This is a genomic window from Streptomyces lushanensis (assembly GCF_001700515.1).
In the GTDB taxonomy this organism is placed as follows: domain Bacteria; phylum Actinomycetota; class Actinomycetes; order Streptomycetales; family Streptomycetaceae; genus Streptomyces; species Streptomyces lushanensis.
The window spans coordinates 1-57,435 of the sequence record NZ_MAUD01000124.1 but is presented as its reverse complement, the minus strand read 5'-3'; the positions used below and the strand labels follow the sequence as shown (position 1 = coordinate 57,435).

The following is a 57,435-nucleotide window of genomic DNA, read 5'->3' as shown; positions in this document are numbered from 1 at the left end:
CTGCCGGTGCTCGGCTCCAAGGAGCTGGTGGCCTGGCTGCCCACACAGCTCGGCCTCGGCGCGGGCGACCGGGTCGCCCATCCGCGGCTCGCGTACCCGACGTACGAGGTCGGGGCGCGGCTCGCCCGCACCGAGCCCGTGCCGTACGACGTGGAGGCCCTCGCGGCCGATCCCGCGGGCGCGGGACTGGAGGACGTGAAGCTCCTCTGGCTGAACTCGCCGTCGAATCCGACCGGAGCGGTGCTGGCGAAGGACGCGCTGGCCCGGATCGTGGCCTGGGCGCGGGAGCACGGAGTGCTCGTCGTGGGCGACGAGTGCTATCTGGAGCTGGGCTGGGAGACCGAGCCCGTGTCCCTGCTGCACCCGGACGTCTGCGGCGGTACGTACGAGGGGATCGTCGCCGTCCACTCGCTCTCCAAGCGCTCCAACCTCGCCGGGTACCGCGCGGCGTTCGTGGTGGGTGACGCGGCCGTCCTCGGCGAGCTGCTCCAGATCCGCAGGCACGGCGGGATGATGACCCCGGCGCCGGTGCAGGCGGCGACGGTGGCGGCGCTCCGTGACGACACGCACGTACGGGAACAGCGTGAGCGGTACGGGGCCCGTCGCACCGCGCTGCGCGGCGCGCTGGAGGCGCACGGCTTCCGGATCGACCACAGCGAGGCGGGCCTGTATCTGTGGTCGACGCGCGACGAGCCGTGCTGGGACACCGTGGCGCACCTCGCGGAGCTGGGCATCCTGGTCGCGCCCGGTGACTTCTACGGCCCGGGGGGCGAGCGCCATGTGCGGGTGGCGCTGACGGCCACGGACGAGCGTATCGAGGCGGCGGTCAAGCGGCTGGTCTGAGAGACGGCCGCGGCCGGACAGGTGTACGGGCGGGCGCCTCGCGTGTCAGCCGCCGATCGGCAGACCCTGGATCGGCAGGCCGCCCATGAGGGCGCCGGTCGGCGCGGAGCCGGCGCCCTTCGCGGCGGTCGAGGTGGTGGTGCCCACCAGCTCACCGGCGTTCCCCGCGGTGTCGCCGGCCACCTTCTGGACGGCGGGCGTCGCCGTCTTGCCGACCGAGCCGACGGTCTTGCCTGCGGCGGGTACGCCCTTCTTGACGGCCTTGCCGCCGAGGTCGCCCGCCACCTCGGTGGCCTGCCGCGCGCCGCTGTCCACGGTGCTGCCCATGGCGGCGCCGTCGAGGGCGCTCACCGCGCCCAGGTCCGGAGCCTGCGGCAGTGCCGCCGCGCTCGCGGAGCCGGCCGCGCCGATCACGGGGGCCGCGCCGGCGGCGACGAGCAGCGCGGCACGGGCGATCCGACGGGTCACGGGGAGGGACATGATGCTCCTTTGGCGGGAGGGAAACAGTGCTTGTCCGTCGATCGGACGGCCTGACAACCCCTCGAAGGGCGGCGGAGGTTGCGGTGCGCCGAGGTAACGAATCGATAACGTGACGCGCGATCGGCGGTGGAGGAAATCGGGCAAATATGGGTGTCCTGTGCGGCCCGATGAATCGTCACTTCCCTTGGCGCGCAAGGGGAGCGACCGCTGGGGCGGGCGTTGCCGGATCATCGGAAGAAATGCGGTCGGAAGAGTAGAGGACTCGCCCGTCCGAGGGAGTGGTCGTACGGCTGAGCGGTGCGCGATATCGCCCGGTATGCGGGTGCGCCGATGTGCCCGTGCGCGGGTACGGGATGCCGCTGTACTGGTACGGGTACTCGTACGGGGACGCCGGGGCCGGGACGCGTCGCTACGTGCGCTGTGAAACGGTCCGCCAGGTCCTGTCCGGGCGACAGGACCTAGCGCGCGATGCGCATACGGACCTCGGCGGCGGTCCCGCCGGACGTCCCGGCCTCCGCGGCGTCGTCGGACGAAGCCGCCCGCCGCCAGCCCTGGTCCGCTTCCTTCGCGCTCCACACCCGGCCCGCGTAGCTGACCTCGTCGATCCGCAGGACGGAGGCCTGCGCCACCGCCCAGTGCGCCAGCTCCCAGCCGCGCCGGGACGAGGAGCCGTCGCCCGCGGGACCGCCGCTCGGGTCCGTGTCCGCGACGGTGTCCACGGCCGTGTCCGGGCCCGCTCCCGTCGTGGCGGACACCCGTACGGACACGCCGCTGTCCGAGCCGGCGGGCCGTACCCCGGAACCGAAGGAGCGCACCAGCGCGGCCCGTACCTTCGCCGCGTCGCCGGCCACGGCGCTGTCCGGCGCCGAACAGGTCAGCGAGGCCGCGGACCGGCCGGTGAGCGCCGCGGCCAGCAGCGCGGCGTCCGGCTCGTGCTTCGCGTACGCCTGCGGGAAGCCGCTGCGCTGCACGCGCTGGGCCGCCTCGGTGAGCGGCAGCCGCGAGTAGCCGGGGACCTTGGCGAGATGGTCGTAGAACTGTCCCGCCGAGTAGACCGGATCGAGGATCTGCTTCGCCGTGCCCCATCCCTTCGAGGGGCGCTGCTGGAAGAGACCGAGCGAATCCCGGTCGCCGTGGTTCAGATTGCGCAGCGCGGACTCCTGGAGGGCCGTCGCCAGCGCGATCGTGACCGCGCGTTCGGGCAGCCCACGGGTGGTGCCGACCGCCGAGATGGTGGCCGCGTTCGCGGCCTGCTCCGGGCTCATCTCATAGGTGGGGGTGTCGCCCGTACCGTTCTCGCCCGCAGGGTCCGTGGCCCGGACCACACACCTGGGCGCGCCTCCGCCTCCGGACAGGTATTGCACCGCCATATATCCGGCCAGGGCCAGCAGTACGGCGAGAGCGGCGGCGATCCGCAGGAAACGGCCGCGACGGGAGGGGGGAGCGGTCTCGGACACGGGCCCACCGTACTGGAGTCGGATCACCCGTACGGGAGCCGGATCCGGGGGCGGCGGCGGTGACGGGCCCGGCACGCGCGGGCCGCGTGCGGGGCATGCCGGGCGTATTAGGGTCACAGCATGTCTGAGAATGTGCTCGACCTCACTCTGGACGGCCCGGCGCTCACCGCGTGGCTGGTCGACTTCCCGTCGGTCAGCGGCGAGGAGAAGCCGCTCGCGGACGCGATCGAGCAGGCGCTGCGTGCCCTGCCCCACCTCACCGTCGACCGGCACGGCAACAATGTCGTGGCCAGGACACGGCTCGGGCGGGACGAGCGGATCATCCTGGCCGGTCATATCGACACCGTCCCGATCGCCGGCAACGTGCCCTCGCGACTGGACGGGAACGGGGTGCTGTGGGGCTGCGGCACCAGCGACATGAAGTCGGGGGTCGCCGTCCAGCTGCGTATCGCGGCGACGGTCCCCGCGCCCAACCGCGATCTCACCTTTGTCTTCTACGACAACGAAGAGGTCGCCGCGGATCTCAACGGGCTCGGACATGTGGCGGACGCACACCCGGACTGGCTGGAGGGCGATTTCGCCGTGCTGCTGGAGCCGTCCGACGGTGAGGTGGAAGGCGGCTGCCAGGGCACGCTCCGGGTCCTTCTCCACACCACTGGTGAGCGCGCACACTCGGCGCGGAGCTGGATGGGCTCCAACGCCATTCACACCGCGGCGCCCATCCTGAACCGTCTCGCGGCGTATGAACCGCGCCGGCCCGTGATCGACGGCCTGGAGTACCGGGAGGGCCTCAACGCCGTACGGATCGAGGCGGGCGTCGCCAGCAATGTCATCCCCGACGCCTGCACGGTCACCGTCAACTACCGCTATGCGCCGGACCGCAGCGAGGAGGAGGCCGTCGCCCATGTCCATGAGGTCTTCGCGGACTGCGGGGTCGCGGAGTTCGTGGTGGACGACCACTCGGGAGCGGCGCTGCCCGGTCTCTCGCATCCCGCCGCCGCCGCTTTCATGACCGCCGTGGGCGGCAGGGCACGGCCCAAGTTCGGCTGGACGGATGTCTCGCGGTTCGGCGGACTCGGTGTGCCCGCGGTCAACTACGGCCCGGGTGACCCGCTGGTCGCCCACAAGCGCGACGAGCGTGTGGCCGTCGAGCGGATCACTCACTGTGAGGAACGTCTGCGCGACTGGCTCACCAAGTGACGGTCTGATCGTCCGCCGGAATTTCGCCGTTTGTCACGCCCAGGGACCTACCCTTGCCCAGAACAACGCACAGCAGCGGAGGGAGCGGGTCATGGGCATGCCTGACGGAGCGCGGAAGCCTGAGGAACAGCGGCTCGGACCGGTGATCCGCCGACGGGAGCAGGTGCAGCCCGGTACGACCGATCAGCGGCTGCTGGACACCGAGGGCGACTCGGAGTGGGTGCACACCGACCCCTGGCGAGTGATGCGTATCCAGTCGGAGTTCGTGGAGGGCTTCGGCGCGCTCGCCGAACTGCCCAGCGCCATCAGCGTCTTCGGCTCCGCGCGCACTCCGGTCGGCTCTCCCGAGTACGAGGCGGGGATCCGCATCGGCGCGGCGCTGGTCGACGCCGGATTCGCGGTGATCACGGGCGGCGGTCCCGGCGCGATGGAGGCGGCGAACAAGGGGGCCCGGGAGGCGTCGGGAATCTCCGTGGGGCTCGGGATCGAGCTGCCCTTCGAACAGGGGCTCAATCCGCATGTCGACATCGGTGTGAACTTCCGCTACTTCTTCGTCCGCAAGACCATGTTCGTGAAGTACGCGCAGGGCTTCGTGGTGCTGCCGGGCGGCCTCGGCACCCTGGACGAGCTGTTCGAGGCGCTCACCCTGGTCCAGACCCGCAAGGTGACCCGCTTCCCGATCGTGCTGTTCGGCACGGCGTACTGGGGCGGGCTGGTCGAATGGCTGCGCGGCACCGTGGTCGCGCAGGGCAAGGCGTCCGAGAAGGACCTGATGCTGTTCCATGTCACGGACGATGTGGACGAAGCGGTCGCGCTGGTGACCAAGGAAACAGGCAAGTAGGAGAAAACGGACGCCGGGTGGGGCGGTCCGCGCACCCGCCGGGACGGTCCACGGGAACGCCGGGGCGGCCCGCCGGGGAGGCGGACCGCCCCGGCGGTCCCCGGCGGTCCCCGGCGGTCCCCGGCGGTCCCCGGCGGTCCGCCGGGGACCGGTCAGGCCAGGCCGCGCCGGGCCACCTTCGGCGGGCGGTGACCCGCGACGGCCGCCACCATCTCCACCACCTGCCGGGTCTCCGCGACCTCGTGGACGCGGTAGATCCGGGCCCCGAGCCACGCGGACACCGCCGTCGTCGCCAGCGTCCCGATCAGCCGTTCCTTGACCGGTTTGTCGAGCGTCTCGCCCACGAAGTCCTTGTTGGACAGCGAGACCAGCACCGGCCAGCCGGTCTCCGTCATCTCGCCCAGCCTGCGCGTCGCCTCCAGCGAGTGCCGGGTGTTCTTGCCGAAGTCGTGCCCGGGATCGATGACGATCCCGTCCCGGCGCACCCCCAGCGCCAGGGCGCGCTCGGCCAGGCCCAGCGTCACCCGCAGGATGTCCGCCATCACGTCGTCGTAGCCGACCCGGTGCGGCCGGGTCCTGGGCTCGGCCCCGCCGGCATGGGTGCAGACCAGCCCCGCGCCGTACCGCGCGGCGACCTCCGCGAGCCGGGGATCCACGCCGCCCCACGCGTCGTTCAGCAGATCGGCGCCCGCCTCGCAGACCGCCTCGCCCACCTCGTGCCGCCAGGTGTCGACGCTGATCACCACGTCCGGATGGCGGCGGCGCACCTCGGCGACGAAGCCGACCGTACGGCGTGCCTCCTCCGCGGCCGTGACCTCGTCCCCGGGCCCGGCCTTCACCCCGCCGATGTCGATGATCGCGGCGCCCTCGGCCACCGCGCGCTCGACATGCGCGAGGGCGGGCTCGTCGTGGAAGGACGCGCCCTGGTCGTAGAAGGAGTCCGGTGTCCGGTTGACGATCGCCATGATCACCGGCTCGTACGCGTCGAATTCCCGACGCCCCAGCCGCAGAGTCCCGCCGCGCATCTGCGCTCCCTCCTCGCGTCCGCCCGTTCTGCCGGCCGCTCGTCCGCGACCTCAGGCCCTGTCCGGCCGGTCTCCTCGCGGGCCCCGGACGCCGCGGCCCGGTCCGCGAAGAGCGACCGGACAGACCCTAACCGCCTTCCCGTGGCACCATCGGCACCGGACGTTTTCCTGCCAGGGGAGAAGCTCGTGTTCTTGTTCTTGCTCATCGCGATGGTCGTGGTCGTCGCCGCGGTCACGCTCGCGGTCATCGGCGGCGGAGATCAGCCGGTCCTGCCGGAGGCCGCGCCGGACCGGCTGGTGGACCCCCTGCCCCTGACCCGTCCCGTCGGCCGCGCCGATGTGGAGACGCTCCGGCTGCCGCTCGGCCTGCGCGGCTACCGGATGGCGGAGGTGGACGACGTGCTCGGCCGGCTCGGCGCGGAGCTCGCCGAGCGGGACGCGCGGATCGCGGAGCTGGAGGCGGCGCTGGCCGGTGCCCAGGCCACGGCGGTCTCCTCACCCGATCTCTTCGAGAAACCGGGAGAGGAGAGCGGCCGATGACCGCCGACGGCGGTGTCGTCGCGGGCCCCGACGGGCGCCCGCGCTGCCCCTGGGGGCTGTCGACGGAGGACTATGTCGCCTACCACGACTCCGAGTGGGGCCGGCCGGTCCGCGGCGACGACGCGCTCTTCGAGCGGCTGTCCCTGGAGGCGTTCCAGTCCGGCCTCTCCTGGATCACGATCCTGCGCCGGCGCGAGGGCTTCCGTGAGGCGTTCGCCTCGTTCAAGATCGCGTCCGTGGCGGAGTTCACCGACGCGGACCGTGACCGGCTGCTCGCCGATCCGGGAATCATCCGCAACCGCGCCAAGGTCGACGCGACGATCGCCAACGCGCGCGCACTGGCGGAGTGGTCCGCGGGCGAGCTGACCGCACTGATCTGGTCCCACGCTCCCGGTCCGGGTCGGCGGGCACCCAGGACGACGGCCGACATCCCGGCGGTCACGGACGAGTCCACGGCGCTGGCGAAGGATCTGAAGAAGCGCGGTATCCGCTTCGTCGGCCCGACCACGGCCTACGCGCTGATGCAGGCCTGCGGTCTGGTCAACGACCATCTGGCCGCCTGCGCCTTCCGTGAGTCCGTGACCGGCGACGCGTCCCTGACCGGCGCTCCCTGACGGATCCCGGCGCGGGCCCCGGGCCCCGCGCCGGCTCCGGCGTCCCGCCGCCGTCAGCGGCCCGTGTACCTCGGCTTCTCCTTCGCCAGGAACGCCCGCAGCGCGATCGCGTGGTCCTCGGAGGCGCCCGCCCTCGACTGGAGCTCGTTCTCCTTCTCCAGCGTCGGCGCCAGCGGGTGTGCCGCGCCGTAGGCCAGCGACTCCTTCAGCGCCGCGTACGCGAGCGTCGGACCCGAGGCGAGCGCGCGGGCCGTCGCGGCGACCTCGGCCGGGAGATCGGCCGCGGGTACGAGCCTGTCGACCATGCCCAGCCCGTACGCCTCCGGCGCCTTGACCGAGCGCGGGAACAGCAGCAGATCCGTGGCCCTGCCGAGGCCGATCAGCCGGGGCAGGGTCCAGGAGACACCGGAGTCCGCGGTCAGCGCGACGCCCGCGAACGCCGTGTTGAACGTGGCCGTGTCCGCCGCGAGCCGGTGGTCCGCCGCCAGCGCGAAGCCGAGGCCCGCGCCCGCCGCGACCCCGTTGATGCCCGCCACCACCGGCTTGGGCATCCCGGTGATCGCCCGCAGGATCGGGTTGTAGTGCTCCCGTACGGTGCGCATGGTGTCCCCGGAGCCGCTCTCGCGGTCCGCTTCGAGCAGCGCCGTGTGCTCCTTGAGGTCCTGCCCCACCGAGAACGCGCGGTCGCCCGAGGCGGTCAGCAGCACGGCCCGTACACCGCTGTCGTCGGCGGCGGCCCGCAGCACGTCCCGCAGGGCGACCTTGGCCTCGACGTTCAACGCGTTCATGGCCTCGGGCCGGTTGATCGTGATCGTTGCGAGTCCGTCAGTCACGTCGTAGAGCACGGTGTCGGCCATGATCGGGTCCCTTCGCGGCTCGGGCAGTACTGTCCGGCCCCAGCATGGCGGAGATCATCGGTGACGGCATGTGACCTGCGTCCAGGAATGCCGGGCCGCCGGGGCGGGCGCGGCGGCGAAGTATCGCAGGCGGATCGCCGAATTGAGTGGTTTTGCGGGAGCGCGTTGCACAAGCGATGCCGCCCGATGTTGGTCATCGGGTCCCGCCATGCGGGATAATGGGCTGGAAGCAATGTGTTCGATGCCGGTGACACAGCGCCTGTGATGGGGCCGCCGGCTGCGATGAGCTGGTTTCAGGAAGGGGAACGAGCATGGCGGCCATGAAGCCGCGAACGGGCGACGGCCCGCTCGAGGTGACCAAGGAGGGGCGGGGCATCGTCATGCGCGTTCCGCTCGAAGGCGGCGGTCGGCTTGTCGTCGAGCTGACTCCGGACGAGGCGGATGCGCTGGGCGACGCGCTGAAGAAGGTCGTCGGCTAGGGCCTCTCGTTTGGATCTTGCTGGGCTCGCGAGCCCGGCTCCCGGATCCAGCCTGATCCAAACGAAAGACCCCAGGTCCTGTCCGGCCGATCCCCGTGGATCAGGCCGGGGCGTCCGGTGGTGGGGGACGGCGGAGGACCGGTCTCGTACGGGACGTGCTCGGCCGGCCCCGGCACCATGGCGAGGAGCCGTGCCGGGTGTTCCGGGCCCAGGGGGTCCGACCGGAAGGGCCCGAGCGGAAAGGCTCACAGTCTTCGGGGTGCGCGGTCGCCCGAGTGGACCCGCACCGACACCGCCCCGGCACGGACGAGACTCCGTACCGGGGCGGTGTGCTGTTCCGCGGTGGTACGGCCCCGCGCCGCGTACGGCCCCCGCGCCCCGCGTACGATCCCGTCCCGCGTGGTCCGGACCCTCGGCCTCAGCCGCGCCGCACCGCGCACAGCAGCCCGTCGCCCACCGGCAGCAGCGTGGGCAGCAGCTCCGGGCTCTCCCGTACGGTCCGCAGCAGCTCCCGCAGCCGCAGCACCTCCGCGGGCTGGGCCGCCGAGTCGACCGTCCTGCCGTCCGCGAAGACCCCCTCGAAACAGACGAGTCCGCCGGGCCGCAGCAGCCGCAACGATTCAGCGAGATAGTCCATGCACTCCAGGCGGTCCCCGTCGCAGAACACCAGGTCGTATCCGCCGTCGGCGAGCCTGGGCAGGACGTCCAGGGCCCGGCCGGGGATGAACCGCGCGCGGTTGCCCGCGAATCCCGCCGCCCGGAAGGTCTGCCGCGCGAACTGCTGGCGCTCGGGCTCCGTGTCGACCGTGGTCAGGACGCCGTCCGGCCGCATGCCCAGGAGCAGATACGTCCCGGAGACACCGGTGCCGGTGCCGATCTCGGCCACCGCCTTCGCGTCCAGCGTGGCGGCGAGCAGACGCAGCGCGGCTCCGGTGCCTGGTGACACCGAGCGAAGCCCTGTCTCACGGGCCCGGTCCCGGGCCCAGCGCAGTGCTTCGTCCTCGGCGACAAAGGCGTCGGCGAACGCCCAGCTCGTCTGCCGGTTGGCGGTAATGACCCTCTCCTTGTCCCCGTTGGCGGCGCAACGGTGACTGTATCCGCTGCGCCTGGGAACCCGCAGATGGGACCGGGCGTTATGCAGGGGTGTGGCTCCCTCGTGATGCAGCTCGGTCGGCACGGGGGCCGGTCGGAAATTCGCGTAAAGATTCTTATCCGGAGCTAACGGGCGGAGTGGCTATGGTAGGGGCTCCACTGGACACCACCAGAGCCGACAGGGGAGGTGCGGCTGCGCCTGTGGATCGGGGAGGAGCGCTGACGCGCTATCTCAGGTCGGCCGGCAAGCCGAGATCCGTGACCAACTTCGCTGACCGTTCCCGCTCCACCGACTCCGCGGTTACCGCGACCTTCGCACCGGATGCGGAATCGCAGGCGTGGACGCCTCCCAGCTGGGAGGAGATCGTCAGCACGCACAGCGGACGTGTCTACCGCCTCGCCTACCGCCTCACGGGCAATCAGCACGATGCCGAGGACCTGACCCAGGAGGTCTTCGTCCGGGTCTTCCGCTCGCTGTCGACGTACACCCCCGGCACCTTCGAGGGCTGGCTGCACCGGATCACCACCAATCTCTTCCTGGACATGGTCCGCCGCAAGCAGCGGATCCGGTTCGACGCGCTCGGTGACGACGCCGCGGAGCGGCTGCCCAGCCGTGAGCCCTCGCCCCAGCAGGCCTTCCACGACACCCACTTCGACGCGGACGTCCAGCAGGCGCTGGACACCCTCGCGCCCGAGTTCCGCGCCGCCGTGGTGCTCTGTGACATCGAGGGGCTGTCGTACGAGGAGATCGCGGCCACGCTCGGTGTGAAGCTCGGCACCGTCCGGAGCCGGATCCATCGCGGGCGCTCCCATCTGCGCAAGGCCCTTCAGCACCGTTCGCCCGAGGCCCGAGCCGAGCAGCGCGCCTTCGTGAGCGTGGCCGGGGAGGGCGGAGCGGCGTGAGTGGCACAAGCCCGACCCCCGCCGAGCAGCATCTGGGCGACCGGCTCGCCGCCCTGGTGGACGGAGAGCTGGACCATGACGCGCGTGAGCGTGTGCTGGCCCATCTCGCGACGTGCGCCAAGTGCAAGGCGGAGGCCGACGCCCAGCGGCGGCTCAAGAGCGTCTTCGCCGAGACGGCCCCGCCGGCGCCCTCCGCGGGGCTGCTCGCACGGCTCCAGGGACTGCCCGGCGGATCTCCGGGAGATGACGACAACACAAAGGGGCTGTTCGACGGGGGGCGCTTTGGTGAGGGCGTCTTCGGTGTGCGCACGGACGGCTTCGGTGTGCGCTCGGACGGCATCGCCGACGGGTTCGGCTATGTTCCGGCCGGTGCGCACGCGCGCGGGCTGTCCGGTGCCCACGCGGGCGGGCTGCCCAGCGGCTCCGGCTTCCGTATCCACGAGGTCGCCCGCCAGGAGGCCGAGCGTTCGCCGTGGCGCGGACGGCGCTTCGCCTTCGCCGCCGCCAGCGCGGTGTCGTTCGCCGCGATGGCCCTCGGTGGCACGATGCCGCTCGGCACGGCCGCCGACGCCCTGCCCAGGGGCTCGGGCAACAATGTGACGCCGATGCGGGCCCCCGGCACGATCACCCCGGTGGGCGGTGAGTCCGGCCGGCGCCAGGGCGGAGGCGGTGGACTGCTGCCGCACTCCGTGGACCGTACGGCCGCCGACGCGCCGCTCGGCGTGTTCCAGACCCAGACGCTCTCCGAGCACCCGTTCGCACCGGGCATTCTGATGGGCGCCGTGCAGTCTCCGTTGATACGGCCCGCGGACCCGGCCGTCCAGATCGACGCGGTCTCCGGGGCCGGTTACACCGCCACACCCAGCCCCACCCAGCTCGCGGCCCCGACGCTGCCCGGCACCACGTTCTCGGCCCGGCGCTGAGCGGGCCCTGCGCGGACGTGCGTAAACCTGGTTGAATCCTTGCAGGGGTGCCTCTGTCGGGGCGCGGAGCGGCAGTTGCGGGGAGAGCATGGACGACGGGAATCCCACCGGACCCAAGGCGACGTGGTGGAGCCGTCCCCCAGCGGGACGTGCGGTACCGCCGGAGCCGGAGGTGCCGCCGGCGCACAGCGGGGAGGTGACGGCGCAGTTGCCTCCCCTCGCCGACGAGGTGCCGGGGTCCGGCGAGCACGTTCCCGGAGCCCCGCCCGCGCCGCCCGCCGGTCAGGCTTCCGTGCGGCAGGAGCGACCGCAGCCGCTGCACGAGCCCGACGAGTACAGCACACCGCCCTACGGCGGACCGGGGCCCTGGGCGCCCGCGCCGCCCGTACAGCTCCCGACGCCGGCGCACGGCACGCCGCTGCCGCCGCCGTACGCGGGTCAACAGGGTGCTCAGCAGGGCCCGCAGAGCTACCCGCCGCCGCAGCCGCATCCGACGCAGCGGCATCAGCAGCCGCCGCAATGGGTCCAGTACGACCCGTGGAACACCGCCGCGCCCCCGCCCGGACAGCAGCCCCTGACCCACCACGGCGAGCCCCGGCGCACCACCCGGCGCCGGGCCGGAGTCGCGGGCGCGGTCCTGCTCGCCTTCGCCGGCTGTGTGCTGGGCGGCGCCGTCGGCGCGTACATCGAGCGCAACGGCGGCTTCACCAGCGTCGAACTCCCGCAGGCGGAACGGGAGTCCGGCGGCCGGGCGCCCGACAGCGTCGCGGGCATCGCCGCCAGCGCCCTGCCCAGCGTGGTCACCCTCCATGTCAGTGGCAGCGACGAACAGGGCACCGGCACGGGCTTCGTCCTCGACCGGCAGGGCCACATCCTGACGAACAACCATGTCGTCCAGCCCGCGGGATCCTCCGGCGAGATATCCGTCACGTTCAGCGGCGGCCAGACCGCCAGGGCCGAACTGGTCGGCAAGGACAGCGGTTACGACCTCGCCGTCGTCAAGGTCACCGGGGTCTCCGGGCTCAAGCCGCTGCCGCTGGGCAACTCCGACAATGTCCGGGTCGGCGATCCGGTCGTGGCCATCGGCGCCCCCTTCGACCTGTCCAACACCGTGACCTCGGGGATCATCAGCGCCAAGGAGCGCCCGATCACCGCGGGCGGCGAGAGCGGCGACGGCAGCGATGTGAGCTATGTCGACGCCCTCCAGACCGACGCCCCCATCAACCCCGGCAACTCCGGCGGTCCCCTGGTGGACACCCGGGCCCGGGTCATCGGCATCAACAGCGCCATCCGCGCCGCGGACAGCGGCGCCGGCCCCGACGGCGGCCAGTCGGGATCCATCGGTCTGGGCTTCGCGATACCCATCAACCAGGGCAAGCGCGTCGCCGAGGAACTGATCAACACCGGCAAGGCCACCCATCCCGTGATCGGTGTCAGCCTCGATCTGGAGTACACCGGCGATGGCGCCCGGGTCGGCACGAAGGCCGCCGACGGCGGTCCCGCGGTCACCCCCGGCGGCCCCGGGGCCAAGGCCGGGATCGAGGCGGGAGACGTCATCACCGAGGTGGACGGCCAGCGTGTGCACAGCGGCGAGGAGCTGATCGTCAAGATCCGCGCCCACCGTCCGGGCGACCGGCTGGAACTGACACTGCTCCGCGGGGGCAGGGAAAGGACCCTGACCGTGGCCCTGGGCTCCGCGGACGGCACCTGACGGCCACCCGAAGGTACCGCCCGGACAGGTGCGCCAGGTACCGTGGAGCGGCCCGGACCTCGACCACTTCAGGCCAGGACGGCTCTGACCTCCGTCCACGTACATGGAGAACACAAGGAGCAGCAAGGTGTTCAATGACATCGGCGCACTTGAGCTGGTCACGATCGTGGTCCTCGCGGTGCTCGTGTTCGGCCCGGAGAAGCTGCCCAAGGTCATCCAGGACGCCTCGCGGTTCATCCGCAAGGTCCGCGAGTTCTCCGAGAGCGCCAAGGAGGACATCCGCTCCGAGCTGGGCCCGGAGTTCAAGGACTTCGACTTCGAGGACCTCAACCCCAAGACGTTCGTCCGCAAGCAGCTCATGGACAACGACGATCTGGGCCTGAAGGAGATCCGCAGCAGCTTCGACCTCCGCAAGGAGATGGCCGATGTGGCCGACGCGGTGAACGGCCATGAGAGTGGCTCCGCGGCGGACGCCCCGGTGGCTCCGATCGCGGCGGCGAATGGTTCCTCCGGCGCTCCCGACCTGCTCAAGAAGCGCGAGAAGCCCGCTCGGGACGACCGCCCGCCCTTCGACGCAGACGCCACCTGAGCCCCATCAATCCCGGCGAGCCGGGACCGGGTGGCTATCCTCCATCTGTCCGGCAGTGAGGCGCCCGTCGGGGGCGGGCCGCTGCGGACGCGAGAGATCGAGGAGGCGCCGGCCAGATGGAGACGACGAGCCGGACAGAGGCGCGGAGTGCCAGTTCACCCACCGCCGGGGGAGCGCCGGTGCTCGCGCGCCGTACGGTCGCGGAGTATCTGCGCGCCCCGTTCCCGTGGTACGGACTGGACGACGCGTTCACCGGGCCGCGCTGGCTGATGCAGGTCGGAGCCACGGCCGACGGCACCGTACGGCACGGCTCGACCGGCCACGGTGAGGAGCCGTCGATAAGGCCGGATCCCGCCTCCGTGGACCAGGAGCGCTTCGCCGTGGTGATCACGGTGGCCATCAGCCCCGAGCGGCGCAGCGGTGACGGCAGCGGCCATCTCGACGCGACCACGGCCTCCTCGGCCGCCTGGCTGGCCGGCTCGGGCCTGCTCTCCGCGACCTGGCCGCCGCAGCTCGACCACGCGCTGCGCGACGACTGGCTGAACCAGCAGACGGAAGCGGCCTTCGAGCTGGCGGACGATCTGGAAGGGCCCGCCTGGTCGGTGCTCTCACTGCCGGTCGACGGCGTGCCGACGCCCTTCCACTACCGCGAGTCCGAGTTCGGCTGGGTACTGGCCGGGACGACGAGCGGCGATGTGCACCTCGGGGCCTACGGCCGCGGGATGAGCGCGTACGGCCTCGGCTTCTCGGTGATCGAGGACATCCGCTCGTACGACTCGTAGGGCCCCGCACGGCCCGTGGGGAGCCGCCTCGGGGCAGAGTGCGTAAGGGGCGACCGCAATGGCGGTCGCCCCTTACGCATCCCCGCACAGGCACACGCCCGTGCGGGGGGTGCACGCGCGCGTACGGGCGGCCCGTACGGGCCTCAGAACTTGTTGCGCGGGGTGATGCCCAGCGACATGCCCGCCAGACCGCGCTGCCTGCCGCCCAGCTTGCCCGCGATCTCGCGCAGGGCCGTCGCCGCCGGGGAGTCGGGATCGGACAGGACGATCGGCTTGCCCTCGTCGCCGCCCTCCCGCAGCCGTACGTCGATGGGGATCGCGCCCAGCACCGGCACCGTCGCGCCCGTGGTCCTCGTCAGCCCCTCGGCGACCATCCTGCCGCCGCCCGTGCCGAAGACGTCGATCATCTCGTCGCAGTGCGGACAGGGCAGGCCCGACATGTTCTCGACCACGCCGACGATCTTCTGATGGGTCTGCACGGCGATGGAGCCGGCCCGCTCCGCGACCTCCGCCGCGGCCTGCTGCGGGGTCGTGACCACGAGGATCTCCGCGTTCGGCACCAACTGCGCCACCGAGATCGCGATGTCGCCGGTGCCCGGCGGCAGGTCGAGCAGCAGCACATCCAGATCGCCCCAGTACACATCCGCGAGGAACTGCTGGAGCGCGCGGTGCAGCATCGGTCCGCGCCACACCACGGGCGAGTTGCCAGGGGTGAACATACCGATGGAGATCACCTTCACACCGTTCGCCGACGGCGGCATGATCATGTTCTCGACCTGGGTGGGCCGGCCCTCGGTGCCCAGCATCCGCGGCACGCTGTGGCCGTAGATGTCCGCGTCGACCACTCCGACCTTCAGTCCGTCGGCCGCCATCGCCGCGGCCAGATTGACCGTCACCGAGGACTTGCCGACGCCGCCCTTGCCCGATGCCACCGCGTACACCCTGGTCAGCGAGCCGGGCTTGGCGAACGGCACCTCACGCTCCGCGGTGCCGCCGCGCAGCGACGCCGCCAGCTCACGCCGCTGCCCGTCGCTCATCACATCGAGCGTGACCGCGACCCGGGTGACGCCCTCGACCCGCGCGACCGCCTCCGTGACGCTCCGGGTGATCGTGTCGCGCATCGGGCAGCCGGACACCGTGAGATACACCGTGACAGCCACCACGCCGTCCGCGCCGATCTCCACGGATTTGACCATCCCCAGATCGGTGATGGGCCGGTGGATCTCGGGGTCGTTCACCGTCGCCAGCGCGGCGCGCACCGCGTCCTCCGCGGGGACGGCGGTTCCGTACGTGTCGGTAGCCATACCCAGATGGTACGGCGCCCGGCGCCGCCCCGGGAAAGGCTGTCGGCCGTCCGGCGGCGTCCGGCGGTGTCCACGGATGTCCGCCGGCGTACGGAGGCCCCCGGAAGGGTCCGGCGGCGTCCGGGGCGGTGCCCGTCTGTGTCTGTCCGTCTGCGGGTCTGTGGGCCTGTGGGCCTGTCTGTGGGGCTGTCAGTGGTCGGAGTCCTCGCGGCCGTGGACGGTCTCGGCAGGGAACACCACCCGGTGTTCCACCATGTCCCGCACCAGGTCCTGGAGTTCGGACCGGATCCAGTCGCGTGTGGCGACCTCGCCGAGGCCTATCCGCAGCGCCGCGATCTCACGGGTCAGATACTCCGTGTCGGCGATGGAGCGCTCGTTCTGCTTGCGTTCCTGCTCATGGGTGACCCGGTCGCGGTCGTCCTGGCGGTTCTGCGCCAGCAGGATCAGCGGCGCGGCGTACGAGGCCTGGAGGGAGAGCATCAGCGTCAGGAAGATGAAGGGATACGGGTCCCAGCGCAGCCAGACCGGGGCGGTGATGTTCCAGACGAGCCACAGGACGATGATCAGCGTCATCCACACGATGAAGCGGCCCGTGCCCAGGAAGCGGGCGATCCGCTCCGAGAGCACGCCGAACGCCTCGGGATCGTAGTCGGGCAGCAGCTTGCGGCGCGGTGGCAGCGGCTGGTCGAGACGGTTCCGGCTGCCGCGGGTCAGCGCCGTCGACCCCATGCCGGGCACGGCCCTCGCCCGCTCCCGGCCGCCGTCCCTGTCCGTACGATGGTCACTCACCACGGCCCACCGCCTCCTCCTCCAGGCCGTGGTAGTCCGTCTCGCGCCAGTCGTCCGGCAGCATGTGGTCGAGCACGTCGTCGACGGTCACCGCGCCGAGCAGTGAGCCGCTGTCGTCCACCACCGGCGCCGAGACCATGTTGTACGCGGCGAGGAAGCTGGTGATCGAGGAGAGCGGCGTCTGCGGGTGCAGCGGCGGCAGATCGTTGTCCACGATCGAGCTGACCAGGGTGTACGGCGGCTCCCGCAGCAGCCGCTGGAAGTGGACCGTGCCCAGATATCTGCCCGTCGGCGTCTCGTCGGGCGGCCGGCACACATAGACCTGTGCGGCGAGCGAGGGGGAGAGGTCCTGCTGCCGTACCCGGGCCAGCGCGTCGGCGACCGTCGCGTCCGGCCGCAGCACGATCGGGTCGGTCGTCATCAGACCGCCCGCGGTCCGCTCCTCGTACGACATCAGACGCCGGACGTCCGCCGCGTCGTCCGGCCGCATCAGTGTCAGCAGCCGCTCCTTGTCCACGTCGGGCAGCTCGGAGAGCAGATCGGCCGCGTCGTCCGGGTCCATCGCCTCCAGCACATCGGCCGCGCGCTCCTCCTCCAGCTTGCCGAGGATCTCCACCTGGTCGTCCTCGGGAAGCTCCTCCATCACATCCGCGAGACGGTCGTCGTCCAGCGCCGCGGCCACCTCGGCCCGCCGCTTCGGTGTGAGGTGGTGCAGCGCGTTGGCGAGATCGGCCGGGCGCAGCCGCTCGAAGGTGGCGACGAGATTCTCCGCGCCCTGCCCCTCCTCCTCCAGCGAGAAACCGGTGACCGCCGACCACTCGACGGTCAGCGCCTCACCGCGCCGCCGCAGCGCGCCGCCCTTCCTGCCGCGCCGTACATAGACCTTGTCGATCTCCCAGTCGCGGCGGGCCGGGAGCTGGCGGATCGCCACATCGAGGACGGTCACCTCCTCGCCGCTCTCCACCAGCCGCACCCGGCGGTCCAGCAGCTCGCCGAGCACCAGCCGCTCCGTCGGGCGCTGCTCGAAGCGCCGTACGTTCAGCACACCGGTGGTGATCACCTGGCCCGACTCGATACCGGTGACGCGGGTCATGGGCAGAAAGATCCGGCGCCGGGTGAGCGCCTCGACGACCAGACCGAGCAGCCGTGGCGGCCGGCGGCCGACCCGCAGCACGGCGACCAGATCGCGGACCCGGCCCACCTGGTCGCCGCTGGGATCGAAGACCGGCGCACCGGCCAGATGCGAGACGAAGATCCGAGGAGCGCCAGCGGCCATCGCGCGCCTCCCTGTCCCTGAGCGCCTGTCCCTGAATGTCCTTCTATCCAGCGTGATAACGGGTTCAGGCTAGCCCGTACCGGTGCGGTACGCCCTGGTGGAACGGTCCGTACGGCGTGCGTACGGCGGCGGCCCGGCTCTCTGTCGAGCCGTGCGGACAGCCCGGGTACGCTGCGGTCTGCCAGCCGCCACCGCGTATGAGAGGCAGTGTGTCTGTGTCCCTTCTCCTGTCGTCCGGCCGTGTCCGCCGGGCCGCACTCCCCGTCGCGCTCTGCGTGGGGCTGGCCGCCGCAGTGACGGCGTGCGGTGAGGATCCGGACAAGGGAACGAACGGTGTCGGGAAGCTCACCGCCACCGAGATCGAGAGAAAGGCACAGTCGGCGGCGGACGGCGCGAGCGCGGTCCGGCTCTCCGGCTCGCTGGTGAGCAACGGGGAGACCTACAAGCTCAACATGCAGCTCAAGGCGGACGGCGGTATCGGTTCGGTCATCTCCAAGGACAGCACCTTCCAGCTCCTGCGGATCGAGGACGAGCTGTATCTGAAGGCCGACGCCGGATTCTGGAGCCATGCGGACGAGGACGGCGACAGCGGCGCGAGCGCGGAGCCCAGCGAGGCGGACTCCGCGGTCGCGGACAAGCTGCGGGACAAGTATGTGAAGGTCCCGGAGGACGATCCGTCGTACAAGCAGCTCAGCGGCTTCACGGACAAGAATGTGCTGCTCGACGGGATACTGACGCTGCACGGCAAGCTGACCAAGGGCGACCGCGACCGGATCGGCGGCCTGCGGACCATCAAGGTCAACGGCGGTGAGGGCGACGGCGGGACGCTGGACGTCTCGCTGGAGGGCGTGCCGTATCCGCTGCAACTGGTGCGCGCGGGCGGCGCCGGGACGGTCACGCTCTCCGACTGGGGCAAGGACTTCGTGCTGGAGGCGCCGACGAAGGGTGAGACCGTCGACTACGGCAGCCGCCTGCCGGAGGCCGAGGACCAGTGACGGCCGGGACGGGACAGCGCGGGGCCGCCCGCCGCGGCCGTCCGGCCGCTCCCCGTCCTCGGCCGCCCCGTTCCGAGTCGCCCCGGCCTCGGTCGTCTCGTCCTCAGCCGTCGGACGGGCGGTTCTTCCTCAGGAGCAGCCGCCCGAGTGAGGTCCGTACGGGCTGACGAGTTGTCGCCACCGTGGGCAGCGGCGCGGCGGCCTGTGAGTCCGAGGACAGATCGGTGGTCATGTCCTGCGGTGTCAGCCGCAGCACCCGGCACTCACGCGCCCAGCGCTCCGGCATCTCCTCCGCGTCCGGCGCGTTGAGCCGCTTGCCCTTGAGCTCGGCGACGGCCGTCTCCCAGTCCGCCGAGCGCGGGGGCAGCTCGGTGACGGCCGCGGTCCAGACGACCAGCCGGCCGCCCTTGTCCTTGCTGCGCACGGTCACCTCGGCGGTGGAGCCGTCGGAGAGCCCCGGCAGCGGCTGCTCGCCGGGGCCGTCCCCGACCAGATAGGTGGCGCCTTCATGCCAGATGTGCCACAGCGCGCGAGCGGGACCCGGGCCCCGTACCCAGACGAGGGCGGACTTCTTGGTGGCCTCCTCGACAAGCGCCTGGCCGAGCTGCGGATCCGTCATGCCCCGCAGCTTAACGGCCGCCGCGGACACCCGGCCGTACACCGCCGGACAGGGCCCCGGGACGCGGCCGTGACGGTGGAAACGGCACCCTAGAGCCAGCCGTTGCGCTTGAGCGTGCGGTGGATCGTCACACAGACGACCGCGATCGCGCCGAGCACCATCGGATAGCCGAACTTCCAGTGCAGCTCCGGCATGTGATCGAAGTTCATGCCGTAGATCCCGCAGATGGCCGTCGGCACGGCGATGATGGCCGCCCATGAGGTGATCTTGCGCATGTCCTCGTTCTGCGCGACGGTCGCCTGCGCCAGATTCGCCTGGAGGATCGAGTTCAGCAGTTCGTCGAAGCCGATGACCTGCTCGTGCACCTGCGCGAGATGGTCGGCGACATCCCGGAAGTACTTCTGGATGTCCGGGTCCACCAGCCGCATCGGCCGCTCGCTCAGAAGCTGCATCGGCCGCAGCAGCGGCGAGGCGGCCCGCTTGAACTCCAGTACCTCGCGCTTGAGCTGATAGATCCGCCCGGCGTCGGAGCCGCGCGGACTGCCCTTCGCGGGCGCGGAGAAGACATCGATCTCGACCTCGTCGATGTCGTCCTGCACGGCCGCCGCCACCGCGATGTATCCGTCGACCACATGGTCGGCGATGGAGTGCAGCACGGCCGAGGGCCCTTTGGCCAGCAACTCCTCGTCCTCCTCAAGACGGTGGCGCAGGGCACGCAGGGAGCCCTTGCCGCCGTGCCGGACGGTGATGACGAAGTCCCGTCCGGTGAAGCACATGACCTCACCGGTCTCCACGACCTCGCTGGTCGCGGTCAGTTCGGTGTGCTCGACGTAGTGGATCGTCTTGAAGACCGTGAACAGGGTGTCGTCGTACCGCTCCAGCTTGGGCCGCTGATGCGCGTGCACCGCGTCCTCGACCGCCAGCGGATGGAGCCCGAACTCGGCCGCGATACCGGCGAATTCCTCCTCGGTCGGCTCATGGAGGCCGATCCAGGCGAAGCCGCCGCCGTCCCGTACCCGCAGCATCGCCTCGTGAGGCGTGACACACGGGTCCTCCATCACCCGCCGGCCCTTGCGGTAGACCGCGCAGTCGACCACCGCGCTCGACTCGGACGGGTCACGGGTGGCGTCGTACGAGTCGTACTTGCCGTAGGCGGCGGTGCTCTTGCGCAGGGCCGGGCGGACCGCTGCGCGCAGGTCTCGGATCATCGACATGGCGGGCTCCTTCACGGAGAGGCCGTCGGGCGAGGTGGCACAGCCCGGAATGGGGACGTGGTGCGTACGTCCGCAAAGCGGGCGGCACCGCGGGGTCGCGGTGACGGCGTTCGCTACAGACAGGCGGAAAACACAGAGAAGAAAGACGTGCTCTTCCGTCGTGCGAAGTGCCGTGCCCTGAAGGGCTGAGGCCTCAGATCCCCGGGACCCGGGTCACCGGGGCAGGAGCGGGGCGGAAGAGCGGCTGGTACTGGCCGGGTGACTTCGATCCACCGCAGCCCCACCTCCTCCGGCCGGTCCCCCGTGGGGGATGACGTGATGTCGGGACTGGAGAGCGACGCTTCTGCGCACTGTCCCGACCGGCGGCCAAGACTATCAGCAGACAGACGTCAATCCCTTCCACTGCCCGATTCCCACGGGATCTATGCTCGCCGGATGGGAGAAATTCTTGCTCTGGTGGAGGCCCGGTTGCGCATGGCGCTGGGCGAACCGGACGCGCGGGCCTCGGTGACCTTCCTGGGGACGGACCGTATCGAGGTGCTGCGGTTCCAGGACTCCCGGAGCGTTTCCCCGGACGGCGGTCCCGGCTGGGGCGGCGGCTCCGCGGGCGGCCCGGACGCGGTGGTGAGGTATGTCACCCTCGGGATGTCGGCGCACCCGATGGCGGACCCGTCGGCGCTGCTCGCCGATCCGGTGCGGGGGCCCCGGGCGGAGCTGATCCTCACCGTACGGGCGGGGCTCGCCGAGACCGACCAGGTGCTGCGTCCGCTGGCCACACTCGCCGCGTCTCCGCAGGTCGAGGGCGTGATCGTGGCCTCGGGCGGCTCGCTGGACCTCGGTGCGCCGCTCTGGCCGGGCGCGCCGTTCCACTCGGTACTGGTCGGGGAGTCCGGCGGACTGGTGGCGGACCTGGAACTGGACGCTCCGCTGGAGCCGGTGCGTTTTCTGCCGCTGCTGCCGATGACACCGAACGAGGCGGCGTGGAAACGGGTCAGGGGCGCGCAGGACCTCCAGGAACGCTGGCTGGCCAACGGCACGGATCTGCGCGATCCCCTGCGACGCTCGGTGGCCCTGGACTGACCGTCGGTGTCCGACTCGGCATCGCCGGTATCGGGCCGGCCTGATCCCGGCGGACCGGTCCCTCGCGGAACACGCTTGTTCAGTTCTGCTCAGTTCCCGGGCGACTCCCGCCGGAAGGGTGATCGTCCTTGACGCGGCGTCGGCCGGGGAGGACCGTGGGGCGCTATGAGGGGCGAACCCAGTTGCCCGAAGTGCGGTGGCCGGGTCAGGGCGCCCGGTCTTTTCGCCGACTCCTGGCAGTGTGATGTGCACGGCACCGTGCATCCGCTCCAGCCCGTGATACCGCCCAGCGTCGAGGCCCTCGGTGTCGTGGTGCACCGCGCCCGGGTCCCGGTCTGGATGCCCTGGCCGCTGCCCGTCGGCTGGCTGTACACCGGAGTGGCGTACGCGGGCGACGACCGCAGCGGAGGCCGTGCCACCGCCGTCGCCTGCTCGGGGCCGGGTCCGCTCGGCGGCACGGGCGAGCTGCTGCTGATCGCGGAGGAGCTGGGGGTCGGGCTGGGAGCCCGTTACGCGGGGATCGACGGCCCCGATCCCGGGCCGCACATCGGGGTCGACAAACCTCCGCAGGCCAAGCTGCTCGCCGCGGGCCGGCCCACCCCGCTCTGGCATGTCGCCCAGGCTCCGGACGACCGGGCGGTCTTCGCGGGCGAGGCGCTCGGACTGTGGCTGTGGGCGATCGTCTGGCCGGAGCAGTCGGGACTGCTGCTCTACGACGAACTGGTGCTGACCGATCTGCGGGACGCGGGCGCCGAGGTGGACCTGCTGCCCTGCGGCGCGCTGTCGCCGCGACTGCTGTCCTGACGGCGTCCGGGCCGTTCGGATCTCCCGTTATCCTTGAACGTCCCCGTCCGCGAACGCTTTTGTCCGCCCCGAGCTCCCGGAGCACGCGTCGTGCGCATCGATCTGCACACCCACTCCACCGCCTCGGACGGTACGGACACCCCCGCCGAGCTGGTCCGCAACGCGGCCGCCGCCGGGCTCGACGTCGTCGCCCTGACCGACCACGACTCCACGCGCGGCCACGCCGAGGCGATCGCCGCGCTCGCGGATCTCGACCGTGACCTGACGCTGGTGACCGGCGCGGAGCTGTCCTGCCGGCTCGACGGGATCAGCCTGCACATGCTCGCCTATCTCTTCGACCCGAACGAGCCCGAGCTGCTGCGCGAGCGCGAGCTCGTACGGGACGACCGGGTGCCCCGGGCGCGGACGATGGTCGGCAAGCTCCAGGAGCTGGGCGTTCCGATCACCTGGGAGCGGGTGGCCAGGATCGCGGGCGACGCCTCCCTCGGACGTCCGCACATCGCCACGGCCCTCGTCGAACTCGGTGTCGTCGAGACGGTGTCCGACGCCTTCACACCCGAGTGGCTGGCCAACGGCGGACGTGCCTACGCCGAGAAGCACGAACTCGATCCGTTCGAGGCGATCCGCCTGGTCAAGGCCGCGGGCGGAGTCACCGTGTTCGCCCATCCGCAGGCCGTCAAGCGCGGCGCGGTCGTGCCCGACTCGGCGGTCGCGCGGTTCGCCGCCGCCGGTCTCGACGGTATCGAGGTCGACCACGCCGACCACGACGCACCGACGCGGGCCCGGCTGCGCGGCCGGGCCGCCGGACTCGGGCTGCTGGTCACCGGCTCCAGCGACTACCACGGCAGCCGGAAGTCCGTGGCCCTCGGCGCGTGCACGACCGATCCGGAGATCTACGAAGAGATCGTCCGGCGCGCCTCGGGCGCGTTTCCGGTGCCGGACAGGGCTTGGACCACACAGGCAGCGCCCCCGTACGAGTGATCCGTACAGGGGCGCTTCGTCTGCGATGTGGTGAGGTGAGCGGTTATGAGGCCGTGTCTTCGGCCGGACGGATATAGATCCGCTGGCCCATCGCGGCGGCTTGCTGCACGATGCGGTTGACGGAGGCGGCGTCCACGACGGTGCTGTCCACGGCGGTGCCGTCGACGTCGTCGAGTCGCATGATTTCGAAGCGCACAGGCTTCTCCCTTCGTCTGATCCTCCTGCTGGAGAACTGTGGGTGACGGGACGTCCGTCGGTCGTTACGTGATCGGTGTTACGTGTAGCTTCAACGGGTTGCCCTCTGCAAATATTCCCTAGGCTAAGGAAATTCTCTGGGACGCTGACTACTGGCGGGTACGGTGTCGTCCACAGAGAATGAAACGCGTATGAACGAGGCAGAGATCAACCCACAGACCAGCGAGACCAGCGAGATCACCGAGGTCGCCGCCCGCCTGGAGCGGACCAACGAGCTGCTCCAGCGCATGCTCGCCGAGGTCGCCAAGACCCCGTCCACGCATGCCATCTTCGTGGACGCCGGTTACGTCTATGCTGCGGCCGGGTTGCTTGTGGCGGGTACCGAGGACCGGCGTGCCTTCGATCTCGACGCCGAGGGTCTGATCGAGGCCTTCATCGACAAGGCCCGGATCATCTTCGCCGACAGCAGACTGCTCCGTGTCTACTGGTACGACGGCGCCAGGCGGCGGATCCACACGCCCGAGCAGCAGTCCATCGCGGAGCTGCCCGACGTCAAGGTCAGACTCGGCAATCTCAACGCCAACAACCAGCAGAAGGGCGTCGACTCCCTGATCCGTACGGATCTGGAATCGCTCGCCCGGCACCGCGCGATCAGCGACGCGGCCCTGGTGGGCGGTGACGAGGACCTGGTGTCCGCGGTCGAGGCGGCGCAGGGCTACGGCGCCCGGGTCCATCTCTGGGGCATGGAGGCCGGCGAGGGGCGCAACCAGGCCGAGCCGCTGCTGTGGGAGGTCGACAGCCAGCGCACCTTCGACCTGGAGTTCTGCAAGCCGTATGTCACCCGGCGCCCGGTCACGACGTACGAGCACGAGGGCGAGCCGCCGCCCTCCCGGGACCAGGTGCGCTTCATCGGCGCGCAGATCGCCGCGACCTGGCTGGCGGAGCGCGGCCGGGAGGCGATGGGCGAGCTGCTGCCGGGCCATCCGTATCTGCCGGGCCCGGTGGACCAGGATCTGCTGATCGAGGCGGAGAGGCTGCTCCAGCGGTCGCTGCGGGGCCACGCGATGCTGCGGCGGTCGCTGCGGGACGGCTTCTGGCAGCACCTCCAGTCGCAGTACTGACCCAGTCGCAGTACTGACCCGAGCGGTCACGGCCCGAGCCGTACGGCCCGAGCCGTACGGCCCGAGCTTGTACCGCCGAGCCGTATCGCCCGGTGCACGGGCCGGCCCGAGCGGCGGCGCTCGGGTCATGGCCGTCCGGCCGTCCGTCTCCGTCCCTCAGTAGTGGCCGTCCCAGAAGTCCGTCAGCGCGGCGGCGGTCTCCAGCGGGCGGTCGGTGTTGGGCGAGTGCTGCGCGCCCGCGATCACGGTCCTGCGCGCCTTGAGCCGCTCCGCCATCGCGTCGAGCAGCGGCAGCGGCCAGGTGTCGTCGCGCTCGCCGGACACCACGTGCTTGGGCAGCCGCTGTACGGCGGCCAGCTCGTCCACCCGGTCGGGCTCCACGGAGAGCTGCCGCCCGGTGGCGATGAGCTGCGCCGGACTGGTCCGCAGCCAGCGCCTGCGCAGATCCTCGCCGTCGACCGGTGTCACGTCGTCGTCGACGGGTGCGTCCATCATGCGCATGGCCTCCCAGACCTGGGCCATGGTCATGGTCGCGAGCGCGTCGCCGAGCATCTTCACCCGCTCCTGCTGGGCCGGGGCGACCTGCGCGGGCCCCGAGGACATCAGGGTCAGCGAGAGGAAGGGGCTCCGGTCGAGCAGCACGGCGGCGCGGGCGATCTGCCCGCCGAGCGAGTGTCCGAGCAGATGGACGGGGGTGCCGATCGCCTCCGCCTGCGCCAGCACGTCGGCGGCCAGCTCGCCCTGCGCGTAGGCCTCCGGGGTGTCCGGTCCCTCGGTCTCGTACTGCCCGCGGCCGTCCACGGCGAGGGCGCGATAGCCCGCCTCGGCGAACGGTTCGAGCAGGGAGACGAAGTCCTCCTTGCTGCCGGTGTACCCGGGCAGCAGAAGCACGGTTGCCTGTGGCTCACCCGTGGGCCTGCTGTCGAGCACGGCGAACCGGCCGCGACGGGTCGACAGACTGCGGGCACGGGCGCAGGAGGGCGGGGTGAAACTGGACGGCCGACTCATGCGACGAAGATTAGTGCCCCTCCCGGCAACCGTTCCCCCCGTCTCGGCGCCGGCAAGCGCGCCCGTCGCGCCGGCCAAAAGCCCAGGCAGTCCCGCCGCAGGGGCATCCGGCCGCCTCGCGGTCACACGCGCGGGACGCCGTTCCTCGGCGGGCGGAGGACGCCGGTCCCGGAGCCGCGCACCGGGATACGCCGATGGCCCGGCACCCTGGGGCGTCGGGCCATCGGCGAAGTCCGTGGGTCAGCTCTCGGTCGTGGCCACGGTCGGAGCGGTCGTGCCGGTCGTCGTACGGGTACGGCGGCGGCGCGGCTTGGGCACCGCGTCCCCCTCCGATGCCTCGGCGCTCTCCGCCGCCGGGTCCGCCGCCTCGGCGACGGGCTTGGCGACGCGAGTGCGCCGACGGGGCTTGGGCTCCGCCACGGAGACCTCGGCCGGGTCGGCCACCGCCACCGTCTCCGCCGTGACGGCGGCCTCGGCGGCGGGCTTGGCGACCCGGGTCCGTCTGCGCGGCTTGGTCTCGGCGACAGCCACGGCGGTGTCGGCGGTGTCGACGGCCACCGCCACGGCGGCCTCGACCGTCTCGACCGCTATGGCCGCTTCCGCGGCGGGCTTGGCGGCCCGGGTACGGCGGCGGCGCGGCTTGGAAGCCGCCTCGGCCTCGGCCTCCGGCTGCTCGGGTGCCACCACCGGCTCCACGGCCATCGGTGTCTCCACCGTCTCCAGGACCGGGGCCTCGGCCCCGGACGCCACGGCACCGGCGCGGGTACGACGGCGACGGCGCGGCGTGCGCGGCTCGGCCGCCGGCTGCTCCGTGGTCCCGCTCCCGCTCTCCGGCACGTCGACCGGAACGGCCGTCTGGAACTGCGGCTCGGCCGCCGTCCCGTCCAGCACGGTCCCGCCACGGGTGCGGCGCCGCTGGCGCGGGGTGCGCGTACGGGCCGGGCGCTCTTCCCGTACCGCCGTCGTGGCCGCCGACTTGCGGCCACGGCCGCCCGTCTCGCCCAGGTCCTCGACCTGCTCGGCCGACAGACCCGCGCGGGTGCGCTCCGCCCTCGGCAGCACGCCCTTGGTCCCCGCCGGGATGTTCAGCTCCTCGAACAGGTGCGGTGACGTGGAGTAGGTCTCCGGCGGGTCCGGGAAGCCCAGGTCGAGCGCCTTGTTGATGAGCTGCCAGCGCGGGATGTCGTCCCAGTCGACCAGCGTGACGGCCGTGCCGGACGCGCCCGCGCGGCCGGTACGGCCGATGCGGTGGAGGTAGGTCTTCTCCTCCTCCGGCGACTGGTAGTTGATGACATGCGTCACGCCTTCGACATCGATACCGCGCGCGGCGACATCGGTGCAGACCAGGACGTCCACCTTGCCGTTGCGGAACGCGCGCAGCGCCTGTTCACGGGCGCCCTGGCCGAGGTCGCCGTGGACCGCGCCGGAGGCGAAGCCGCGCTGGGCGAGCTGGTCGGCGATATCGGCGGCCGTGCGCTTCGTACGGCAGAAGATCATCGCCAGTCCGCGGCCCTCGGCCTGGAGGATGCGCGCGACCAGTTCCGGCTTGTCCATGGAGTGGGCGCGGTAGACACGCTGGGTCGTGTTGGCGACGGTCGCGCCCTCGTCGTCCGGCGAGGTGGCGCTGATGTGCGTGGGCTGCGACATGTAACGGCGGGCGAGACCGATGACCGCGCCCGGCATGGTCGCGGAGAACAGCATGGTCTGCCGCTTGGGCGGCAGCAGCTGGATGATCTTCTCGACGTCCGGCAGGAAGCCCAGGTCGAGCATCTCGTCGGCCTCGTCCAGCACGAGCGCGCGCACATGCGAGAGGTCGAGCTTCTTCTGGCCCGCCAGATCGAGGAGCCGGCCCGGAGTGCCGACAATCACATCGACACCCTTCTTGAGGGCCTCGACCTGGGGCTCGTAGGCCCGGCCGCCGTAGATCGCCAGGACGCGGACGTTGCGCACCTTGCCGGCCGTCAGCAGGTCGTTGGTGACCTGCGTGCACAGCTCGCGGGTGGGAACGACGACGAGCGCCTGCGGGGCGTTGGTGAGCTTCTCCGGTCCGGCCCGGCCGGACTCGACGTCCGCGGGGACCGTGACGCGCTCAAGGAGCGGCAGACCGAACCCGAGCGTCTTGCCCGTGCCGGTCTTGGCCTGTCCGATGACGTCCTTGCCGGAAAGCGCGACCGGGAGCGTCATCTCTTGGATGGGGAACGGAGACAGGATGCCGACGGCTTCTAGTGCCTCGGCCGTCTCGGGGAGGATTCCGAGTTCTCGGAAAGTCGTAGTCAGGGTGCTGCCTCTTCTGTGAGACGCGGCGCGAGGCGAACGCTGGGGGTCGTACCGCACCTGGGTACTCGGCCGGCCGTGGGTTGGCCGGATGGTGCGGGACCACTGCCGTCGCTCGAGCGCTCGTGCCGCTGAGGGGGCCCCTCATCTGCGGTCGTACGCGGTTGTGCGTACGATTCGCGTGGAGGGCGGTCGGGTCGGAGCCGATCGGGCCACCGACCGGGCATCCTCATGGGGCCTGTCCGGGATAGAGTCCCCGGACAAAACACTGCGAAATACTGCAAAACGCTGCCAGAACACTGCGAAACACTGCCAGATACCGCGAGGGCCCGCCAGAACACCAGCGGGCTCTTTATCACTGTACCCCGGAATCGCGCATGTGTGTTGGGCGAATTCGTCGGATCGGTGTGACGACAGTGTCTGACCAGGCCCTTCCCGGGTGGGAAGAGCGGGCTATTGTGCCGTCCATGGAGACGCCCGACAACGCCACCGCACCCGCACCAGCAGCCGAGGGACCCACTGGGATCGCCGCCCAGGGCTGGGACACGGCCGCCGCCGAGCCGCAGTACCGCGCCGCGGTCGTGGATCTGCTCGGCGCGCTCGCCTACGGCGAGCTGGCGGCCTTCGAGCGGCTCGCCGAGGACGCCAAACTGGCACCCACCCTCGCCGACAAGGCCGCGCTGGCGAAGATGGCCGCCGCCGAGTTCCACCACTTCGAGCAGCTGAACGAGCGGCTGCGCGCGATCGACGCCGAGCCGACCGGAGCGATGGAGCCCTTCGCGAAGGCGCTCGACGACTTCCACCGCCTGACCGCCCCGTCCGACTGGCTGGAGGGCCTGGTCAAGGCGTATGTCGGCGACTCGATCGCCAGCGACTTCTACCGAGAGGTGGCCGCGCGTCTCGACACGGACACCCGCTCGCTGGTCCTGGCCGTGCTGGACGACACGGGGCACGGCAACTTCGCCGTGGAGAAGGTGCGCGCCGCGATCGAGGCGGAGCCCCGTGTCGGCGGACGCCTCGCGCTCTGGGCACGCCGGCTGATGGGTGAGGCACTCTCGCAGGCGCAGCGGGTGGTGGCGGAGCGTGACGCGCTCTCCACGATGCTGGTCGGCGGAGTGGCGGACGGGTTCGATCTCGCGGAGGTCGGCCGGATGTTCTCCCGGATCACCGAGGCGCACACCAAGCGGATGGCGGCGCTGGGGCTGGCGGCCTGAGACCGCGACCGGGCCGTGCGTCAGGACGGCATGGCCCGGTGCAGCCGGCCCGTGGGCCGGACCAGCAGCGACAGCAGCACCGCGGCCACCAGCAGCGCGCCGGCGAGCGTCGCCAGCACATGGCCGGGGCCGAGCGCCATGTACGTCAGATAGGCGCCGAAGAGGGCGCCGAGCGGACCCGCGGTGAAGACCGTCCGGTACGACGGCAGCCGGTGCGACAGCAGTTGGGCCGCGGCCCCCGAGAGACCGAGCCCGAGCAGGGCCGATCCCAGAGTTACCCAGATCACTGCCGATCACCTCACTGCACACGATGGACACCGCGGTCCGGACCTTTCGGCCCAGCACGTCACTACCCGGAGTGCGCGGAACGCAACCCTCCCCGGATCGCCCGGACACGATCAATCGCGGACTGCCATGTGGCCCACGGACGGGGGCGCGGCGGCGGCGAACAGGATGGCCCGGCGGAAGTCCCGCCGGGCCATCCCGATGTCGGTGAATCAGGGCTAGAGCGCGCCGAACCCGACCCGTCGTGTCGTCGGCTCGCCGATCTCCACGTACGCGATCCGCTCGGCCGGTACGAGGACCCTGCGTCCCTTGTCGTCCGTGAGGCTGAGCAGCTGCGCCTTGCCGGCCAGCGCGTCGGCAACGGCGCGTTCGACCTCCTCGGCGGACTGCCCGCTCTCCAGAACGATCTCCCGGGGCGCGTGCTGCACGCCGATCTTGACCTCCACGGCTATGTCCCTCCGAACGGTCGGTGCGGTGCGCGGTCAGCCGCGCAGTACGCACCACACATTAGCCCGGAGAGACCACCGGAAATCCACCCGGAAGTCACCGCGGTGCACGCCGGCAGCGAACACGCGCCGCTCAGTGCTGCTCACCGCCGTGCAGCGGGAATCCCGCGATACCGCGCCAGGCCAGTGAGGTCAGCAGTCTGACCGCCTCGTCGCGGGGGATGGCCGACTCGCTGGAGAGCCAGTAGCGGGCCACCACCTGGGAGACTCCGCCGAGGCCCACGGCCAGCAGCATGGACTCGTCCCTGGACAGCCCGGTGTCCTCGGCGATCACCTCGGAGATCGCCTCCGCGCACTGGAGGGCGACGCGGTCGACGCGCTCGCGCACCGCCGGCTCGTTCGTCAGATCCGACTCGAAGACCAGACGGAACGCGCCGCCCTCGTCCTCGACGTAGGCGAAGTACGCGTCCATCGTCGCCTCGACGCGCAGTTTGTTGTCGGTGGTCGAGGCGAGTGCTGTACGGACCGCCTGGAGGAGGGCCTCGCAGTGCTGGTCGAGCAGGGCGAGATACAGCTCCAGCTTGCCGGGGAAGTGCTGGTAGAGGACGGGCTTGCTGACTCCGGCCCGCTCGGCGATGTCGTCCATCGCCGCCGCGTGGTAGCCCTGCGCGACGAAGACTTCCTGTGCCGCGCCCAGCAGCTGATTGCGTCGGGCGCGACGCGGCAGGCGCGTGCCTCGCGGGCGCGCCGCCTCGGTCTGCTCCATGGCTGTCACGCCGCCTCCCAAAGATCGTGCCGTGCGCGCGGTGCGCAGCCCCGCCATCGTACTTTTGGGTAACGGGGCTGTGCGCGGCGCGGACCGCAGAATTTCACGGACCGGGACGTCCGCGGTAGCCGGGCGTCCGACCAGGCTCTTCACGGCCGCGCCGGTCAGCGGTAGCCGTCCTCGTCCTCGTCCAGATCGACCGCGCGCGCCTGTTCCGCGGCGTCGCCCTCACTCACCGTGGCCGGGTCGACATGGGTCAGGGGTTCGTCGCCGTGGTGCCGTACCTCGGTGTGCTGTTCCGCGGCGTCGGCCTCCGGCGTCTCCTCGTCCAGTTCGAGGGCGCCTTGTTCCCCGGAGCCTTCGGTCTCGAAGGTGTCGGGATCCGTGGGGTCCACCGGCATACCGTGCCTTCTCTCCTCGCCGCGCGGCACCGCGGAGAGCCGGGGCCGTCCGCGGCAGGAGGGGCCGGGCGCGCGCCCCTCACCCCTGAAGCGTAGAAGCCTCCGATGCCGGACGCCATGCGGCCTGTGACGGCGAACACATAATCCCGGACGTGATCGTCTCGTAACATTGCCGCATGTCTTCGACAGAGCTGCCGGAAACCTTCGCCGCCGCCCTGGCGCCGAAGGTGAGTCCCGTCCGGGTCGCGGAGGGGGAGACGCTCCGCTCCGTCACACTGCCCGGACTCTCCCTGACGGTACGGGGGCGGCCCGCGACGCGTACGGACGCGCCGCCCGCGCTGTATGTGCACGGGCTCGGCGGCTCCTCGCAGAACTGGTCGGCGCTGATGTCGCTGCTGGCGGACCTGGTCGACGGCGAGGCCGTCGACCTGCCCGGCTTCGGTGACTCGCCGCCGCCGGACGACGGCAACTACTCGGTCACCGGCCATGCCCGTGCGGTGATCCGGCTGCTGGACGCGGACGGGCGCGGTCCCGTGCATCTCTTCGGCAACTCGCTGGGCGGCTCCGTCGCCACCCGCGTCGCGGCGGTCCGGCCCGATCTGGTGCGGACACTGACGCTGGTCTCACCGGCGCTGCCGGAGATCCGCGTACAGCGCACCGCGGTGCCCACCGCGCTGCTCGCGCTGCCCGGGGCGGCCGGGCTGTTCGGCAGGATGACCCGGGAGTGGACGGCGGAGCAGCGCACGCGCGGAGTGATGGCGCTCTGTTACGGAGATCCCTCCGTGGTCACCGACGACGAACTGCGCGAAGCGGTCGAGGAGATGGAGCGCCGGCTTCAACTCCCTTATTTCTGGGACGCGATGGCCCGTTCCGCACGCGGTATCGTCAACGCGTACACCTTGGGCGGTCAGCACGCGCTGTGGCGGCAGGCCGAGCGGGTACTGGCGCCGACACTGCTCGTCTACGGCGGGCGGGATCAGCTCGTTTCGTACCGTATGGCACGGAAAGCGGCGGTGGCTTTCCGTGATTCCCGGCTCCTTACGCTCCCTGACGCCGGGCACGTTGCCATGATGGAGTACCCGCGGGAGGTCGCACGGGCCGCCCGGGAGCTCATCACCCATGGCGACACCGCTGACATCACCGACACCGCTGACATCACCGACAAAACCGGCACCGCCGATACTGCCGACATCACTGACAGGAGCTGATCCGGGGCGTGGGACGACACAGCCGCAGAGGCCCCGCACCTCAGGGCTCCCCGAGCCCGGCCGGTGTCGTGCCGGCCGACGCCGATCAGGCTCCGGAAGGCCCCGGCGGGGGCCGGCGCCGGCGCACGGGAGCCGACCGGGAACAGGATCAGGACCAGCGTCAGCAGCGCGCGGACGCCGCGTACGGCACGCCCGCCCATGGCACTCCGCTGTACGGGACTCCCGCGCAGGGCGTGCCCAAGGTGCGCGGCGGCCACCCCGAGCAGCGTGAGCCCGGCGGCGGCTGGGGTTCCGGACAGCGCTACGGCGACTGGCAGGGCGCGGCCCAGGGCGCCGCGGCGCCGCCGCGCAGGGCCGGCGGACCGGTGACCGCCGCGCGCGGCGGCACGGCCCTCGGCGCGGGAGCGCCCGGAACCGCCGCTCCCGGGGCGGGAGTCCCCGGGAGGACCAGGCCGGCAACGGCGCCGCCCGGCCCGGGAGCGCCGCTGATCCCGGGCCCGCGACGCGAGTTCGTCGACGCCTTCGACGCCGACGCCTTCGACGCCCCGCGCCCCCGTACCGGCCCGCGCGGCAGCGCACCGCTCGCGCCCGCGCCGTCCCCCGCCACCACCGGCGGGCGTGACGGCGACGACGGCGCGGACCCGGCCGCCGGCACGGGCGAGGACACACCGGGCGATCCCGGCGCCGACCGGCCCGCCAGAGGCGGCAAGGGCCGCGCCCTCACCGGTATCGCCGCAGCGGCCGTGACCACCGTGCTCGCGGTCGTCGTGACCGGACAGGTCACCGGTGGCGCGGAGCCCTCCGGCGCGCGGCCCGCCGAGGGACTCGACCGCGGTGACGACGGGTTCGCCTCCCGCTCGGACGGCCGCGCCGCGCCGTCCTCCGGGAAGCCGGTGGAGGCGGCGCCGGCGCCGGCCACCTACGCCGAGCTGATGACCCGGCAGTTCCCGCTCGATCCCGGGCTGACGGCCTCGGGTCGGTTCACCGCCGTACCGGGCCTGGACAAGGCGCCCGGCAAGGGCCGGAAGGTCCGCTACCGCGTGGACGTCGAGGACGGACTCGGCCTGGACGGAAAGCTCTTCGCGGACGCGGTCCAGAAGACCCTCAACGACGACCGGAGCTGGGCGCACAACGGGGCCATGACCTTCGAGCGGATCTCCGGCGGCGGCCCCGACTTCGTGATCACCCTGGCGAGCCCCGGCACCACGGGCGTCTGGTGCGCCAAGTCCGGTCTGGACACCACCGTCGACAACGTGTCCTGCGACTCGGCCTCCACCGACCGCGTCATGATCAACGCCTTCCGCTGGGCGCAGGGGGCGAAGACCTTCGGTGCCAAGGCGATGCTCGGCTACCGGCAGATGCTGATCAACCATGAGGTCGGGCACCGGCTCGGGTACAACCACGTGATCTGCCGCACGCCCGGAGCGCTCGCTCCCGTGATGCAGCAGCAGACGAAGTCGCTGGACATCGACGGGATCAAGTGCAGGCCCAACCCCTGGGTCTTTCCCAATGGCTGAGACGCCTGTCTCAAACGCCGTTGACATCGGCGGCGGGGTCGTTCATATTTCTCGGCATGTCCCCCCACCGCCCCGCCGACCTCGGCCGCGCCGCCATTGAGCTGGCGCTCATCGGTGTGACCGCGCTCTGCGTGGCCGACATCCACTGTCGCTGACACCTGCCCGAGCGCGTGTCGGCCGTCTTCCTCCGCCGTACATCTCCGCGCCTGGGCGTCCTTTCGTCCCTACGCAGGCGCGGCGCGGCACCACTTCCCACCCCCACCACTCTCCACCGCTGCCGTCTGCGCGGACGCCGAGCGTTCAGTGCCTTCGCTCCTGTTCCGTCCGACTTCCTCCGTGCAGCAACCGAGAGGCTTTCTTCCGATGCGTCAACCGTCCGTACACTCCCGCCGCCTGGCCGCAGCAGCCGTCAGCCTGGTCCTGGCAGCGGGCGCAGCCGCCTGCTCGGGCCCCCAGGACAACGATGCCAAGGCCTCGGCCACGGACAAGGGCAAGCCGCAGAAGGGCGGCAAGCTCACGGTGCTGAACTCCGAGCCGCAGACCGACTTCGACCCGGCACGTCTGTACACCTCGGGCGGCGGCAACGTCCCCTCGCTGGTCTTCCGTACGCTCACCACCCGCAACCGCGCGAACGGCGCGGCCGGTACGAAGGTCGTGCCCGACCTGGCCACCGACACCGGGCGTCCCAACGCGGACGCCACGGAGTGGACGTACACCCTCAAGGAGGGGCTCGAGTACGAGGACGGCACCCCGATCACCAGCGCCGACATCAAGTACGGCGTCGAGCGCTCCTTCGCCGCGGAACTCTCCGGCGGCGCGCCCTATCTGCGTGACTGGCTGGTCGGCGGCGCCGACTACCAGGGCCCGTACAAGGACCCGAAGGGCCTCGCCTCGATCGAGACGCCCGATGACCGGACCATCGTCTTCAAGCTCAGGAAGCCCGAGGGCGACTTCCCGTTCCTGGCCACCGCGACCCAGTTCGCGCCGGTGCCGAAGGCCAAGGACGACGGGGCCAAGTACGAGGAGCACCCGGTCTCCTCGGGTCCCTACAAGGTCGTCAAGAACGAGGACGACGGCCGGCATCTGCTGCTGGAGCGCAATCCGAACTGGTCGGAGAAGACCGACGACCAGCGGCACGCCTACCCGGACACCATCGAAGTGCAGTCGGGCCTCGACTCCGCGGTGATCAACCAGCGGCTGTCCACCAGCTCGGGCCCGGACGCCGCGGCCGTCACCACCGACACCAACCTCGGCCCGGCCGAACTCGCCCAGATCGGCAGCGACAAGGCGCTCGCGGCGCGCGTCGGCACCGGCCACTTCGGCTACACCAACTACCTCGCCTTCAACCCGAAGGTGAAGCCGTTCGACGACCCGAAGGTGCGTCAGGCGATCTCGTACGCCATCAACCGCACCAGTGTGATCAACGCGGCCGGCGGCTCCGCGCTCGCCGAGCCCGCCACCACCTTCCTGCCCGACCAGAAGGCTTTCGGCTACACGCCCTACGACCACTTCCCGGCCGGCCCGACGGGCGACCCGGCCAAGGCGAAGGAGCTGCTGAAGGAGGCCGGTCACGCCGACGGTCTGACCATCTCGCTGACCCACTCCACCGCGCAGAACCGGGAGACCAGCCCCGAGGTCGCCACCGCCGTCCAGGAGTCGCTCAAGCAGGCCGGGATCACGGTCAAGCTGGTGGGTCTGGAGCCCAACGCGTTCAACGAGGCACGCTGGAGCGCCACCAAGTCGCCCGGCTTCTACCTCTCCCGGTGGGGCGCGGACTGGCCGTCCGGCGGTCCCTTCCTGGCGCCGATCTTCGACGGCCGGCAGATCGTCAAGGACGGCTCCAACTTCAACCACGCGCTGTTCGACGACCCCGCGGTCAACAAGGAGATCGACGAGATCAACAAGCTGACCGATCTGGCCGCGGCGGCCGAGCGGTGGGGCGCGCTCGACAAGAAGATCGGTGAGCAGGCGCTCGACGTGCCGCTGTTCCACCCGGTCTACAAGCGGCTGTACGGCAAGGACGTCAAGAACGTCGTCATCAGCGACTGGACCGGTGTCCTCGACGTCTCGCAGGTCGCGGTCAAGTGACCACGCTTCCCGATCTGCCGGCGTCCGGGGCGAAGGCGGGTGCCGCGGTCGCGGTGCCCGCCGCCTCGGACGCCCGTCAGGCCTGGCGGCGGCTGCGCGGGCGCCGGTCGGCCGTCGTCGCCGCGGGCGTCCTCGGGCTGCTCGTGGTGCTGGCCCTCGCCGCGCCGCTGCTCGCGGCCGTCGAGGGCCAGGACGCGAACACCTACCACGACGCGCTGGTGGACTCGGCGCGTGGCGGGGTGCCGATCGGCTCGTTCGGCGGTGTCAGCGGCGACCATTGGCTGGGAGTCGAACCCGGCACCGGGCGCGACCTGTTCGTGCGGCTGCTCTACGGAGCCAGGGTCTCGCTGCTGGTCGCGGCGGGCGCCACCGTCGTCCAGGTGCTGATCGGGGTCGCGGTCGGACTGGCCTCGGGGCTGGGCAACCGGCTCCTGGACGCCGTGCTCAGCCGGTTCACCGATGTGATGATCGCGCTGCCCATGCTGGTGCTGGCCATCGCCCTGACCGCCGTCGTGCCCAACGACTTCCCGCGCCCGCTGCTGCTGATCCTGGTGATCGGACTGCTCGACTGGGGCGGTACGTCGCGGATCGTACGGGCGCAGACCCTGACCCTGAAACAGCTCGACTTCGTCGCCGCCGCGCGCCTCGCGGGTTCGGGGCGGTGGCGGGTGGCACGGCGTGAGCTGCTGCCCTCGCTCGCCGCGCCCGTCATCACCTACGCGGCGATCCTGCTGCCCATGAACATGGTGCTGGAGGCGTCGCTGTCCTTCCTCGGCGTCGGCGTCAAACCGCCGACACCGTCCTGGGGACAGATGCTGTCGAGCGCGCAGACCTGGTTCCGCGCCGATCCGATGTACGTACTGCTGCCGGCCGGGCTGCTGTTCGTGACCGTGCTCGCCTTCACCGTGCTCGGGGACGCGGTCAGGGCCGCCCTCGATCCACGGGAGGCCGGGCGGCTGCGGGTCGGGCGGCGCCGTACCTCCCGTACCCCCGCCGCCGCCGACCCGTCCAAGGACATCTCCTCATGACGCGCTATCTGCTCAAACGGCTCGGCGGCGCGGTGCTGGTCCTCCTCGTGCTCTCCGTCGTGATCTACGGGCTCTTCTATCTCGCGCCGGGCGATCCGGCCCGGCTCGCGTGCGGCGAGCGGTGCAGCACCCAGCAGGTCGCGCAGGTACGCGAGCAGCTCGGTCTGGGCGACCCGGTGTACACGCAGTACGCCCACTTCCTCCGGGGCATCGTCGCCGGGCGCGACTACTCCACCGGCACGGCCCTGCTGCACTGCGACGCGCCGTGCCTGGGCTTCTCGTACCAGACCGACCAGCAGGTCACCTCGCTGATCCTGGACCGGCTGCCCGCCACGCTCTCGCTCGCGCTGGGCGCCATGGTGATCTGGCTGGTCATCGGAGTGGGCACCGGGCTGCTCTCCGCGCTGCGGCGCGGCGGGATCACCGAGCGCGCGCTGACGGTGCTCACGCTGGCCGGCACGGGCACACCCGTCTTCATCCTCGGACTGCTGCTGCTGATGCTGGTCTGCGCGTACCTCCAGTGGCTGCCGTTCCCGACGTATGTGCCGTTCACCGACGATCCCGAGCAGTGGGCGTGGAACATGCTGCTGCCCTGGCTCACGCTGGGACTGTTCGAGAGCGCCAAATACGCGCGGCTGACGCGCAGTTCCACCCTGGAGACGCTGGCCGAGGACCATATCCGTACGTTTCGCGCGTACGGCGTCGGCGAGCGCGCGGTCGTCGGGCGGCACGCGCTGCGCGGCGCCGTACCGCCGGTCATCGCGCTCAGCGCGCTGGACTTCGGCTCGGTGATGGGCGGCGCGGTGCTCACCGAGTCCCTCTTCAACATTCCCGGGATCGGCAAGTCGCTGATCGACGGCGTGCGGGAGATCGATCTGCCCGTGGTGGTCGGGGTGGTGCTGGTGACCGGCACGGCCGTCGTGGTGGCGAACGTGGTGGCCGATCTGCTGTACGCGGCGGCCGACCGGAGGGTGGCACTCCTGTGACTCCTGTGATTCCTGTGACGGAGCAGCTGATCGAGGTCGAGGACCTCACGGTCGACTTCGTCTCGGGCGGGGAGACCGTTCGGGCCGTCGACGGGCTGTCGTTCTCGCTCGCGGCGGGCCGGGCGATCGGCCTGGTCGGCGAGTCGGGCAGCGGCAAGAGCACGGTCGCGGGCGCGCTCCTCGGGCTTCACCGCGGGACGGGCGCGCGCGTCGGCGGCGCGGTGCGCGTGGGCGGTACGGACGTGGGCACCGCCTCCGACCGTGAACTGCGCGCGCTGCGCGGCGCGGTGGCCGCGATGGTCTTCCAGGACCCGCTGTCGTCCCTGGACCCGTACTACGCCGTCGGCGACCAGATCGCCGAGGTCTACCGGGTCCATACGGACGCCACGCGGCGGGCGGCCCGCGCACGGGCCGTCGAGGTGCTCGACCGGGTGGGCATCCCGGACGCGGCGCGCCGGGCGCACGCCAGACCGCACGAGTTCAGCGGCGGTATGCGCCAGCGCACGCTCATCGCGATGGCGCTCGCCTGCGAGCCGCGTCTGCTGATCGCCGACGAGCCGACCACGGCGCTCGACGTGACGGTCCAGGCGCAGATCCTCGACCTCCTCCATGATCTGCGCGCCGAGACGGGCATGGGGCTGCTCCTGGTCACCCATGACGTGGGAGTCGCGGCGGAGAGCGTGGACGAGGTGCTGGTGATGCGGCACGGCCGGGAGGTGGAGCGCGGCCCGGTCGCCGAGGTGCTGGGGGCGCCGAAGCGGACGTACACGCGCACGCTGCTCTCCTCGGTGCCCCGGGTGGACACACCGGTGGCGCGGGCGGCGGCGCAGCCGCGCCCCGCGGCCGGCGAGGTGCTGCTCGAAGCCGTCGGTCTGCGGCGGGAGTTCCGGCGCGGGCGGCGGAGCGTCGCCGCCGTCGACGGGGTGTCGCTCACCGTCGGAGCCGGCGAGACGCTCGGTGTCGTCGGCGAGAGCGGCAGCGGCAAGACCACCCTGGGTCGGATGCTCGTACGGCTGCTGGATCCGACCGACGGGCGGCTGCGCTACCGGGGCGCGGAGATCGCAGCGGCGTCCGAGAAGGAACTGCGGCCCCACCGCCGTGAGCTCCAGATGATCTTCCAGGATCCCGTCGCCTCGCTCAATCCGCGCCGCTCGGTGGGGGAGTCCGTCGCCGATCCGCTGCGGGCGGCCGGGGCGGCGGACGAGGAACGGATCGTGGCGCGCGTACGGGAGCTGCTGGAGCGGGTGGGGCTCGATCCCGACCGCTACGACCGGTATCCGCACGAGTTCAGCGGCGGCCAGCGGCAGCGCGTCGGTATCGCGCGGGCGCTCGCTGCCGAGCCCCGGCTGATCGTCTGCGACGAGCCCGTCTCGGCCCTCGACGTGACCACTCAGGCGCAGGTCGTCGCGCTCCTCGCGGAGCTCCAGCGGGAACTGGGCCTGGCCCTGGTCTTCATCGCCCACGACCTCGCCGTGGTACGGCAGGTCAGTGACCGGGTCGCCGTGATGCGGGACGGCAGGATCGTGGAGCAGGGAACGGTGGAGGAGGTGTACGGGGCGCCCTCCGACCCGTACACGAGGCGGTTGCTCGCCGCCGTGCCCGTGCTCGATCCGGTGCTCGCCGCCGCGCGCCGCTCGGCCAGGAAGGCGCTTCCCGAGCCCGCCGGGAATGTGGTCGCGGTCTGACCTTGCGTAGCCGAAGCACTCCGTAGCGCGACAGAACGCCGCCGGTGCGGGAAAGTTACGTGCATTCACCCCTTCCGGTGGTGCGACGGACAACCGTCCGTCGCACCACCGGTATATCCGCTTACGGTCGTCCCGCTGCGTGTCGCCGTGCCAACGGCGGCTGCCCACAAGGGAGATCGGGGGTGTACTCGTGCGGATCGGACTGCTTACGGACGGTGGCCATCCGTATGCCACGGGTGAATCCAGGCTCTGGTGCGACCGGCTCGTACGCGGGCTCGCACAGCACGAGTTCGACATCTGCGCGCTCAGCCGCAGCGCGTGGCGGGAGGAGCGCGGCTGGACGGAGCCGCCGCGCCGGATCCAGCGGGTGCGCACGGCACCGCTCCGGGCACCGGCCGACGACGGCCGTGGCCACGGGCGGCGCGACCGGCGCCGGTTCGCGGAGCACTTCGGCCGACTGGTCGCCGCGGTCTGCTCGGACGGGCCGGAGGGCGGCCCGGGGAGCGGCCCCCGGGACGGCTCCGGTGACGGCTCCCGGGACGGTTCGGCGGAACGCGCCGACGGCTTCGCCGCCGGGCTCCACGGGCTGGCCGATCTCGCCGGGGAGCGGGGCGGTCTCCACCGGGGGCTGCGCTCGGAAGCGGCCGTACGGCTGGTGGAGTCCGCCTGTCGTGCGCCCGGCGCGCGCCGGAGCGTGCGCTTCGCGACCGTGCCCGACCTCCTGGCCTTCGCCGATCGGCTGGAGCGCGCTCTGCGCCCCCTGTCGCTGGACTGGTACGACGACGCGACGCCGGGCGCGGTCGATCTCTGCCATGCCGCCTCCGGCGGATCCGCCGCTCTCCCGGGGCTCCTGGCCAAACGCTTCTTCGGTGTGCCGCTGGTGGTCACGGAGTACGGCGTCCAGCTCAGGGCGCACTACCTCGCCACCGGTGCTGCGGCGAGCGCGGCCGGTGGTGCGGGCGGCGGTGCGGGCGGCGCTCCGGCGGGTGCTGCTCCGCTCGGCACGCCCGTCCGCGCGCTGCCCGCCGCCTTCCGGAGGAGGCCGGCGGCCGAGATCTACCGGCAGGCCGATGTGATCACTCCCGGCAACGCCCATGCCGGACGGTGGCAGGAGTGGTGCGGCGCCGACCGCGCCAAGCTGCGGACGGTCCACCCGGGGATGGAGGCGGAGCGTTTCTCCGGGGCGGTCCCGGCGGGGAGCCGGGGAGGCTTTTCGGCGGGCGCCGCGGCGGGCGCCGGCGACGGCGGTCCGGGCACGCTCGTGTGGGTCGGCAGGATCGAGCCCGCCAAGGACCTGGTCCCGCTGCTGCACGCGTTCGCGGCGGTCCGGGCGGCGGAGCCGGGCGCGCGGCGCGACACGGTCAAGCACAGCAACACGATGAAGGAGACACCAGACATGACCCCGCCATCCCCAGCACCGGCCTTCGCCAAGGCCCGTCGGCACGGAAGGGCACCGCGATGAGAGTCCTGCTGCTCGGTGCCAACGGTTTCCTCGGCCGCTTCGTGGCCGACCGGCTGCTCGCCGATCCCGCCGTGCACCTCACCGCGCTCGGCCGCGGCGACGACGCGGACGTACGGTTCGATCTCGCGGGCGGCAGCCCGGGAGCCCTCACCCGCTTCCTGGACGCCGTGCACCCCGGAGTCGTGATCAACTGCGCGGGCGCCACCCGTGGCGGCGCCCGCGAACTGACCAGGCACAACACCGTCGCCGTCGCCACGGTCTGCGAGGCCCTGCGCCGCAGCGGCTGCGGAGCGAGACTCGTCCAGCTCGGCTGCGCCTCCGAGTACGGCCCCTCCCAGCACGGCTCGTCCACCGCCGAGGACGCCGTGCCGCGCCCCGGCGGCCCGTACGGCGTGAGCAAGCTGGCCGCCTCCGAGCTGGTGCTCGGCTCCGGACTCGACGCGATCGTGCTGCGGATCTTCTCGCCCGTCGGCCCGGGCACCCCGGCGGGCTCCCCGCTCGGCCGGCTCGCGGAGGCCATGCGCCGTGCCATGCAGGCGGGGGACGGCGAGCTCAAGCTCGGCGGACTCGGCGTGCAGCGCGACTTCGTGGACGTACGGGACGTGGCGCGCGCCGTGCACGCCGCCTCGCTCTCCGCCGCCCAGGGCATCGTCAACATCGGCACCGGCCGGGCGGTCAAGCTCAGGGACGCCGCCGCGGTGCTGGCGAGGGTCGCGGGCTACGCCGGAGCCCTGCACGAACTCGACATGCCCCCGGGACCGCTGCGTCCCGGTCATGCGACCATCGGCCCGCCACGCGGCGAGCAGCTGCCGGAACACATCGGCGCGGGCCCGTTCCCGTACCCCGACGGCTGCGGCGGCTGGCAGCAGGCGGACGTACGCACCGCCCGCGACCGGCTCGGCTGGCGGCCCCGGATCAATCTGGAGGAGTCGCTCGCGGACATCTGGATGGAGGCGGCGTGCCGCATCTGACCACCGCCGGCCCCCGGGGCTCACCGCCCGGCCACTGGGACGAGATCATCTCGCGAGTCGGACCGGGTGTCTCGGAATGACAAGGGCCGTGGCAGTGTTGCAGGGACAAGAACCGTACTGAATCATCGACCAACCCCCTGTTGAGGTCCCTGTGTCGCTGCCACCCCTGGTCGAGCCCGCTGCCGAGCTCACCGTCGACGAGGTCCGCAGGTACTCCCGTCATCTGATCATCCCGGACGTCGGGATGGACGGGCAGAAGCGGCTGAAGAACGCGAAGGTGCTGTGTGTGGGTGCCGGAGGTCTCGGCTCCCCGGCTCTGATGTACCTGGCCGCGGCCGGTGTCGGGACGCTCGGCATCGTGGAGTTCGACGAGGTCGACGAGTCGAACCTGCAGCGCCAGATCATCCACAGCCAGGCCGACATCGGCCGGTCCAAGGCCGTGTCCGCGCGTGACTCCGTCCTCGGTATCAATCCCTATGTGAAGGTGGTCCTTCACGAGGAGCGGCTCGAGGCCGAGAACGTGATGGAGATCTTCTCGCAGTACGACCTGATCGTGGACGGCACGGACAACTTCGCCACCCGCTATCTGGTCAACGACGCCTGCGTGCTGCTGAACAAGCCGTACGTCTGGGGGTCGATCTACCGCTTCGACGGCCAGGCGAGCGTGTTCTGGTCCGAGCACGGCCCGTGCTACCGCTGCCTCTACCCGGAGCCCCCGCCGCCGGGCATGGTGCCCTCCTGCGCCGAGGGCGGTGTGCTGGGCGTTCTCTGCGCGTCCATCGGCTCGATCCAGGTCACCGAGGCGATCAAGGTGCTCACGGGCGTCGGCGAGCCGCTGGTCGGCCGGTTGATGATCTACGACGCCCTGGAGATGCAGTACCGCCAGGTCAAGGTCCGCAAGGATCCCGACTGCGCGGTCTGCGGCGAGAACCCCACCGTCACCGAACTCATCGACTACGAGGCCTTCTGCGGTGTCGTGTCGGAGGAGGCCCAGCAGGCGGCGGCCGGTTCGACGATCACTCCCAAGCAGCTCAAGGAGTGGATCGACGACGGCGAGAACATCGAGATCATCGATGTCCGGGAGCCGAACGAGTACGAGATCGTCTCGATCCCCGGCGCCAAGCTGATCCCGAAGAACGAGTTCCTGATGGGTACCGCCCTGGCGACCCTGCCGCAGGACAAGAAGATCGTTCTGCACTGCAAGACGGGTGTCCGCAGCGCGGAGGTGCTCGCGGTGCTGAAGTCGGCGGGCTTCGCGGACGCGGTGCATGTCGGCGGCGGAGTGATCGGCTGGGTCAACCAGATCGAGCCGGCGAAGCCGGTCTACTAGCTCTGCCGGTCTGCCGGTCCGCCCGTCAGGTCCGTCCGCCCGGCCGGAGGGGCCGGTCCGCCGTCGCGCGGACCGGCCCCTCCGCCGTGCTCGCCCTCTCACGCGCGCCTACTTCGGGCGCCTACGCGTCGTCCGCGCAGCTCCCGCCGGACTCCGGGACCTCGCCGCGCAGGAGGTAGTCGTCCACGAGCCGGGTGATACAGCGGTTCCCGGTGGTGTACGCGCCATGGCCCTCGCCCTCGAAGGTGAGATGGACACCGACGCCCTCGCCGAGCTCCGCGACCATCCGCTCGGAGCCCTCGTACGGAGTCGCCGGATCGCCCTTGCCGCCTATCACCAGGATCGGGTCCGCGCCCGGCGCCGCCACCTCCGGCGTGACGTGTTCGCCCGCGACCGGCCAGCGTGAGCACCAGCCGGCCAGGTCCCAGGCCAGATACGGGCCGAAGACCGGCGACACCTCGCTGAAGTCGGCCAGCAGCCTGGTCCTGACCTCGGCCGCACCGACCCGGCCTTTCGCGTCCGCACAGGAGATGGCGCGCTGCGCGTGGTGCGCGACACCGTAACGGCCCCGCGCGTCACGGTCGTTGTACGAGTCGGCCAGCCGCAGCAGCCCGGTGCCGTCGCCGTTCTCGGCGCTCTCCAGCGCGTCCGTCAGCTCGGGCCAGCTCTCCTCGCCGTACAGCGGACCGATGACGCCGGTCAGCGCGAGGCCCTGGGTGAGCGTGCGGCCCATGGAGGTGGGCAAGGGCTCGTGGTCCAGCCGGTCGAGCAGCTTCACCACCCGCGCGGTGCCGCTTCTCGCGCTGGTGCCACGGCTCTCGAAGTAGTTGTCCAGGGCGCGCTGGAAGCCGAGCGCCTGGTTGCGGGAGTGGCCGATGTAGTCGGCCGTCGGATCGACCACCGCGTCCAGAACGAGCCGTCCGACCTTCGACGGGAACAAGTGGGCGTAGGTGCCGCCCAGTTCGGTGCCGTACGAGAAGCCGAAGTAGTGGAGCCTCGGATCGCCGAGCACCTGGCGCATCAGATCCAGGTCCCGGGCGGCACTGGTGGTTCCCACGTACGGCAGGACCCGTCCCGAACGCTTCACGCAGCCCGCGCCGAACGCCGCCGCGTCCTCGAGGAAGGTCCGCTCCTCCTCCGGAGTGTCCGGAGTGGAGTCGATGCGGAGGGACCGTTCCGTCTGCTGATTGTCCCGGCACACCACCGCGGAGCTCTCGGCGACTCCGCGAGGATCGAAGCCGACCAGGTCGTACCGTGCATGGAGGGTGTCGAAGAGACCGGCCGCACCGGGCAGCGTGGCGACACCCGAGCCGCCGGGCCCGCCGAAGTTGAAGAGGAGCGAGCCGATCCGGCGCTCCTTGTCCCGCGCCGCCGAGCGGATCAGGGCGATTCCGATGGTCTCGCCGGCCGGCTCGGTGTAGTCGAGCGGCGCCTGCATCGTGGCGCACCGCCAGGCGGAGCCGGGAGCCTTCGCGGCGCTGCCCCGTGCCTTCTCGGGAGCCGCGCACGGGTGCCAGTCGAGCGGTTGCGTGAGGAACGCGGCGGGTATCGGGGGAACCGCCGGTCCGGCTTTCCCGGCCTCTCCCCGGACGGACCCGGGAGCGGTGGTGGCGGTGACCGGGGAGGCGGCCTTGGCGTCGGGCGGAGTGTCCCGCGTACCGCCGCCGCATGCGGCGAGGGCGCCGGTCAGCAGCAGCGATCCCGCTGACAGCATGGACAGGGCGGCTATCCGGAAGCGTCTGGGCATCGGGCAATTCAAGCCCGTCCGGGGAGGGAGGACAACCGGGGTCCGGGCCGGCCCGCGAACGCCCGGCGTCGCCCCCGTCCGGACACCCTCCGGCCGGGCGGCGCCGGGAGGGCCGTGCCTCAGCGGCATACGGTGCCCGCCGCGGGCACGGTGCCGTTCAGCAGATAGTTGTTCACGGCGCTCTGCACACACGGGTTTCCGCTGTCGTACGAGCCGTGGCCCTGGCCGTGGTACGTGATCTCGACGCCGACGCCCTTGCCCAGCGCGTCGGCCATCGCCTTGGCGCCCGCGTACGGCGTCGCGGGGTCACCGGTGTTGCCGACGATCAGGATCGGCGCCGAGCCGGGAGCGCTGACGTCCGGGTGGGTCCATCGGCCCGGCACCGGCCACTTGGAACAGCTCATCAGGCCCCAGCCCAGGAAGTCCCCGAAGACGGGCGACGCCCTGCGGAACTCCGGGAGCTTGGCCTTGGTCTGCTCCAGTGTGTAACGCTCCTTGGAGTCCACACAGTTGACGGCCGCGTTGGCCGCCTGGATATTGCTGTACCTGCCGTACTCGTCGCGTCCGTTCATCGCGTCGGACAGCGCGAGCAGCAGCGCCCCGTTGCCGCCGTCGGCCTCGTCGAGTCCCTGTTCCAGATACGGCCAGAACTGCTTCGAATAGAGCGCCTGGGCAATGCCGTTGGTGGCCTGGGTCTGGGTCAGCTTGCGGTTGCCGATGCCCGCGACCGGCTTCTTGTCGAGCCGGGCGAGCAGCCGGGTGATGAAGCCCTCGATCTGCTTCGGTGTGGTGCCGGGCAGCCGGCAGGCGGCGCCTCGTGCCACACAGTCCTTCTCGAAGTTCTCGAGGGCGAGCTGAAAGCCCTTCGTCTGGCCGAGCGAGCCCTGTTCGGCGTTCTGGGACGGGTCGACCACGGCGTCGAGGACCGCGCGGCCGACGGACTTCGGATACAGGTGGGCGTAGACGCCGCCCAGTTCGGTGCCGTACGAGATGCCGAAGTAGTACAGCTTCCTGTCGCCGAGGACCTTGCGCATCAGCTCCATGTCACGGGCGGCGTTGGTCGTGCCGACATACGGGAGTGAGCTGCCGGAGCGTTTCTCGCAGGCCGCCGCGTAGGAGGCGAGTCCCTGGGTGAAGGTCTTCACCTCGGCGGCGTCGTCCGGTGTCGCGTCCTGGGCGTAGTACGCGTCGAGCTGCTTGTCGTCCTTGCACTCCACCGGGTCGCTGCGGCCGACACCGCGCGGGTCGAAGCTGACGAGGTCGTAACGGGACCGGAGTTTCTCGTAGTCCGCCGCGAAGGACGGCAGTCCGGTGATGCCGGACCCGCCGGGACCGCCGAAGTTGAAGACGAGCGAGCCGATCCGCCGGGCCTTGTCGCGTGCCGGGGCCCGGATGAGGGCCAGGTCGATCGTTCTGCCGCCCGCCCTGGCGTAGTCGAGCGGCACCTTCATCGACGCGCACTGCCACTGGGCGCCACCGGGCAGCGGGGACGGTCGCGTACCGCCGCCCTCGGCGGTCGAAGGGGCCGGGCATGCCGTCCAGTGCGGCCGTTGGGAGGCCAGGTTCTCGGGCACGGCCGTGCTGTTCGCCCTGCCGCCGTTGAAGCTGGTGCCGTCGGCGGGGCCCCCGAGGCCGGAGCAACCGGTGGCGGCCAGCAGGGCGGCGGCGGTGACCGCGGCGAGCGACGCGCCGCGCCGGGTGGTGGAGGTCGGCATGGATCCATCGTGCGCCGCGGGGCGGCGGGCCGCGCGGGGCGGCGGCCATGCGAGTGGCGCCCCGCGGCCGGGGGAGCGGCCCGCCGGGCGCCCCGGACAGGACCAAGGCCCTGGAGGGCCACGGCCCTAGAGCTCCCCCCGGCGGGTGAGGTGGCTGAAGCAGACCCAGCCCGGCAGCACCGGCAGCCACAGCGTCAGCAGCCGGTACAGCAGGACGGCGGGCGCGGCGATCTCCTTGGGGAGTCCGACCGCGATCAGGCCCAGCGTCAGCGCGCCCTCGATCGCACCCACACCGCCCGGTGTCGGCGCCGCCGAGCCGAGCGCGCTGCCCGCCAGGAAGACCACCGCGATGCTCGCGTAGCTGAGCTGCTGGTTGCCGTTGTCGAACGCCCGGATCGAGGCGTCCAGACACATCACGAACACACCGGTCAGCAGCAGCATCCCGCCGATGCCGGTGAGCAGCTTCATCGGCCGCTGGAGCACGTCGAGCATGCGCGGCACCACGCCGGCGAACAGCGAGCGCAGCCGCGTCACCACGAACTTCCGCAGGAACGGGATCGCGGTCACGACCAGCACCAGCACCGCGACCGTCAGCAGACCCGCGATCACCGTCCTGGAGGGAGTGAGCGAGGCCGACTTCTCCGTACCGGTCAGATAGCCGAAGGACAGCAGCAGCAGGATGTGCGAGCCGAGCCCGAAGAGCTGCGACGCGCCCACGCTCGCAACCGCGAGCCCCGGCCTTACTCCCGCGCGCTGGAGGAAGCGGGTGTTCAGCGCCACACCGCCGACCGCCGCCGGAGCGACGATCTTCACGAACGAACCGGCGACCTGCGCGGCGACCGTCTTGCGGAACGGCACCCGCTCCGGCACGAAGCCCAGCAGGCTCATCGACGCCGCGACATAGCTGAGGAGCGAGAACGCCGCCGCGGCGGCCACCCAGCCCCAGTGCGCCTGGCTGACGACCGTGTTGAAGTCGAGCTGTGTCAGCTGCGTGAGCAGGAAGTACGCGGCGATGGCCCCGGCGATGAAGCTGATGAGCGTACGGGGCTTGATCCGCTCCAGCCGGACCGGTTCGACCGGTGCCTGCGGCCTGATCAGCAGCACCTGCCGCCGCATCTGGGAGAGCAGGTCCTCCTCGCGCGCCTCGTCGAGCGCGTCGTCTATCGCCCGCTTCTCGGCCTGCTTCTCCGCGCGCAGGGACTTCCGTACGGCCTTGCGGTCACCGTCCTCGGCGGCGATGTCCGCGGCTCGCGCGCGCTTGTTCGTCGCGGACGCCGCGAGTACGGCGTCGCGTTCGCGCTGCGAGCGCTCACGGGCGAGCCGGCGCAGGGTCGCGCGGGTGGAGCGGCTCAGCGCGATCGGCTGGAGCAGCGGCAGACAGTCGGCGACGGCGTCCGGGCCGATCACCTCCACGGCGGCGGCGACGGAGCGCTCCGCGCCCACCCGCAGGCCCATCGTCGTGAGCAACTGCGCGGTGTCCATCCGCAGCACCAGATCGCCCGCCGCGATCTCACCGCCGCGCAGCTCCGTGAGGATCACCTTGCCCGAGCGGTCCACCACGAGCGCGTCGCCGGTGAGCCTGCGGTGCGCGATACGGCGGGACTGGAGCGCCTTCACCTGGTGCCAGGCGTTCCGTACCAGCTCGTCGGTGATCGCCGAGTCCGGCAGCGAGTCCAGGGACCGCGCGCCCAGGTGCTCGTACACCAGCATGACGGCGTCCGGACCGAGCTCGGAGGTGGCGATCAGCTTCGGGGCGTTGGCACCGGCGGCGATGGCCGCGTACGCGAGGAGCGCTTCCTGTTCGAGCGCCTGGCGCAGGGAGGGGATGGAGCTGCGGGTGGTGAAGGAGCGCAGCGTGAGCTGCCGCCAGACCCGGTAGAAGAAGCCCTGCGCCTGCTGTTCGCGGTCGACGACGGTGACATCGAGCGGCGGCCCGTCCTCCAGCGAGACCAGATACCGGCGGCCCCGGTCGCCCTGCTCGGCGGAGTCCGACACCTCCTCGGCGCGCATCGCGCTGACCGGGCGGAAACCGACATGGCGCAGACCCGCCATCAGGGTCTGGCCGGTGGGCCGTACGTTCGGTGAGCCGACCGCGTAGAGCGTGCCGTACGCGACGCTCCAGCCGATCAGTACGGTCAGGGCGATCGAGAACGGAGTGGTGTAGCCGGCGACCAGCATCGCGAAGGCGTCGAGCAGCAGCACCACCCAGAGCACGACCCGCCAGCGCGGCCTGCGGGCCATGCCCACGGCCGTCATATAGGCGATGACGGGCGCGAGATAGCCGTGTACGGGATCGGTGAGACCGGCGCCGAGCTGCGGCCGGGTCAGCGCGTCCTGGATGGACTCCGGCGCCGATCTGGCGACCCAGAGGTCGGTGGCGAGTGTCACGCCGTGGGCCAGTACGGCGGCGAGGACGCCGTCCGCGATCCGCAGCCCGTCACGCTTGATCAGCCGCTCGATGGCGAACGCGACCGGGACGAGCAGCACGGCGATGCTGGAGACCAGTCCGGCGACCTTGACCATCAGGTCGGGGGCCTGGCCCGTGCCCTTGGAGATGTCCTGTTCCAGGCCGGTGGTGGTGCCGTGGGCGAAGGCGGAGAGGCCGAGGAGGAGAGCGATGGCCAGGACGCCGATCAGCAGCCGCAGCAGATCGGAGGGCCGGTGGACCCGGGCCGCGAGGAGCGGTTCGTCGCCGGAGACGCGGTCGGCACGGGTGGCGCCGGTGTCACAGCCGTCGGGCGGGAGGTCGTCCGGTGGGAGACCGTCGGGGGAGGGGGCCTCGGCCGCGCCGTCCTTGGGCGATCGGTCCTCGGACGCAAGTTCCTCGGACGGCCGGTCCTTGAACGCAGGGTCCTCGGACGGTTGGTCCGGGGACGGGACGGGCGCCGGCGGGAGGTCGTCGGGGCCGGTGGGCCGGTGTCCCTCGGCCCGGGGTCCCGCGGTCCGGGGGCCGGTGGTCACGCCGGCCCGGGCCCTCGGGGCCGTTTCCGGGCGCGGCTCAGCGCCGGAGGTGTCCGCCGTCGCAGTCGGCTGCACGGCCCGCTCCTCCACCGAATCCGTCTCTTCTTGATCTCGTATCACCAGTCACCGCCGGGATGATGGTGGCACGAGCCGACGACAGACGCGGGCATCAGGGTGCATTGCGGGGACTCGGGGTGGGCGGAATGCTCCTCTTTGCAACCGTACGTACACAGGGTGACCGGCTGGACGCGCTCCGGAACCGTTCGGTGACGGCGGCGACGGAGGTGTCGGTGGCGTGCGGCAGGATAAGGCGGATGAGGAACGACGAGAGCGCGCGCGAGGGGACGGACGCGGGCACGGGCCGGGCCGACGAGCCCGGAGAACTGCCGGAGTACGCGGAGCGGGTGCTGGATGTCGCCGAGCTGATCCCGTCCGGCCGTGTGATGACGTACGGCGATGTCGCGGAGTGGCTCGGCGAGGGCGGCCCGCGCCAGGTGGGCCGGGTCATGGCCCTCTACGGAGCCGCCGTGTCCTGGTGGCGGGTGGTCCGCTCGGACGGTGTGCTGCTCCCGGGACATGAGCTGACGGCCCTGGACCGCTACCGCGAGGAGGGCACACCGCTGCGTGAGGCCCCGCGGAACGCCGAGGGGCATCTGCCGCGGCTGGACCTGAAGCGGGCGCGCTGGGACGGCGGCGGCGCGGAGGCCGGCGGGGTGGCTCACATATGACAGCTTCCGCCATCCGGCCCCGGCGCGGGACGCGCCACAGGCGTGCTGAGGACCACACGAACCGGACGAAGGCGCACACGACGGCGCGTGAGGCGGCGCACGGCGGACGCCTCCGCCCGGCGGTGCGGACGGCGGCGTGGACGGCAGGGCGGACGGCGGCGTGGGAGGCGGACCGCCTGCGTCCCGCCCGCCCGGCGGCGTAGCGTCAACGGCGCGCGTCACTTTCACCCGCCGCGCCTCAGGCGCCCCTGTCCCCCGCGTCACCACCAGCACCTCTTCCAGGACCGGCGATCCACGTGAGTTCCTCCTCCTCCACCGGGCGTACCCCGCACCGTCGGGTACGGCAGCGGATCCCGGGCGCGTACCGCCTGGTGCGCACGCCGCCGGTCCCGGTGGCCCCCCCTGAGCTGGACGCAGCCCAGCGCGGGGTGGTTGACCACGGGACGGGACCGCTGCTGGTGCTGGCGGGGCCGGGTACGGGCAAGACCACGACGCTGGTGGAGTCGGTCGCCCGGCGGGTCGCGGGCGGGACGGATCCCGAACGGATCCTGGTCCTCACCTTCAGCCGCAAGGCGGCCGTGGAGCTGCGCGACCGGATGGCCGTCCGGCTCGGCGGCGGACGCGGCCCGCAGGCCACCACCTTTCACTCGTTCTGCTACGCCCTGATCCGCGCGCACCAGGACGCGGACCTCTTCACCGAACCGCTGAGGCTGCTCTCCGGCCCCGAGCAGGACGTCGCCGTGCGGGATCTGCTCGCGGGCCAGCTCGTGCTGGAGCGCGAGGGCCGGGGGCGCGTGAGGTGGCCGGACGAGCTGCGCGCGTGCCTCACCACGCGCGGCTTCGCCGACGAGGTACGGGCGGTGCTCGCCCGGAGCCGTGAGCTGGGCCTCGGCCCCGACTCGCTGGCGGCGTTCGCGCGGCGCACGGGCCGCCCCGACTGGTCGGCCGCCGCGTCCTTCCTCGCGGAGTATCTGGATGTTCTGGATATCCAGGGCGTACTCGACTACGCGGAGCTGGTCCACCGGGCGGTGCTGCTGGCGGGCCGCCCCGAGGTCGCGGAGCGGCTCGTCGCCCAGTACGACGCGGTGTTCGTCGACGAGTACCAGGACACCGATCCGGCGCAGGTCCGGCTGCTGGGCGCGCTGGCCGGACAGGGCCGCACACTGGTCGCCTTCGGCGATCCGGACCAGTCGATCTACGCGTTCCGCGGCGCCGATGTGAACGGCATCCTGGACTTTCCGCACGCCTTCCCGCGCGCGGACGGCCGCCCGGCACCGGTGGCGGTCCTCGGCACCTCCCGCCGTTCCGGCGCGGGGCTGCTCGACGCGACCCGGCGGCTCACCCGCCGTATGCCGCTCACACGGTTGCCCGCCGAGAAGGTGCAGGCACACCGTGAGCCGGTGCCGGTACGGCAGGGCGGCCAGGTCGAGACATACACATTCCCCACTCCTTCCACGGAGCTGGACAACATCGCCGACATCCTCCGCCGCGCGCATCTGGAGGACGGCATCCCGTGGAACGACATGGCGGTCCTGGTCCGTGCGGGCGGTCGCACCATCCCTTCCATCCGTCGCGCGCTGACCTCGGCGGGCGTACCACTGGAGGTGGACGGCGACGACATGCCCCTGCGCCATGAACCGGCGGTGTCGCCGCTCCTGACGGCACTCCGGGCGGTGGCCGAGGCGGCGCTGCGTCCCCGGCCCGGCCCGGAGGAGGGCACGGCCGAGCAGGACGCGCCGGACCAGGACGTGCCCGCGCCGGACGTTCCGGACGTTCCGGACGTGCCCGACGACGACGCGCGGGACCACGACCGGCCGGAGCGGCCCGCGCCGGAGCGGCCCGCGTCCGCGCCGGACGCGCCCGGTGCCGTCGGCCGGCCCGACGCCGGGACGACCCCTGACGTCGAATCGACCCCCGAGGTCGAATCGACCCCCGACGTCGAGACCGCGCTCGACGTCGAGACCGCCCTCGCCCTTCTCACCTCCCCCCTCGGCGGTATGGACGCCGCGGATCTGCGCCGGCTCGGGCGCGCGCTGCGGGACGAGGAGCGGGCCGGCGGCAACCGGGTGCCGGCGCCGTCCGACGTGCTGCTCGCACGGGCGCTCGCCGAGCCCGAGCGGCTGGTCGCACACGATCCGGCGTACGCCCGGGGCGCCCAGCGGCTCGGCACGCTGCTGCGCAAGGCGCGGGAGCTGCTCGAAGGCGGCGGCACCGCGGAGGAGGCGCTCTGGGAGCTCTGGGACGGCACCCCCTGGCCGGCCAGGCTCGAACGCTCCGCACTGCGCGGCGGCGCGGCGGGCCGCAACGCCGACCGCGACCTCGACGCCGTGTGCGCCCTCTTCGACGCCGCCGCCCGCGCCGAGGAGCGCACCGGCGGCCGGGGCGCGCTCAACTTCCTGGAGGAGCTGGACGCCCAGGACATCGCCGCCGACACCCTCAGCCGCCGTGCCGTACGCTCCGACGCCGTACGGCTGATGACGGCCCACCGGGCCAAGGGCCTGGAGTGGCGGCTCGTCGTCGTCGCGGGTGTGCAGGAGGGCCTCTGGCCCGATCTGCGCCGCCGCGGCTCCCTCCTGGAGGCGGACAGGATCGGCCGGGACGGCCTCGCCGAGCCCCTCACTCCCGGCGCCCTCCTGACCGAGGAGCGCCGACTCTTCTACGTCGCCGCCACCCGCGCGCGCGACCGGCTCGTCGTCACCGCCGTCAAGGCGCCCGCCGACGACGGCGACCAGCCCTCCCGGTTCCTCACCGAACTCGGCGTCGAGCCCAGGGACATCACCGGCCGCCCCCGTCGCCCCCTCGCCGTCGCCCCGCTCGTCGCGGAGCTGCGCGCCACCACCGTCGACCCGGAGGCGTCGCCCGCCCTGCGCGACGCCGCCGCCCGCCGTCTGGCCCGGCTCGCGGCGCTCGGCGACGAGGAGGGCCAGCCGCTCGTACCGTCCGCGCATCCGCACCGCTGGTGGGGCCTGTACGAGCCGACCCGCAGCGCCGTTCCGCTGCGCGACCGGGACCAGCCCGTCGCGCTGTCCGGCAGCGCCCTGGACCAGTTGGCGAACACCTGCGCGCTCCAGTGGTTCCTGGGCCGCGAGGTGAAGGCGGACGAGCCCGCCACGGCCGCCCAGGGCTTCGGCAACGTCGTCCATGTCCTGGCCGACGAGGTCGCCTCCGGCCGTACCCCCGCCGATCTCGCCGTCCTCATGGAGCGGCTGGACTCCGTGTGGGAGGCGCTCGCCTTCGACGCGCCCTGGAAGTCCAGCCAGGAGAAGGAGCACGCGCGCGTGGCGCTCGAACGCTTTCTGCGCTGGCATGTCATGGACCGCGGCGGACGCACTCCCGCCGCCACCGAGCACGGTTTCGACGTCACCCTGGAGGCGGGCGCGTACGAGGTGCGCATCCGGGGCTCGATGGACCGTGTGGAGCGGGACACCCAAGGCCGCGCCTACGTCGTCGACTTCAAGACCGGCAAGCGGGCCCCCACCAAGGACGAGGTGGCGCACCACCCCCAGCTCGCCGTCTACCAGCTCGCCGTACGGGAGGGCGCGCTGGACGAGGTCTTCGACGGCCGGCGCCCGGAGCCGGGCGGCGCCGAACTCGTCCAACTGCGCCAGCCGGCGCCGAAGAAGGAGGGCGGCGAGCAACTCCCCAAGGTCCAGGCACAGGAGCCGCTCGCGGGGGAGTGGGTCGGCGAACTGCTCACCACCGCCGCCGGCCGCGTACTGGACGAGAGGTTCACCCCCACCACCGGGGGACACTGCGCGAACTGCGCCTTCCACGCCTCGTGCAGCGCACGGCCGGAGGGCCGGCACGTCGTGGAGTGAGAGCCGCGCCCGGGGCGTCTCGGCGGCAACCGCCCGGCGGGCGTTGTCAGTGGTGGCGGATAGCCTCTCCGGGTGTCCGTACGTCTCACCGATCCCGAGCAGCTCAAGGAGCTCCTCGGCATCCCCTTCACCCCGGAGCAGGTGGCCTGCATCACGGCGCCGCCCGCCCCGCAGGTCGTCGTGGCCGGAGCCGGCTCCGGGAAGACCACGGTGATGGCCGCCCGCGTGGTGTGGCTGGTGGGCAGCGGACAGGTCGCCCCGGAACAGGTCCTCGGGCTCACCTTCACCAACAAGGCGGCGGGCGAGCTGGCCGAGCGCGTCCGCAAGGCGCTCGTAAGGGCCGGGGTCACCGACCCCGATGTGATCGATCCGGACCACCCCCCGGGCGAGCCCCGGATCTCCACGTACCACGCCTTCGCGGGACGGCTGCTCACCGACCACGGTCTGCGGATAGGACTTGAGCCGACGGCCCGGCTGCTCGCCGACGCCACCCGCTTCCAGCTCGCCGCGCGGGTGCTGCGGGAGGCGCCCGGACCGTACCCGGCCCTGACCAAGACGCTCCCCGCCCTGGTCAGCGATCTGCTCGCGCTCGACGCCGAGCTGGCCGAGCATCTCGTGGACCCGGGCGGCCTCGCCGCGTACGACGGCGAGCTGCTGCGCGCCCTGGACGGTGCCAGGCTCAGCAACGCCGAGCTGCGCAAGGTGCCGGAGACGGTGGCCGCCCGCCGTGAACTGCTGGACCTCGTGGGGCGTTACCGCGAGGCCAAGCGCGCCCGCGATCTGCTCGACTTCGGCGACCAGATCGCGCTCTCGGCCGGACTCGCCTCGACCAGACCCGAGGTCGGGACGATTCTCCGGGACGAGTTCCGGGTCGTCCTGCTCGACGAGTACCAGGACACCTCGGTCGCCCAACGGCTGCTTCTGTCCGGGCTCTTCGGCGGCGGCACCGGGCACGCGGTGACGGCGGTCGGCGACCCCTGCCAGGCGATCTACGGCTGGCGCGGCGCCTCCGTCGCCAATCTGGACGACTTCCCGGAGCATTTCCCGTACGCCGACGGCGGCCCGGCCGCCCGCTTCTCGCTCAGTGAGAACCGGCGCAGCGGCGGCCGTCTGCTCGACCTCGCCAACGGTCTCGCCGGGCCGCTGCGCGCGATGCACGAAGGCGTCGAGGCGCTGCGGCCCGCGCCCGGCGCGGAGCGCGACGGCGCGGTGCGCTGCGCCCTGCTCCCGACCCACGCGGAGGAGATCGAGTGGCTCGCCGACTCGATCGCCCATCTGGTGCGCACGGGCGAGGAGCCGGGCGAGATCGCCGTGCTGTGCCGTACGGCCGGTGACTTCCCGGAGATCCAGGGCGCGCTGGTGGCCCGTGACATACCCGTCGAGGTCGTGGGGCTCTCCGGGCTCCTCCATCTTCCCGAGGTCGCCGATCTCGTCGCCATGTGCGAGGTCCTCCAGGACCCGGGCGCCAACGCCTCACTCGTACGGCTGCTCACCGGACCGCGCTGGCGTATCGGGCCGCGCGATCTCGCGCTGCTGGGCCGCAGGGCCCGGCTGCTGGTCCACCGGGGCGGCGGCGAGGACGGTGAGGACGATCTCGACGCGCGGCTGGCCGCGGCGGTCGAGGGCACCGATCCGGCCGAGGTGATCTCGCTCGCGGACGCCCTCGACACCTTCCTGGAGCCCGCGGGCGCTCCGGCGGACGGGCTGCCCTTCTCCGCCGCCGCCCGTGTGCGGTTCGCGCGGCTGGCCGCCGAGCTGCGCGAGCTGCGCCGGTCCCTGGCCGATCCCTTGATGGACGTCCTGCACCGCGTCCTGGCGACGACCGGTCTGGAGGTCGAGCTGTCCGCGTCACCGCACGCGCTGGCCGCCCGCCGCCGCGAGACGCTGAGCGGCTTCCTGGACATCGCGGCCTCCTTCGCCGCGCTCGACGGGGAGGCGGGACTGCTGGCGTTCCTGGCGTTCCTGCGGACGGCCGCGCAGTACGAGAAGGGCCTGGACCACGCGCTGCCGGGCGGCGAGAACACCGTGAAGGTGCTCACCGCCCACAAGTCCAAGGGACTTGAGTGGAATGTGGTCGCCGTACCGGGACTGGTGACGGGACAGTTCCCCAACGGCCGGGCGCGCGAGGCCTGGACGTCCCAGCCGAAGGTCCTGCCGCACGCGCTGCGCGGCGACGCGCCGACCCTGCCGGATGTGCCGTCCTGGGACGCGAAGGGGCTCAAGTCGTTCAAGGACGCGATGAAGGAGCACCAGCACACGGAGGAACTGCGCCTGGGCTATGTCACCTTCACCCGCCCGCGCACCCTGCTGCTCGGCTCCGGCCACTGGTGGGGCCCGACGCAGAAGCGCCCGCGCGGCCCGTCGGACTTTCTGCGCGCCCTGTACGACCACTGCGCGTCGGGGTACGGCGAGATCGAGGCATGGGCGGACGAGCCGGAGGAGACCGACGAGAACCCGTCCCTGCGTGCCGAGACCACACCTCACGCCTGGCCCCTTCCGCTGGACCCGGAGTCCCTGGCCCGCCGACGCGCGGCGGCGGACACGGTCCTGGCACACATGGAGGAGCTGCTGAGGGCGGAGGCCGAGGACACATCCGCGGCCTCCGAGCGGGGTGAACCGCCCCACCGCACGGATCCGACGGCCCCGACGGATCCGACGGCCCCGACGGATCCGACGGGCCCGACGGCGCCGGCGGACCGGCCCGGCACGGCGGACCGGCCCGGCACGGCGGACCGGCCCGGCACGGCGGACCGGCCCGGCGCGACGGAGGAGGCCGGAGGGGGCGAGCCGGACTCCACCGGCCCCGGCGGCGCGCCCGCCGACGCGGGGCCGCCCGACATCGATCTGTTCGACGCCGAGCCGCCGGACGACGATCCGTTCGACACCGACCCGTTCGGGACCGAGCCGCCGGACGACGATCTTCCGGACGACGAGCCACCGGACGACGACCCCTCCGGCCCGGGCCCCGGCGACGCCGACCTGTCCGACCTGGCCGACTGGGACGCCTGGGACACCACCCGGGAGACGTCCGCCCCGGCCGGGGACAGGGCCGGGTCCGGTACCGGGGCCCCGGCCGGGGCCCC

The 57,435-nt window shown here is 72.1% G+C and carries 49 protein-coding genes and 1 pseudogene (1 of these 50 only partly in view); 30 read left to right on the top strand and 20 right to left on the bottom strand.

The window, feature by feature from the left end; translation table 11 throughout:
* Positions 1–843, top strand: the 3' portion of a protein-coding gene (dapC, locus tag BFF77_RS11645) for a succinyldiaminopimelate transaminase (RefSeq protein ID WP_066947372.1). The gene continues 270 nt to the left of window position 1, outside the view; the window shows 843 of its 1,113 coding nt (coding positions 271–1,113); its start codon lies off the left edge, out of view; it ends in the stop codon at positions 841–843.
* Between the two features lie 45 nt (positions 844–888).
* Here the strand turns inward: dapC and BFF77_RS11640 are convergent, their stop codons facing one another.
* Complete coding sequence (locus BFF77_RS11640; protein WP_066947369.1) at positions 889–1,323, bottom strand: ATP-binding protein; 435 nt, start codon at positions 1,321–1,323, stop codon at positions 889–891.
* Positions 1,324–1,781: 458 nt separating this feature from the next.
* The gene (locus BFF77_RS11635; protein ID WP_107422144.1) at positions 1,782–2,780 is read right to left on the bottom strand and encodes a VldE C-terminal domain-containing protein; all 999 of its coding nucleotides are present in this window, start codon (positions 2,778–2,780) and stop codon (positions 1,782–1,784) included.
* A gap of 120 nt (positions 2,781–2,900) precedes the next feature.
* On the opposite strand from BFF77_RS11635, the gene dapE reads away from it, so the two are divergent.
* Together dapE and BFF77_RS11625 are read left to right on the top strand one after the other, a co-directional pair.
* A complete protein-coding gene (gene dapE / locus BFF77_RS11630) occupies positions 2,901–3,980 on the top strand; it encodes a succinyl-diaminopimelate desuccinylase (RefSeq protein ID WP_066947366.1) in 1,080 nt (359 codons plus the stop codon).
* A gap of 91 nt (positions 3,981–4,071) precedes the next feature.
* On the top strand, positions 4,072–4,821 hold the full coding sequence (locus BFF77_RS11625) for an LOG family protein (protein WP_066947363.1): 750 nt from the start codon (positions 4,072–4,074) through the stop codon (positions 4,819–4,821).
* Between the two features lie 152 nt (positions 4,822–4,973).
* Here the strand turns inward: BFF77_RS11625 and folP are convergent, their stop codons facing one another.
* Positions 4,974–5,846 (bottom strand): dihydropteroate synthase, encoded by an 873-nt coding sequence (folP, locus tag BFF77_RS11620; RefSeq protein WP_066947360.1) that lies wholly within the window; start codon positions 5,844–5,846, stop codon positions 4,974–4,976.
* Positions 5,847–6,032: 186 nt separating this feature from the next.
* Here folP and BFF77_RS11615 point away from each other — a divergent pair, with 186 nt between their 5' ends.
* A complete protein-coding gene (locus tag BFF77_RS11615) occupies positions 6,033–6,386 on the top strand; it encodes a DivIVA domain-containing protein (RefSeq protein WP_066947357.1) in 354 nt (117 codons plus the stop codon).
* Positions 6,383–7,000 (top strand): DNA-3-methyladenine glycosylase I, encoded by a 618-nt coding sequence (locus tag BFF77_RS11610; RefSeq protein ID WP_066947354.1) that lies wholly within the window; start codon positions 6,383–6,385, stop codon positions 6,998–7,000. The genes BFF77_RS11615 and BFF77_RS11610 overlap by 4 nt, the downstream gene beginning before the upstream one ends.
* Positions 7,001–7,053: 53 nt before the next feature.
* On the opposite strand, the gene BFF77_RS11605 is transcribed toward BFF77_RS11610, so the two are convergent.
* A complete protein-coding gene (locus tag BFF77_RS11605) occupies positions 7,054–7,857 on the bottom strand; it encodes an enoyl-CoA hydratase/isomerase family protein (RefSeq protein ID WP_066947351.1) in 804 nt (267 codons plus the stop codon).
* Positions 7,858–8,168: 311 nt separating this feature from the next.
* On the opposite strand from BFF77_RS11605, the gene BFF77_RS11600 reads away from it, so the two are divergent.
* The gene (locus BFF77_RS11600) at positions 8,169–8,336 is read left to right on the top strand and encodes a DUF3117 domain-containing protein (protein WP_003966491.1); all 168 of its coding nucleotides are present in this window, start codon (positions 8,169–8,171) and stop codon (positions 8,334–8,336) included.
* A gap of 418 nt (positions 8,337–8,754) precedes the next feature.
* Here BFF77_RS11600 and BFF77_RS11595 read toward each other — a convergent pair whose 3' ends face one another.
* Positions 8,755–9,390 (bottom strand): O-methyltransferase, encoded by a 636-nt coding sequence (locus BFF77_RS11595; RefSeq protein ID WP_066947454.1) that lies wholly within the window; start codon positions 9,388–9,390, stop codon positions 8,755–8,757.
* Positions 9,391–9,572: 182 nt separating this feature from the next.
* On the opposite strand from BFF77_RS11595, the gene sigE reads away from it, so the two are divergent.
* From sigE to BFF77_RS11570, 5 genes are all read left to right on the top strand, one after another.
* Positions 9,573–10,331, top strand: coding sequence for an RNA polymerase sigma factor SigE (sigE, locus tag BFF77_RS11590; RefSeq protein WP_211280203.1), 759 nt, complete (start codon positions 9,573–9,575; stop codon positions 10,329–10,331).
* Positions 10,328–11,254, top strand: coding sequence for an anti-sigma factor family protein (locus BFF77_RS11585; protein WP_066947348.1), 927 nt, complete (start codon positions 10,328–10,330; stop codon positions 11,252–11,254). The genes sigE and BFF77_RS11585 overlap by 4 nt, the downstream gene beginning before the upstream one ends.
* Positions 11,255–11,342: 88 nt before the next feature.
* The gene (locus BFF77_RS11580; RefSeq protein WP_066947345.1) at positions 11,343–12,965 is read left to right on the top strand and encodes a S1C family serine protease; all 1,623 of its coding nucleotides are present in this window, start codon (positions 11,343–11,345) and stop codon (positions 12,963–12,965) included.
* A gap of 127 nt (positions 12,966–13,092) precedes the next feature.
* Positions 13,093–13,554 carry a sec-independent translocase gene (locus tag BFF77_RS11575; RefSeq protein WP_066947342.1) on the top strand — a complete coding sequence of 154 codons (462 nt, stop codon included), beginning with the start codon at positions 13,093–13,095 and terminating at the stop codon, positions 13,552–13,554.
* A 116-nt stretch (positions 13,555–13,670) separates the two neighbouring features.
* Positions 13,671–14,336, top strand: a complete 666-nt coding sequence (locus BFF77_RS11570) for a hypothetical protein (RefSeq protein WP_066947340.1) — start codon at positions 13,671–13,673, stop codon at positions 14,334–14,336.
* Between the two features lie 143 nt (positions 14,337–14,479).
* On the opposite strand, the gene BFF77_RS11565 is transcribed toward BFF77_RS11570, so the two are convergent.
* The 3 genes from BFF77_RS11565 to BFF77_RS11555 form a co-directional block, all read right to left on the bottom strand.
* Positions 14,480–15,640, bottom strand: a complete 1,161-nt coding sequence (locus BFF77_RS11565) for an Mrp/NBP35 family ATP-binding protein (protein WP_066947337.1) — start codon at positions 15,638–15,640, stop codon at positions 14,480–14,482.
* A gap of 189 nt (positions 15,641–15,829) precedes the next feature.
* Positions 15,830–16,369, bottom strand: coding sequence for a DUF1003 domain-containing protein (locus BFF77_RS11560; RefSeq protein ID WP_066947448.1), 540 nt, complete (start codon positions 16,367–16,369; stop codon positions 15,830–15,832).
* A 52-nt stretch (positions 16,370–16,421) separates the two neighbouring features.
* Positions 16,422–17,705, bottom strand: coding sequence for a magnesium transporter MgtE N-terminal domain-containing protein (locus BFF77_RS11555; RefSeq protein WP_066947334.1), 1,284 nt, complete (start codon positions 17,703–17,705; stop codon positions 16,422–16,424).
* 215 nt (positions 17,706–17,920) lie between these two features.
* Here BFF77_RS11555 and BFF77_RS11550 point away from each other — a divergent pair, with 215 nt between their 5' ends.
* Entirely contained in the window at positions 17,921–18,700 is a 780-nt protein-coding gene (locus BFF77_RS11550) for a hypothetical protein (protein WP_245703365.1), read from the top strand.
* 103 nt (positions 18,701–18,803) lie between these two features.
* Here the strand turns inward: BFF77_RS11550 and BFF77_RS11545 are convergent, their stop codons facing one another.
* Both BFF77_RS11545 and BFF77_RS11540 read right to left on the bottom strand, forming a co-directional pair.
* Positions 18,804–19,319 carry a hypothetical protein gene (locus BFF77_RS11545; protein WP_066947328.1) on the bottom strand — a complete coding sequence of 172 codons (516 nt, stop codon included), beginning with the start codon at positions 19,317–19,319 and terminating at the stop codon, positions 18,804–18,806.
* A gap of 89 nt (positions 19,320–19,408) precedes the next feature.
* Positions 19,409–20,533, bottom strand: coding sequence for a magnesium and cobalt transport protein CorA (locus BFF77_RS11540; RefSeq protein ID WP_066947325.1), 1,125 nt, complete (start codon positions 20,531–20,533; stop codon positions 19,409–19,411).
* Between the two features lie 435 nt (positions 20,534–20,968).
* Between BFF77_RS11540 and BFF77_RS11535 the strand changes: the two genes are divergently transcribed.
* The 3 genes from BFF77_RS11535 to BFF77_RS11525 all read left to right on the top strand — a co-directional run bounded on the left by BFF77_RS11535 (position 20,969) and on the right by BFF77_RS11525 (position 23,398).
* Positions 20,969–21,613, top strand: a complete 645-nt coding sequence (locus tag BFF77_RS11535) for a suppressor of fused domain protein (RefSeq protein WP_066947322.1) — start codon at positions 20,969–20,971, stop codon at positions 21,611–21,613.
* A gap of 165 nt (positions 21,614–21,778) precedes the next feature.
* Positions 21,779–22,417 carry a DUF6758 family protein gene (locus BFF77_RS11530; protein ID WP_066947321.1) on the top strand — a complete coding sequence of 213 codons (639 nt, stop codon included), beginning with the start codon at positions 21,779–21,781 and terminating at the stop codon, positions 22,415–22,417.
* A gap of 90 nt (positions 22,418–22,507) precedes the next feature.
* Entirely contained in the window at positions 22,508–23,398 is an 891-nt protein-coding gene (locus tag BFF77_RS11525) for a PHP domain-containing protein (RefSeq protein WP_066947320.1), read from the top strand.
* A 43-nt stretch (positions 23,399–23,441) separates the two neighbouring features.
* Here BFF77_RS11525 and BFF77_RS35575 read toward each other — a convergent pair whose 3' ends face one another.
* Entirely contained in the window at positions 23,442–23,594 is a 153-nt protein-coding gene (locus BFF77_RS35575) for a hypothetical protein (protein WP_169922652.1), read from the bottom strand.
* Between the two features lie 190 nt (positions 23,595–23,784).
* On the opposite strand from BFF77_RS35575, the gene BFF77_RS11520 reads away from it, so the two are divergent.
* Entirely contained in the window at positions 23,785–24,714 is a 930-nt protein-coding gene (locus BFF77_RS11520; protein WP_066947319.1) for an NYN domain-containing protein, read from the top strand.
* 156 nt (positions 24,715–24,870) lie between these two features.
* Here the strand turns inward: BFF77_RS11520 and BFF77_RS11515 are convergent, their stop codons facing one another.
* Both BFF77_RS11515 and BFF77_RS11510 read right to left on the bottom strand, forming a co-directional pair.
* Positions 24,871–25,722, bottom strand: a complete 852-nt coding sequence (locus BFF77_RS11515) for an alpha/beta fold hydrolase (protein ID WP_066947316.1) — start codon at positions 25,720–25,722, stop codon at positions 24,871–24,873.
* 240 nt (positions 25,723–25,962) lie between these two features.
* Positions 25,963–27,906 carry a DEAD/DEAH box helicase gene (locus BFF77_RS11510; RefSeq protein ID WP_066947313.1) on the bottom strand — a complete coding sequence of 648 codons (1,944 nt, stop codon included), beginning with the start codon at positions 27,904–27,906 and terminating at the stop codon, positions 25,963–25,965.
* Positions 27,907–28,463: 557 nt separating this feature from the next.
* Here BFF77_RS11510 and BFF77_RS11505 point away from each other — a divergent pair.
* A complete protein-coding gene (locus tag BFF77_RS11505) occupies positions 28,464–29,210 on the top strand; it encodes a ferritin-like fold-containing protein (RefSeq protein ID WP_066947306.1) in 747 nt (248 codons plus the stop codon).
* A 20-nt stretch (positions 29,211–29,230) separates the two neighbouring features.
* On the opposite strand, the gene BFF77_RS11500 is transcribed toward BFF77_RS11505, so the two are convergent.
* The 4 genes from BFF77_RS11500 to BFF77_RS11485 all read right to left on the bottom strand — a co-directional run bounded on the left by BFF77_RS11500 (position 29,231) and on the right by BFF77_RS11485 (position 31,108).
* Positions 29,231–29,497 carry a hypothetical protein gene (locus tag BFF77_RS11500; protein WP_066947304.1) on the bottom strand — a complete coding sequence of 89 codons (267 nt, stop codon included), beginning with the start codon at positions 29,495–29,497 and terminating at the stop codon, positions 29,231–29,233.
* Between the two features lie 216 nt (positions 29,498–29,713).
* The gene (locus BFF77_RS11495; protein WP_066947302.1) at positions 29,714–29,941 is read right to left on the bottom strand and encodes a DUF3107 domain-containing protein; all 228 of its coding nucleotides are present in this window, start codon (positions 29,939–29,941) and stop codon (positions 29,714–29,716) included.
* Positions 29,942–30,074: 133 nt separating this feature from the next.
* The gene (locus BFF77_RS11490) at positions 30,075–30,716 is read right to left on the bottom strand and encodes a TetR/AcrR family transcriptional regulator (protein ID WP_066947300.1); all 642 of its coding nucleotides are present in this window, start codon (positions 30,714–30,716) and stop codon (positions 30,075–30,077) included.
* Between the two features lie 155 nt (positions 30,717–30,871).
* Positions 30,872–31,108, bottom strand: coding sequence for a hypothetical protein (locus BFF77_RS11485; protein WP_066947298.1), 237 nt, complete (start codon positions 31,106–31,108; stop codon positions 30,872–30,874).
* A gap of 176 nt (positions 31,109–31,284) precedes the next feature.
* On the opposite strand from BFF77_RS11485, the gene BFF77_RS11480 reads away from it, so the two are divergent.
* The 10 genes and pseudogenes from BFF77_RS11480 to moeZ all read left to right on the top strand — a co-directional run bounded on the left by BFF77_RS11480 (position 31,285) and on the right by moeZ (position 43,383).
* Complete coding sequence (locus tag BFF77_RS11480) at positions 31,285–32,316, top strand: alpha/beta fold hydrolase (protein WP_066947295.1); 1,032 nt, start codon at positions 31,285–31,287, stop codon at positions 32,314–32,316.
* A gap of 8 nt (positions 32,317–32,324) precedes the next feature.
* On the top strand, positions 32,325–33,833 hold the full coding sequence (locus BFF77_RS11475) for a DUF3152 domain-containing protein (RefSeq protein ID WP_066947291.1): 1,509 nt from the start codon (positions 32,325–32,327) through the stop codon (positions 33,831–33,833).
* A 56-nt stretch (positions 33,834–33,889) separates the two neighbouring features.
* Positions 33,890–33,988 (top strand): Ms4533A family Cys-rich leader peptide, encoded by a 99-nt coding sequence (locus tag BFF77_RS37895; RefSeq protein WP_342671226.1) that lies wholly within the window; start codon positions 33,890–33,892, stop codon positions 33,986–33,988.
* A gap of 208 nt (positions 33,989–34,196) precedes the next feature.
* Positions 34,197–35,921: an ABC transporter substrate-binding protein gene (locus BFF77_RS11470; protein ID WP_066947288.1), complete on the top strand. Its 1,725-nt coding sequence runs from the start codon at positions 34,197–34,199 to the stop codon at positions 35,919–35,921.
* On the top strand, positions 35,918–36,949 hold the full coding sequence (locus tag BFF77_RS11465) for an ABC transporter permease (protein WP_079125046.1): 1,032 nt from the start codon (positions 35,918–35,920) through the stop codon (positions 36,947–36,949). Before BFF77_RS11470 ends, BFF77_RS11465 begins: the two co-directional genes overlap by 4 nt.
* Positions 36,946–37,935 carry an ABC transporter permease gene (locus tag BFF77_RS11460; protein ID WP_066947285.1) on the top strand — a complete coding sequence of 330 codons (990 nt, stop codon included), beginning with the start codon at positions 36,946–36,948 and terminating at the stop codon, positions 37,933–37,935. The genes BFF77_RS11465 and BFF77_RS11460 overlap by 4 nt, the downstream gene beginning before the upstream one ends.
* A 14-nt stretch (positions 37,936–37,949) precedes the next feature.
* The gene (locus BFF77_RS11455) at positions 37,950–39,620 is read left to right on the top strand and encodes a dipeptide ABC transporter ATP-binding protein (protein WP_066947283.1); all 1,671 of its coding nucleotides are present in this window, start codon (positions 37,950–37,952) and stop codon (positions 39,618–39,620) included.
* Positions 39,621–39,810: 190 nt separating this feature from the next.
* Positions 39,811–40,971 (top strand): annotated as a pseudogene (locus BFF77_RS11450) (DUF3492 domain-containing protein); the annotation flags it as partial.
* Positions 40,972–41,078: 107 nt separating this feature from the next.
* Complete coding sequence (locus BFF77_RS11445; RefSeq protein ID WP_066947280.1) at positions 41,079–42,053, top strand: NAD-dependent epimerase/dehydratase family protein; 975 nt, start codon at positions 41,079–41,081, stop codon at positions 42,051–42,053.
* Positions 42,054–42,204: 151 nt separating this feature from the next.
* A complete protein-coding gene (gene moeZ / locus BFF77_RS11440; protein WP_066947278.1) occupies positions 42,205–43,383 on the top strand; it encodes an adenylyltransferase/sulfurtransferase MoeZ in 1,179 nt (392 codons plus the stop codon).
* A gap of 121 nt (positions 43,384–43,504) precedes the next feature.
* On the opposite strand, the gene BFF77_RS11435 is transcribed toward moeZ, so the two are convergent.
* From BFF77_RS11435 to BFF77_RS11425, 3 genes are all read right to left on the bottom strand, one after another.
* A complete protein-coding gene (locus BFF77_RS11435; protein ID WP_211280202.1) occupies positions 43,505–45,130 on the bottom strand; it encodes an alpha/beta hydrolase in 1,626 nt (541 codons plus the stop codon).
* A gap of 119 nt (positions 45,131–45,249) precedes the next feature.
* Positions 45,250–46,845, bottom strand: a complete 1,596-nt coding sequence (locus BFF77_RS11430; RefSeq protein WP_066947271.1) for an alpha/beta hydrolase — start codon at positions 46,843–46,845, stop codon at positions 45,250–45,252.
* A gap of 126 nt (positions 46,846–46,971) precedes the next feature.
* Entirely contained in the window at positions 46,972–49,881 is a 2,910-nt protein-coding gene (locus BFF77_RS11425) for a lysylphosphatidylglycerol synthase transmembrane domain-containing protein (RefSeq protein WP_211280201.1), read from the bottom strand.
* Between the two features lie 239 nt (positions 49,882–50,120).
* On the opposite strand from BFF77_RS11425, the gene BFF77_RS11420 reads away from it, so the two are divergent.
* The 3 genes from BFF77_RS11420 to BFF77_RS11410 form a co-directional block, all read left to right on the top strand.
* Positions 50,121–50,534, top strand: coding sequence for an MGMT family protein (locus BFF77_RS11420; RefSeq protein ID WP_066947269.1), 414 nt, complete (start codon positions 50,121–50,123; stop codon positions 50,532–50,534).
* Positions 50,535–50,830: 296 nt separating this feature from the next.
* Entirely contained in the window at positions 50,831–54,352 is a 3,522-nt protein-coding gene (locus tag BFF77_RS11415; RefSeq protein ID WP_066947266.1) for an ATP-dependent helicase, read from the top strand.
* Positions 54,353–54,424: 72 nt separating this feature from the next.
* On the top strand, positions 54,425–57,435 hold a 3,011-nt coding region (locus tag BFF77_RS11410; RefSeq protein WP_245703363.1), incomplete at its 3' end, for a UvrD-helicase domain-containing protein.

What these genes read in the sequence shown, in the direction of transcription:
- BFF77_RS11640 (WP_066947369.1), bottom strand. Translation starts at nt 1,323, where the DNA reads ATGTCCCTCCCCGTGACCCGTCGGATCGCCCGTGCCGCGCTGCTCGTC.
- dapE (WP_066947366.1), top strand. Translation starts at nt 2,901, where the DNA reads ATGTCTGAGAATGTGCTCGACCTCACTCTGGACGGCCCGGCGCTCACC.
- BFF77_RS11625 (WP_066947363.1), top strand. Translation starts at nt 4,072, where the DNA reads ATGGGCATGCCTGACGGAGCGCGGAAGCCTGAGGAACAGCGGCTCGGA.
- folP (WP_066947360.1), bottom strand. Translation starts at nt 5,846, where the DNA reads ATGCGCGGCGGGACTCTGCGGCTGGGGCGTCGGGAATTCGACGCGTAC.
- BFF77_RS11610 (WP_066947354.1), top strand. Translation starts at nt 6,383, where the DNA reads ATGACCGCCGACGGCGGTGTCGTCGCGGGCCCCGACGGGCGCCCGCGC.
- BFF77_RS11605 (WP_066947351.1), bottom strand. Translation starts at nt 7,857, where the DNA reads ATGGCCGACACCGTGCTCTACGACGTGACTGACGGACTCGCAACGATC.
- BFF77_RS11600 (WP_003966491.1), top strand. Translation starts at nt 8,169, where the DNA reads ATGGCGGCCATGAAGCCGCGAACGGGCGACGGCCCGCTCGAGGTGACC.
- sigE (WP_211280203.1), top strand. Translation starts at nt 9,573, where the DNA reads ATGGTAGGGGCTCCACTGGACACCACCAGAGCCGACAGGGGAGGTGCG.
- BFF77_RS11580 (WP_066947345.1), top strand. Translation starts at nt 11,343, where the DNA reads ATGGACGACGGGAATCCCACCGGACCCAAGGCGACGTGGTGGAGCCGT.
- BFF77_RS11570 (WP_066947340.1), top strand. Translation starts at nt 13,671, where the DNA reads ATGGAGACGACGAGCCGGACAGAGGCGCGGAGTGCCAGTTCACCCACC.
- BFF77_RS11565 (WP_066947337.1), bottom strand. Translation starts at nt 15,640, where the DNA reads ATGGCTACCGACACGTACGGAACCGCCGTCCCCGCGGAGGACGCGGTG.
- BFF77_RS11560 (WP_066947448.1), bottom strand. Translation starts at nt 16,369, where the DNA reads ATGGGGTCGACGGCGCTGACCCGCGGCAGCCGGAACCGTCTCGACCAG.
- BFF77_RS11555 (WP_066947334.1), bottom strand. Translation starts at nt 17,705, where the DNA reads ATGGCCGCTGGCGCTCCTCGGATCTTCGTCTCGCATCTGGCCGGTGCG.
- BFF77_RS11545 (WP_066947328.1), bottom strand. Translation starts at nt 19,319, where the DNA reads ATGACGGATCCGCAGCTCGGCCAGGCGCTTGTCGAGGAGGCCACCAAG.
- BFF77_RS11540 (WP_066947325.1), bottom strand. Translation starts at nt 20,533, where the DNA reads ATGTCGATGATCCGAGACCTGCGCGCAGCGGTCCGCCCGGCCCTGCGC.
- BFF77_RS11535 (WP_066947322.1), top strand. Translation starts at nt 20,969, where the DNA reads ATGGGAGAAATTCTTGCTCTGGTGGAGGCCCGGTTGCGCATGGCGCTG.
- BFF77_RS11530 (WP_066947321.1), top strand. Translation starts at nt 21,779, where the DNA reads ATGAGGGGCGAACCCAGTTGCCCGAAGTGCGGTGGCCGGGTCAGGGCG.
- BFF77_RS11520 (WP_066947319.1), top strand. Translation starts at nt 23,785, where the DNA reads ATGAACGAGGCAGAGATCAACCCACAGACCAGCGAGACCAGCGAGATC.
- BFF77_RS11515 (WP_066947316.1), bottom strand. Translation starts at nt 25,722, where the DNA reads ATGAGTCGGCCGTCCAGTTTCACCCCGCCCTCCTGCGCCCGTGCCCGC.
- BFF77_RS11510 (WP_066947313.1), bottom strand. Translation starts at nt 27,906, where the DNA reads ATGACGCTCCCGGTCGCGCTTTCCGGCAAGGACGTCATCGGACAGGCC.
- BFF77_RS11505 (WP_066947306.1), top strand. Translation starts at nt 28,464, where the DNA reads ATGGAGACGCCCGACAACGCCACCGCACCCGCACCAGCAGCCGAGGGA.
- BFF77_RS11485 (WP_066947298.1), bottom strand. Translation starts at nt 31,108, where the DNA reads ATGCCGGTGGACCCCACGGATCCCGACACCTTCGAGACCGAAGGCTCC.
- BFF77_RS11480 (WP_066947295.1), top strand. Translation starts at nt 31,285, where the DNA reads ATGTCTTCGACAGAGCTGCCGGAAACCTTCGCCGCCGCCCTGGCGCCG.
- BFF77_RS37895 (WP_342671226.1), top strand. Translation starts at nt 33,890, where the DNA reads ATGTCCCCCCACCGCCCCGCCGACCTCGGCCGCGCCGCCATTGAGCTG.
- BFF77_RS11470 (WP_066947288.1), top strand. Translation starts at nt 34,197, where the DNA reads ATGCGTCAACCGTCCGTACACTCCCGCCGCCTGGCCGCAGCAGCCGTC.
- BFF77_RS11460 (WP_066947285.1), top strand. Translation starts at nt 36,946, where the DNA reads ATGACGCGCTATCTGCTCAAACGGCTCGGCGGCGCGGTGCTGGTCCTC.
- BFF77_RS11445 (WP_066947280.1), top strand. Translation starts at nt 41,079, where the DNA reads ATGAGAGTCCTGCTGCTCGGTGCCAACGGTTTCCTCGGCCGCTTCGTG.
- BFF77_RS11435 (WP_211280202.1), bottom strand. Translation starts at nt 45,130, where the DNA reads ATGCCCAGACGCTTCCGGATAGCCGCCCTGTCCATGCTGTCAGCGGGA.
- BFF77_RS11430 (WP_066947271.1), bottom strand. Translation starts at nt 46,845, where the DNA reads ATGCCGACCTCCACCACCCGGCGCGGCGCGTCGCTCGCCGCGGTCACC.
- BFF77_RS11420 (WP_066947269.1), top strand. Translation starts at nt 50,121, where the DNA reads ATGAGGAACGACGAGAGCGCGCGCGAGGGGACGGACGCGGGCACGGGC.